Raw genomic sequence first — 57,671 nt, forward strand, 5'->3', positions numbered from 1 at the left:
TCTTCGGCCATCGTTGCCCCCCCGGGTGAATAGAAAGCGGCCGGGCGAGCACCACGCCCACCGGCCGCGTCGGTTACTTCATCCGCGCGCGGATCGTCCGCAGGCGGTCGTTCTGCACAACGACGCGCTCGAGTAGCTCGAGAGCTCGCTCCTTCGTCACGCGGGCCCCATGCACGACGCGTGACAGGTCCGCGTACAGCTCGCCCGTCTCACGCTTCACGTCGTCACTCAGGAAGCGCTTCACCCGCAGGGCGTGCAGAGCGGGCCCGCAGCCGATGTACGGCCTCACGTCGGCCCACAGGCCCGCCTTATCGACGATCCGCCAGACGGACCGCTCCAGGCCGACGCGCGCCGTGCAGTCGGCCGCCACGGTGTACCCGCTGGCCAGCAGCCGCCGCGCATCCTCGATGCGGTTCCCGCAGGCCGCGCGGGCTTCCGGTAGGGTGGCGTTCATCGCTGGCCCCCTTTCGGCGCGAGGGTCCAGCGCTCGTCGTGGTCGACCAGGCCGATTGCGCTGAGCACCGCGCCCAGCTCGGCCGCGCTGACCGGTTCCAGCTCGACGGCCGCAATCGCCGCCTCGGTGGCCCGCATTCGGACGGCCAGCCGCTCGCGCGACTCGGCCCGCTCCAGGTCTAGTTGCTGTTGCCGGGTGAGCTTCGGCCGCTTCGGTCGCCGGGCTGCTAGTTCGCGTTGAACTCGCTCGCGTTCCCGCTCGATGCGGGCCTCGTGTTGGCAGAGTGCCATCGTGTGGAAGCCTTTCCAGGCCCCAGAGAGGGGCGCATAGAAAGCGCGTCCGCGCGCGGGCGTTGTCAGGCGGGAAAGAGCCGCCCGGAGGCCTTACGGCTACTCCGCACCAGCGCACGGCGGAACTCTGTTTTCTTACTGAGTTTGACATGCTCTCAGTGGCTAGCAGGCTGACAGGCCCCGACAATTTGACCGGCGGTTGATGCCGGATCGGGCCGTCAGTTGTCTACCGGAGGCCCGATTATTCCCGCACCTGCTAAACAACTCCAGCTGTGCGGCCGGCAGTTCGGTGTTTTTTCCGAGATGGCGGTTCCCCGGTGTTCGCCGCAAGTAGCTGAAGGTATCCGCTGCCGCACCGCTACCACCTGGGACGCCATCAGGTCCTCGACGATGCCCGTCGCCCACCTGCGCTCCGCCAAACGGCAGGGGACCGCGTTCCGCAGCCCCTAGGTAAGGGATCCCGCTCACCGGGTTCATTGCTCATGCTCGGAGACGCACCCCAAGCCAACTGCGGACGGTCCTGAAGACCTCGGCGAGTTCGCCGCGTGTGAAAGTCCGCGCAGACCGATGCAGCCGACCTCAGTTGCCACATCTTTGAAGCTGCCTAGGGGAGCTGCACCGCAGCGAGTTTAGGGGGACGCCATCTGCTAACGGTGGCACGACTCCCGCGCGTTTACTTACTCACGCACTCAGCTTGAGCCTCTGAAAAAGTCGCTCGATCGAGGGCAAAGCCCTCTGCGCGGGGGTCATCGGGAAGGACCCCGACGCCCCCGGGGGGCTCAGAGTCGCGGTGGCCTTGCAATTAAGGGGAGTTAGTTCTGCGCACCTCGGTAAGGAGGTAGTAACCTATCGAGGAGGGCGAAGGACCCGCCAAGTTCCTACTACTACTAGTCAAATGCGGAGCCGCCGATCGACCAACTTTCTTCGATCGCGGGCTACGCCCACCGCGTGGGGGGCTGGCGGAGGACCCGCTGTGATCAGCCAACCAGGCTCTTTTCTTGGTAGCCAGTAGTTGGCGCCCAGAGCGATCACTTCCGCAGCGCTTCGGGCACGCTGGCCAGTGCGTCGTCGCTGAGCACGTAGCTGTGGCCAACGATCTCGGGATCGTGGTTCACGAGGTCGGGGAAGCGTACGCCAGGCAAGACCTCGACGGCGAAGATCTCCTGCACTCCTTCCTCGAACTGACAAAAGCCGAGGGTCTCGCCCGTGTCGATGTTGAGCACCCAGACGCCGCACGTGCGTTCCTGGGCTTCCTTGAGTCGCTCAACCAACGGGATACCGCTAAAGACTGCGGACTCACGGACTTGAGAGAGCCCGACGAAGGCCAGCGGACCGAGGAAGCTCAGGCCGCGGCTGAAACCGGGGAACTGGGCGATCGGCTCGTATTTACCGCTTTCAAGATCGACCGCGCCGATCGTGCCTTCTCCGCTTTCAAGCACCCACAGCTGATCGTTGTGCCACCGGGGCGAGTGCGGCATCGACAGCCCACGGACGATGACCTCCTCAGAAGCGACATCGACCAGCAGGCCGCCGTCGCGCTTGTTCTCACGCTAGCCGCCAGGCGCGTTTGTTTCACCGAGGGCCGTGACATACTTCACTTGGCCGTCGCGTACCGCGAGGCCGTTGAGGTGGCAGTTGTCGCCTGGGGCGATCTGCTTGATCCACTTGGGCCGCCAGATAGGCTCGAAGCTGTTCTCATCGCTCCGCTCTGCAAGACAACTGAACGCCGTGTTGACGAAGACCAGTTCGCTTTGCCCGTCGCCGCTGGCGACGCACGCCATCTCGTGGATCTGGATATCGCCCGTGCAGTGTGCGCGCCGAGGCAGGAAGCAGGCGTCGTGTTTCGCTTCGGTGCTTGGGTAATCATCCGAGGCGTCGAGTTTCGCGCAGACGGCCGGGACGTTGTGAAACTCCCAGATATCGACGCTGCAGCCGATCGCCAATCGGCCGCCGTCGCGCGCCAGGCCCATCGGCTTGTTGAGTTTGCGAAAGTGCGTGTTAAGTACGCCCGCGTCCTCACGCAGGACGACCACCTTGCCGGCCTGATAAGTCGTCACCAAGACCGAGGCGCACAGCTGCTTCAGCAGCGCGGGGAAACTGGTCGTATGGACGCTGCGAAGGGGCTCGGGCTCGCCGGTCGGTTCCGTAGAGGCCATCAGAACTCGCTGAACACGGAGTCGAGAGTCTCGTCATCGACTCCGTCGTCTTCCCGGAAGTCCTCAGCGCCGAGCGAAGGGGCGGGGGAATCGGCAAAGCGCTCTTGGATGTCGCCGGCCGGGGTTGAGCCAACCAACAACAGCAGGGCCGCGCGATGAGTTTGCGATGACAACGTCTCACGCCGGCTCGTCGTGTCCTTACGCTGGTCAGAAAGTCGCGTGACCGCGCTGCGGAACGTGGCGCGCGAGCGATTCGACGCGGGTTCCTTGGCCGCTTCCGCCGAAGAGGAACTCTTAGGACCGTCGATCGTTAGCGAGGAGTCGCTCGCCAGCGTCGCGAAGGCCGCATCGCTGATCGCTTGCGACTCTGCAGCGGCAGCCTTTGTCACGGTGACAGGCTGCTCGGGGGTGGGGACGGCGGCGGCGCTTGCCACACCGGAGGTTGCGAAGCTCGTCGAAAGACCGAAGCCCCAGTTGGCTAGCAGCGCGTTCAACTCGCCGTTATCGACGAACGTGTCGAAGCCATTGACCCATGCGGGCGGCACGGTCGAAGCGCCCCAGTTGGCCAGCAGCAGATTGAGGTCGCTGTTGTCAACGAACCCGTCGCCGTTGAAGTCGCCCGGGTTGAGCAGCGCGACGGGCGCGGTCTGCGCCTCGTAGGCGCCAATGTCCAGGTACTGACCGGACCCGCCGAAGCCTAGGCGGCTGAACCCATCGCCCCGTTGGTCGAACTCCGGGACGTCTCCGACGAGACCAAAGGTCAGGTTGTCGTGCACTGCTCCGTGGGCTTCCACGTTGAACGCTACCGGCCCGAAATAAATCTCGCTCACCGACAGGGTCTCAGTTCGCACAACGTCTGCGATGCCGTCGCCGAAGAGTGTGTATTGCAGGTCGAGCGAGCCGGCCGACGCGGCGGTCACCTCCGCAACGATGGTCATCAGCCCCGTCGGCGTTCCGACGAGCGAACTGTCGCCATCGAACGTTGCGAACACGAAGGCGCCCGGACTTGCGATCGACGTATTCAAGCGGATCTCATCGATCAGCCCGCCGGTGGCGGTTGAAAAAAGCCCAAGACCGGCGGTGCTGGAGCCGAAGCTGCCGCTGCTCGTCGTGGGGTAGTTGAACCCGATGTCTATCGAAACAAACTGGCCGACCGCAGAGAGCGTCTCGCCGCCGTCCCAGATGTGGGCGCCGGTGCCGCTGCCGACGTCGAGCCGGGCCTGACCGGCGACGACTGACGGTGTGTTTTGCGCCGCCGAGAAGATGTCGACGAAGTTGTAGTCGACACCGAATCGGTTGAACGTGTAGTCGTCCAGCAGGCGGAACGAACCGGCGTCAAGCGCGGGGCTCAGCGGCAGGAAGTCGTGCGTCTGGGTCGGGCCGCCGTTGTTGCCCAGCGCGGCGAGGCCGGGGGAATCGCTTGCAACGTTGCCGACGCCCACGATGGCGTCTCCCGTGCCAACCAAGTTGTAGTCGCCGGTGAAGTCGACGCCGCGCAAATTGCTCGGGCCCATCGGGTCGTCGTTGCCGGAGACGATGGTGTCGCGCAGCGTGGCGGTGGCGCCCGGCTGGCCGTTGGCGATGCCCGCGGCGTTGCCGAATGTGGTGGCGCCGCCGTCGGTGACGGTCGAGTTGGCGAGCGACAGGGCGCCGTTGTTGTAGATGGCACCACCGTTGGAGGCGTTGTTGCCGCTTAGCGTGGAAGACTGTATCACAGCCGTCGCGGCGGCGTGGTTGTACAACGCCCCGCCGCGGTCGGCGAGTCCGCCGTTGATGGTGCTGCTCTCGAGGGTAAGCGAGCCAGAGCGGTTGAAGATGGCGCCGCCGCTGCGGCCGGCGAAGCCGCCGGTGATGGTGCTGCGGGCGATCGTCGTCTGTCCTTGGAGGAACAACGCGCCGCCCTCCCTAAGAAGGCCTGAGCCTTGCGACGCGGAGTTGCCAAGCAGCGTCGAGTCTTCCAGCGTCAGGTTGACCCCGGTGGTGAAGGCCGCGCCGCCGCGGTTCGCTTGCCCGCTGGCGACGACGCTGTTGCGGATCGTCACATCGGCGTCCCTCAGGTAGAGGGCCCCTCCCTTGTTGCCGGCGACGGCGCCGGTGATTTGAGAATCAAGGATGTCGAGCGTTCCGAACCGGCTCCACAGGCCGGCGCCGTCAGAGCCTGTGCTCGCGCTGATGACGACGTCCGTCAGGTCGAGGTCCTCGGTGTTGCGTAGGCCACCCCCGCGTCCCGGTTCTACCTGGCCGTCGATGAAGGTCGTTCGGCCGCGGGTGATCGTCAGGCCGGAGATCGACACCGACTTCCGCACGCCATCGTCGCCATCGTTGGTGTGCAGCACCCGCGTCGCGTCTTGGCCGTCGAGAACGAGCAGCAAGGCGCCGGGGCCGGTGATCGTGGTGTCGCCCGTGACGAGCAGCTCGCTTCCCAGCGCGATCGTTTGCGTCGTGGCGAACACGTTGGGGTCGAAGGTGATGGTGTCCGGTCCTGGAGCCAGGTTGGCGATCTCGACCGCCTCGCGGAGCGACAGCTCGCCGACCGCGAAGTCGCCGTCCGACGCATCGTCGATTGTGGACACCACCAGACCCTGCGACGGACGCGGATCTTGCACTTCGACGGCGCCGACGTCGATCCGCCCGAACTCGACCCGATCGAACGGCTCGCCCCGTTGATCGAACACGCCGGGCTCGGCGAGGACAGCCGGGTCGCCCGCGTCGATTGCCGGGCTGCCGGCAAGCGGGGCGTGCGTTGGTGTTGGTCCGCCGTTGGGTTGCAGAGGGCCGAGCAGCGGGTCCGCGACACCCAGCTGGTTGCCATCGACACCGTCGATCATGAGCATCGCTCCGCCGGGGCCGATCACGTTGAATCGCTGCACTCCTGTGAGTGTGCCGGTATTGGCGAGGTTCGTTGGTGTGCCGTCGGTCCGACGATTTCCAGCGATGATGTTGTTGGACAAGTTCACCACATCGTTGAATCGCGAGAAGATTCCGCCGACGTCGCCGATGTTGTCGGTGATCGTTGAGTTGGTGATCGTCAGCACGCTCTGGTTGAAAATGGCGCCGCCCGTGTAGCCGAACTCTTCGTTGCCGGAGAGCGTCGAACTCTCGATGACAACCGAACCGCCCCCGGTCGTGTAGTTGATCAAGGCGCCACCGCTATACGCGGTGTTGCCGGAGATCGTGCTGTCGCGCACCGTCAGCGTGCCGATGCCGCCAGCGAAGACTCCGCCGCCGAAGCCAAAGCCGCTGGTCTGGTTGCCCGTAATCACCGATCGCTCGATCGTGAGATTCTCAAGCGTATTGATGGCGCCGCCGCTCTGGTTGTTTGTCGCGCCGCCGGTGAGCGTCAGATCGGTGATCGCCACGTCGATCGTCGCAGCTCCGTCGCCGTCGTTGATCGAGAAGACCCGCGACTGCTGCTGGGCGTCGATCGTCACCGGCGCTTCGACCGTGTCGCCCGCGATCAGGAGCGAATCGGTGATGCTGATCTCCGAACCGGCAAGCGCGATTGTTTGGCCCGAAAGGTTCGGTGCGAAGGCGATCGCGTCGCGTCCCGGCAGGGTGTTCGCAAGGGTGATCGCTTCGCGGAGCGTCGTCTGTCCGTCGTCCGCGATCGATACGTCGGCCACACTGTCGACCACCAGCGCCTCGCGTAGCGCGAGCGAATCGTAGAATACGGCGCCCGGATCGCTGCCGACGTAGGTGACCACGACCCGCGCCTCGACCGCTTCGGCAGGCGCCGCCGCGAGCAGTTCGGCGTAGAACCAGGTGTCGGTCGGCGTTGAGGCGTCGAATGTCGGAGCGACGACCTCGCCTAAGAAGTTGGGTCCTTGAAAGAAGCCACCGGCCGCGTCATAGAACTCGACCTTGATCTCTCCGACAGCAGCGGGGTCGCGTGGCTGTGAGGAGGCGACAAGATACTGGGTAGAGAACAGCAACGTCTCGCCGCCGTTGATCGGCACGTTCTGTAACAGCACCGAGAAGCCCTGTCCGTTGTTCGCCAACCCGGCCGACGCTACGCCGCTGTCCGCTCGGGTGGTGGTCGCGGCGCCGGAGTTCACGAGCTGCCAAGGCGCCAGCGATCCGCCGCCGGCCTCGAAGCTCGGGTTCACCAAGCCGATCGCCTCAACGGCGCCGATGTCGATACGCTCCGCCAGGTCGCCGTCGCCATCGGTGACGCGGGGGAAGCGGTCGCCACGTTGGTCGCCGCCCGTGGCGAAGGTAGCCGGGTTTCCTGCGTCGACGAGCGGGCTGCCGATGAGTGGGCGGTGGGTAAGGAACGGTCCCCCGTTGTCTTCGAGCGGTCCGAGCCGTGGGTCGAGAGGCGTGGCAGTCGTGCCGCCCACGGACCCGACGCCAAGCGTAAGCCCCTCCGCGTTCCCGATCAGGCTGTAGAGCACACTGGTCGAGAAGCCCGTGGCGATCTCGACATCGGAAGAGGCGCCGCCCGCCGTGTTCTTCGCGACGACCGTGTTGCTAACCGCGAGCGATTCCGCGGAGTCGATGCTGCTGAAGCCGCTGCCCAGCATCACTACACCGCCGCCTACGGCGCCGCTGCCCTGCACGCTGTTCTCGGCGATGGTGCTGCCAACGATCTGCACACTGCCTGCGGTGGTATGGATCGCGCCGCCGCTCGCCCCCGCGCCGGTGGTGGTATTGCCAGAAACGGTGCTGCCGGTGATGACGATGTCGCCGAAGCTCGTGCGGATCGCCCCGCCGTAGGCGCCCCCGCCCGCGGTGCTGTTGCCGGAAACGGTACTGTCCCTGATCTCAACACGGCCGAGTTCGCTGAACACGCCGCCGCCCCACGAGCCGTCGCCGGTAGTGCGGTTGCCAGTGATGAGGCTTCCGATCGCCGTGATGTCGCCCGAGTAGCTGAAGGTGCCGCCGCCGAAGGAGTCATCGCCGGTCGTAGTGTTGTTGCGGAGCAGGGCAGAGCCCAGCGTCACCTTGCCGGTCAGCGAGAACACGCCGCCGCCGTCGGCGCTCACCCCGGCCGTCGAATTGTTCTCGACGAGGCCGCCCTCACCGCCAATGACAAAGTCGCCGCCCGAGTAAACGCCGCCGCCGTCGGCGCCGTCACCCAGTGTCGAGTTGCCGGTGATCGCTCCCCCGAGCAGCTCGACAGTGCCGGTCGCGGAGAAGACGCCGCCGCCATCGGCGTTGCGGCCGGTGGTGCCGCTTTGCGTGACGATGGTCTCTTGCAGCGACAGGGTGCCGGACGACATGAAGCGGATCGCCCCGCCGCTGTGCGTCGTCTCGAAGCCGACCCCTACGACGAGCTCGTTGTCGCCGGTCGTTTGCCCACCGGTGACGATCAGGTCATCCAGGACTACATCGAACGACTCGTTGGTGGTCGTCGGATCGTCGATATTGAAAACACGCCCCGAGCCAGCCGCGTCGATCGTGACCACGCCCGCGGCGGTCCGCCGGGAGTCGATCTCCACGCTGTCGGTGATCTGCAGCTCCGAGCCGAGAGTGATGGTCTCGCCGAGCAACGCGTCGTCGAAGCGGATGATGGCGAAGCCGCTCGTGGCGTTCGCCAGGTTGATCGCCTCGCGGAGGGTAGTGACGCCGTTGCCCGCGTCGCCGTCGTCGGCGTCGCCCAGGTCGTTGACAAGAAAGCCGGCCGATTCAACGGCGCCGATGTCGATCACGCCACCGCGCAGCCGGGGGAAGCCGGCGCCGCGTTGATCGAGCGGCGTGGGCGGCGCCACCAGCTCGAAGTCGCCCGCGTCGATCGCCGGGCTGCCCCGGAGCGGCGAGTGCGTTCGCGTCGGTCCACCGTTGTTCTTGAGCGGTCCAATCTGCGGGTCGTTGCTGGTGAGCGTGAAGGGGAAGTTGAACGACCCCGGCGGCGGCGTCGGCAGGTCGCCCGGGCCAATCAGGTTGAACTCGCCAAAGATGTCGCTGGCGAGCAGGTTCTTCTCGCCCGCGTCGATGTTGTTGCCGGCGATGATCGTGCCTTCGATCGTGCCCGCGGCCGAGAGCTGGGTAAATGCGGCCCCGGCGCCGTCGCCCCGTGGGCCGGCGTAGCCGTAGGTGCCGTAGAAAGCGCCTCCGTCGCCGACCGAGTTGCCGGTGATCGTGCTCTGTCGAATTATGCCCACGGAGGTGGCGAAGACGCCGCCGCCCCGGCCGCCGCCGCCGGCCGTGTTGGTGTAGCTGTACGCATAGCCGCTGCTGTAGTTGCGGAGCGTGGCGCCGTCGCCCGTGGCGTTGCCGCTGATGGTGCTCTGTGTGATGTCGAGGGCGCCGGCGACATGCAGCCCGCCGCCATCGCCTCCCGAGCCGCTGGTGTTCGCGCCGTCTGCTTCGCCGCCGTGGCCCGATCGGTTTCCGCTCACCGTGCTGTCGGTCATTGTCAGGCCGGCGCGGGCGACCAGTCCGCCGCCGTCGCCACCGTCGCCAATTGCGACGCCCGCCAGAACCTCGGGGCGCGAGCCGCCGTCGCCCGCGCGGTTGTCCGCGACTGTGGAGCGGGTGACGGTGAGCAGTCCGCTCGCGTTAATGGCCCCGCCCGAGCCACCGTCGCCGGCGTAGGGGCCGTTGCCGCCGTCGCCCGCCGCGTTGCCGGAAATGGTGCTATCGGTCACAACGACCGTGCCGCCGGCAAAGACCCCGCCGCCGTCGCCGCCGCTGGTCGGCCCGTACTCGTCGGGGTCGGCGCCACCGTTGCCGGCCGTGTTGCCGGTGATCGAACTCGATGTAATCGTGACGTCGCCGGTCGCAAAAACGCCGCCACCGTCCCCGCCAACTCCGCCCGCGCCGTAGTAGAAGCTGTCGGCCTCACCCCCATCGCCGGCGCGGTTGCCGCTGATGGTGCTGCCGGTGATGACCACGTTGCCGACGGAGAACACGGCGCCGCCCGATCCGCCGTCGCTGCCGTCGCCGTAGGTGTAGGGGACATAAGGGACGTTGTAGCCGTCGCCGGCGCGGCTGCCGTTAATCGACACGCCGTCGAGCAACAACGTGCCGGTCGAGAGCGAACGCACGGCGCCGCCCGATCCGCCCGCCTCGGCAGAAGAGGTGGCATCGGCCGCGCGGCCGTTGACCAGCGCTACGTTGCGCAGTGTGACGTCGCCCGCGCCGGCGCCGATGTCGAGCACACGCGAGATGCTCTGGGCGTCGATCGTTGGTCGCTCGGCGAGCGCCGAGCCATCGATCACCAGCGCCTCGGTCACAGGGAGCGACGAGCCGCTCAGCAGCAGCGTCTGCCCCGACAATCCGGCGGCGAACTCGATGGTGTCCGGTCCCGGCGTCGTGTTCGCCAGCACGATCGCTTCGCGCAGCGAAACATCGCCCGCCGCGGTGTTGCCGTTGTCTTGATCGGTCGCCAGATCGACCACGAAGGTCGCGAGCACGCGGCGGTCCTCGAGCGGCTCCAGGCGCAGCCGTCGGCGCTGCGGTCGGCGTCCGCTCGCCGTGGCCCGGCGCTCACGCCGGTTAGCGCCCACGGAAAGCCACTGGCGTCTTGTTGTCCTTGACATAGGTCAACGCTTGCTGGGTACGGGTCGTCTCGATCGTTGGTCGGGTCGCGTGGCTGTCGCTGGTCAAGTCCGCCGGCTTCGCTGCAGCAGCGATCGCAACAGGCGTCGCGGCGACCGTTCGGGGCGGCTCTCGGCGATCGCCTCGTCGGTGGCGTCGGTGGCGACACCCTCGTCGTCGGTCGGTTCGGCGGGCTCGGCGTCCGGCGTCGCGGTATCGAGGAGCAGCAGCGCCTCGTCGGCAGCGGCGCCGGCTAACGCTGCGCTCGATGCTGTCGTGTTCGATGACGTCGCGCTCGATGACGTTGTGCCTGTGGTCGCGCCGCTCGTCGGCCACACCTCAGCGGCCGGGACGGCTTCAGCCAAACCGGCGAACGCCTCTTGTTCCGCTTCGCCCACGGCGGCGGCGTCGTTCGGCCTCGGCGCCAGCGATTGATCGACCACCGTCACCACGGTGAGCGGCGCCGCCGCGTCGCCGATCGCTTCATCGGTTTGCGGCCCCGTCGACAGGGCGATCGCAGCGTCTCGGTTGTCGCGCCACACGTTGTAGTCGCCGATCTCCACCCGGCCGTTGCCGTTGCCATCGGCTTGCAGGCCAACGCCCTCGGTCGCGCCGAAGTTGTTGGACCAGAAGGTGTAGTCGTCGTCATCGACATCGCGGTCGCGGTCGTAGTCGCCGGCGATCGGATCGACATCGGCTGCGAGCGCGAACGTCGTCACGTCACCGTCGTCATCGCTAACCGTGATCGTCACGGGGTAAACGCCCGGCGCCGCGTAGGTGTGATTGATGGCGAACTGATACGTCGCGAGTGCTGGGGAGGCATCCGCGATGGGCGTCAGGAGCAGCGGCAGCGTCGTGCCGTCGCCCAGGTCGATCGTCGCCGCAAGCGGTTCGCGGTCGGCTCCGCCGCCGAGCGTGCCGTCGAAGTCGGTCACCTGTCCGTTAAAGTTCCAGACGAGGGATTCGCCCGCGCTCGGCACCGCGGCGGCCTGCGTGACGGTCGGCGCGTTATTCGCTACCGAGACGTCGACCGTCGCGACACCCTGCAGCCCGTCTTTGTCGGTCACCGTGAGAGTGGCGACATAAGATCCACTGTCCGCGTAGAGGTGCGCTGGTGGGGTGACCGTGCCCGTGACGGGCGTCGACCCGTCGCCGTAGTCCCACACAATGGAGTACGGCCCGTCGCCCAAGCCGGCGGTGTCGGCGAACACGCCCGCGAAGACGGCGGCGTCGCCCTCGGCAAGCGCCGGCAGCGGGCCGATGGCCACCGTGGGGGCGTCGCCGGCGACGGTCACGAGCCAACTGACGGTGGTCACCTGCGCCGCTGCGGCGTCCCGGGCTACGACGAGCATCTCGTACCCGCCGTCGTCGGGGAACGCGTAGTCGAGCGTGGGCGTTGCGGTGGTCGTGCTCAGCACCTGCGTGGCGCTAGAGTCGGTGACGGTCCAGTCGTACGTCAAACCGGGGTCCCCGCCGCCGGGCTCAATCAGCCCGACCGCCAGCGTGGTGGCGACACCCTCGGTGGCGAAGCGGCTGATCGGGGCGACAAGCGTCGCCGGCGCGTTGGCGACCTCGATCGTGCGTGTGGCGACGCTGCTGGTGAAGGTCCGCTCGCCCTCGGTCCCCACGTCGAATGTGTCCGCCACGACGAGCGACAGGACGTACGTCCCCTCGTCGGTTGGCACGAAGCGGAAGCCCGCGTCGGTTCCTGTCACCAGCGGCGTCAATTCGCCTTGGCGGACGACGCTCCAGGCGTAGGTTCGCACCGCGCCGCTGTCGCCGTTGGCCGACGATCCTTGATCGACGGGGCTCGACGCCGCGCTGCTCAAGAGCAACTCCCCGCCTTCGACGAAGCCGGTCGCGGCGTCCTCGCCCGCAGCGAAGGTGATCGTGGCGAGGGGATCGACGTCGAAGGTAACCAGCCGTGTCGACGCTGCGCCTTGGTTGTCGGTCGCGGTGAGCAGCACCTCGTGGACACCCGCCGTCGCGGGTCGGTACGAGAACTCCGGACCCTCGGCGGTGACCGCGTCGGGGTCGAATTGCAGGGCCCCGCGCCATGCCAGGGAGAACGTGTCGGCCGGGCTCGGGTCGGTCGTTACGGAGGCGTCGAAGGTGAGCACATCGTCCGCCACGGCGCCGGTCGGCGCCGCCAAGCTCGGCGTCACCGGCGCCGCATTGCCAACGATGACGGTCTGCGTCCGTGAAGCGATGGGGCCGATGGCGTCGCTCACCGTCGCCCGGATCGCGAAGCCGCCGTCTTGGGGCAGCGTGTACGACGGGCTGGCCAGCGGCGTCGCGACCGTGGATGTCCAATGCGGCAGCGAGCCCTGGCCGGCGCCTTCGAGAATGCCGTTGGCGGCGGAAGCCGAGTAGTCGGCGACGAGCAGGCCGGCGCCCTCGTTCATCGGCCAGTAGCCGACGAGGTTCGGCGTGTTCGCATCAACGGGGCTGAAGGCCGCCTCGGCAGCGATCTCCTCGGCGGTGAGGGCCCGGCTGTAAACGCGGACCTCGTCCATTCCGCCCTCGTAGCCCCTGCCGATGGCGAACTCGGTGGCGCCCGTGATGATGTTCGAGGCGCCGAACGTGTTGACCGACTCCTCGACGCCGTCGACATAGAACCGGACCGAGTTATCGTTGGCGAGCGTCACGGCGACGTGCTGCCAGCCGCCGATGGTGACATTAGCGTTAGAGACCAACGCGTTGACGCCGAACGCCCCGAAGCCCAGCGAACCATCGGAGACGAAGACATCCCATCCGGTGCCGCCGGCCGATGATGCCCCGAACAGCGACTCCAGGCCGGCGCCTCCGGCGGGGTTGATCCATGCCGAGAACGTCAGCTGGTCGGACAACTGGCCGAGGTCGCCCGCGCCGGACAACCGAGCGAGGTCGTCGGCGCCGTCGAAGTTGATGGCGCCGGTCGTCAGGTCGCGGACGCCGCCGGCCGGATCGATGATCGACACCCGTTGGCTTAGGTTCGCCAAATCGGCGGGGCTCGGATCGGTCAGCGTGATGTCGGCCAGCGCGGCGCTGTTCCGCTGGAGCGTGACCACACCGCCGCCGCCGCCGCTGGCGGTAAGGGTGTCGCCCTCGAATACGCCCGCGATCGGCTGGATCGGGTCGATCACCGTGGGCGTGTCGAACACGGGGATGGCGAACGACGCGGAGTCAGTCTCGCCCGTGTCGAAGTTGAACCCCGAGATGACCAGCGTGTGCGAACCGCTGTCCTGGGCGGTGAACGCCACTTCGCCCGTGCCGAAGCCCGAATCGACGACCGCGCCGGCAGGGTCGAGCACCTCGAACTCATCGAAAGGCACGCCGAACGGCACGCCGAAATTGAAGCTAACGAGGTCGCCCTCGCGGAACAGCAGGTTGGGGCCGGAATTCAAGACATCGGTGATCTCATAAGTCAGGAACTCCAGCGCGGGCATGCCGTCGCCCGAGGGGAAGTAAGCGTCGATCCCCGACAGGTCAAGCGACCGCAAGCGGCGGAAGCGGGTGAAGACGTCCGAATCGCCGTCGAAGAACTCAAAGGCGCCCCCCGAACGCGAGAGATCGAGCGTCTCTAGCTGCGAAAGCCCGAGCCCTGTGGCCGGGTCGAAGGCGAGGCTGGCGATCGTGTCGCTGTCCCACTCGTTGTCGCTGAAGTCGAGCGTCTGCAGGTTCACCAGCCGGTCGAGCCCCGCCAGTTGCGTTGCCGAGGGAATCGACGAGAACAACCCGCTCAGGTCGATCGACGTGATCGACGCGAGCTGGCTCTCGGTGAAGTCGGTAGCGGCGGGCGTGCCGAGCGCCGCGGCGATGCGGCCCACCAAGCCGCTGGCCACCGAAACCAACGGGTCTTCGATCGGCGGTCGAACCTGGGTGGTCAGCTCGCCGGTGGGCGGGTTCTCGCGGCCGCTGACCGCGTCGCGGACCTCGATCGCCTCGGCGGTAAACAGGTCGTCGCCGCTGCCGCCGTAGATGGCGTCTAGGTCTTGGTTGCCGTTCAGGCTGTCGTCGCCGTCTTCGCCGTAGATGGCGTCGCGGTCGGGCAGGTCGCTCGTCTCGTCGCGTTGCCCGGCGAAGGGCGCCTCGATCTCAATGGCGAAGGGCGCTCCGCCCTCCGCGCCGGTAACGCGAAGGTAGTAGTCGCCTGCGTCGAGCGTGCGCAGGTCGAGGGCGAGGCCGCTGCCAAGCAGCCGGCCACCCTCGTCGCGTAGCTCAGCGGTGAACGTGGGGTCGTTGGCCGAAAGCGTGCCGTCGCCGGCGGAGACGAAGCGCACGGCGTTGCCCGTTTCGCCATCGCCCAGAGTACGGAAGCGGAACCACCGCTCGCCCGACGGGCCGAGCAGGTAAGGGTCGTCGGCTTCCGTAAAGACGAGCGGCCGGCCGGTCGCCGGGTTGGACACAAACGTGCCGGCGCCGCGGATCGCCCGGTTGCCAAGCTCGTCGAAGGCGTCCGGCAAGGGGATCGCCTCCGGCGTGCCGTAGACGACGAGCACGTGGTCTTCGCCGAAGCTGTTGCCGCCGACCGCGAGCGGATCGCCGACGACCGCGCCGACCGACGCGGGTGCGTCGATGAGGCGGTAGTGCGGGTCGGGCCGGTTCACGCCGGCGGCACGCCCCGTGACGAACAGCCCGGGGATCGACGCCTGGCCGCCGGTGGTGCGTGTGCCTGTGCCGGTGAGCGAGTTGACGAGCAAGCCGGTCGGACCGGCGCCGCCGTTGCCTACACGGAACTGCAGTCTGTTGACGCCGGCCGTGAATCCACTCGTGAGTTCGAACGTGTCCAACGACCCGAAACTCGTTGCGGTGTTGGTCACGCCGCTCGGACCGTTGTTGACCCGGATCTCTCCCCCGTTGTCGCTCGCCCACGAACCATTGATCGACACAGTCGACGGATCGAAACCCGTAAGATCGACCGTCAGCTCGTAAACATAAGTGCCGCTCGGACCGTTCGTGTTGTCGGAGACACCGATCCATTGGGCCGGCAGGTCGCCCGACACCCAAGCGCCGTTCGGAGTGATTGACTGGGCTCGCGGCGCGCTGACGACACGCGCCAGCAGGTCGTCGCGGCCGTCGCGGTTGAAGTCGATCTGCGGCGAGCCGGGCAGGCGAACCACGCCACGCCCGCCGGATAGGGGACCGCCCGAGTCGATCCGCCGAGCCGCCACGGTAACGAGAGACTGCGTGCCGCTTTCGGACGCGACCGCGTCGATAATCCAGACCGTGCCGGCTCCGTCGCCGATGGCCAGATCGACCTGGCCGTTGTTGTCAAAGTCGCCTGCGGTGACCGATGGTTGGGTGACACCGCTGATACCGGTTACCGCCAAGATGGGCGCCGACGGCAGCGACGCCGACCCTAGATAGACGTCGACCTGCCCGTTCAGCGACACCGCATAGTCATCGAAGCCGTCGGCGTTGATGTCGCCCAACGCGGCGGTCACGGTGGGCCCGAAACTGAACGAAGCGGGCTCTAGGTGAATCGTGTTTCCGGCGAAGCGCGTCGCGGCGGGCTCCGAGGCGCCCGGCATGGTGCCGCCCGGGATGACCCCCCGCTGCGAGGGGATCAAGAACGACTGGAAGTTGGTCGAGCCCAGGTCGAAACGGGCGTCGCTCAGCTGGCCATTACCGTCCGATCGGATCGCGTTCTCGGCCGAAAAGTCGTCGTTATCTGAAACGAATATGAACGGACGCTGGTACCTTGAGAGGTTGGTTTCGAAGCGTAGCGAATCGAAGTCGTCGTTGTCCGCTTCGCCTGCGTCGACCGTATTGCCCAGCGGCGAGGCGTCGATCAGGTCATTTAGAAAATTGATTCGGTCGAACGCGTCGTCGAGCCCGGGGCCGTCCGGGTCAAAGGTGAAGCTTTCGGTAATCGAGCCGACGGTGATCGACACCTGGTAATCGCCCGACCCGGGTTCGAGGCTCACCTCGATCTCGCTAATCACCCGCTGGTCTTCGTATACCCGCTGTCCGGCGCGCACGGTGGGGCCGAACGACACCTCGTCGAGCCCATCGCCGCTGAGGTCTCCCGGAACCGATACCCGGAGCCGGCTATTGGCGGAGGAAGAGGTGTCGGTCGAAGTGAACCGGGCGAGCGACTGGGTAACGTCAACCGTGCCGCCCGTGGTCGAGCTGAGTGACGCGATGTCGGCGCCCGACAGGATGTAGCCCAGTTGTGAATCGAGCTCTAAGGTCCACAGGCCGTGCCTGCCGAGGCCGTCGTCGGCGCTGAAGTACAGCGTGCCGTCCAGCTCGAACTGCGGGATCACATCGAGCGACGCGCCGCTGGTGAGCCCGATGCGGTTCACTTGGCCGTCCTGCCAGCGCCACAGGTCGGCGTCGAGGCTTGCATTGCCGCTGTCGAGCGCGAAGAAGAGGCCCTCGCTGGTGGAGAGCATCCTCGTTGGGTTAGAGCTCGATTGCCCCGGGTTGATGTCGGCCGCCAGCACCGGGGCGCTTCCCGGGCTATCGAGCCGCCAGAGTTCGACGCCCCGCTTGCCCGCCTCGTCTTCGGATCGGGCAGAGAAGAACAGCCGGCCGTCGTGCAGCGTGAAGTTGCCCGGGTCCGATCCGGTGGCGAACTGGTCCGCGACCAGATCGATCGCCGTGAGCTGCCCACTGCTGGGGTTGTAACGCCACAGCTCGCGACCCACCTGCGACGTCTCTCCTGCAAAGAAGAGAAAGCCGTTGTACTGGATCAGGTCCGATAGGTTGGTGAGCGTGCCCAGAGCGGAAGTCGGTAGCGGCACGATATTGAACGTTCCGTCGCCACCACCGGCCCGTGTGTAACGTGCGAGCCGATCGTCGTTGGTCAGGTAAAAGACCGTGTCGTTCGCGCCGGTCTCGACGACCGTTAGGTCTCGCGCGCCGCCGGGGAAACCAAACGGCCTGTTGAGTTCAAACGGAGTGAAGCCCTGACCGATGCTTCCCAGCTGACCTGCGATCGTGCCGTACAGCAGGCCGTCGAGCACGATCAGCTCGTCGGTTAGCCGGAACCCGTTGTTGACGTCGGCGGCGTACCACTCGACACGGTTCGATGAATCGATGCGGAAGACCCGCGCGTTGTTCGTTGCGCCCGGCAGGCCGCCGATGAAGAACGTGTCGCTGCCGATCGCCACGCTGTCGCCGAACTCCGTGTGGAAGAGGTCGGTATCCTGGTCCACCCCCGTGTCTTCTTGAACTACCTGCAACGCGTTGAAGTTGGTTCCGTCGATACGCAACAGAGCGGCGTTGGTCGGTTGGTTGAAGCCGTCGCCGCCGTCGAAGGGGCCGATGCTGTGTCCCAAGAAGCCAGCGCCGTTGTGAACGATCGCCCGGCCGAGCAGCTTGCCCGTGCCGCCCGACGTGTCGGTACGGACCGGCGACCTTGTGAGCAACGGCCCCGGGATGAGGTCCGCCGCCGCGGTGCCTTCCGCGTACTGACCGGTGATCAGCAGGTCGTCGGGAGTGTTCACCGCGTCGTACTGCAGCGTGTGCACCGTGACGCCGTCCGTCTGCAACTGGGCGCCATCGAAACGCAGCTCGCGCACCAGGCCCGGTGTAACCTGGCTCGCCAAGTCGGCCGTCCAGTTGCGAGGCCACAGCTCGGTATCGCTGCCGTAGACGACCGTGACGACCGTGTCGTCGTCCTCCGACCGGACGAAGACCAGGTCGTCGATGCCGTCGTTGTTGAGGTCGCCGAACCGCTCACCCGGCACGCCTAGCGGCTGCTCGCCATTGGGGCCTTCGCCGTACGCCTGCACGACGATCTCGGACCAGTCGTTGACCGTGGCGACGTCGTTTAGCTGGCCCGGGCGGAGCAGCACCATGCTCGTGCCGACGCCGTCGGCGTTCTCGCCGTTGTCGATGACGAAGTCGGTGAAGCCGTCGCCGTCGAAGTCGCCGATCTCGAGGATCCGTCGCGATCCGGCGGGGCCGCTACGCAGGTTGTCGGCCGAGTAGACCTCGCCCGCGAGCAGCTCGAACGACTCGGAGAAGTCGCCCGGAGAGGCGACCGAAACGTCGTTCAGGTCGATCCCCGGCCGGGTGTCGGGCGGGACGAATTCAAACGGCGGGGCCAGCTCGTACTCGTATGCTTCCTGCGAAGGCACGGCACCGATCACGTTGACCGTCTCGCCGCTCCAAGGGAAGTTGAGCGCCGGCGAGTCGGGCGTGTTGCCGAAGATGGTGTCGTTGCCCGCGGCGCCGCGCAGCTCGTCGTCGCCCGGTCCGCCGACGATGTAGTCGTCGTCCACATCGTCGGGGCCCCCGGTGATGGTGTCCGCGTACGGTCCGCCGAAGAGGAAGTCGACGCCCGCGCCACCCTGGATCGTCAGCTCCGCCAGTCGCGCGCCCTGTTCCTGATCGCCCAGCGAGAGGCCCCAGGTGGGGAAGTTCTGCTTCTCTTGCTCCGTGAGCGAGACGTTGATCGGCAAGAACTGGAAGCCCTCGTCGGCGTGCACCACATCGTCGCCCCGGCGGGTGCTAATGACCTGCCGCTCGACGTCGATCGTGGTGTAGAGCAGGTACTGCTGCTGATAGACCTCCCACTCCGCGTTGCCGGCGGGGTTGGCGGGGTTGTCGATCGTTTCCGTGCGGAACCGCTGTTCGGCGATGTCCCAGACGAGGCTCGTGAACTCGTAGCGGAACAGGTTGGCGTCGTACCGCAGCGCGACGTAGTCGGGCACCTCAAAGCCGCGACGGTCTTGGTTGCCGCCAAGGAACAGCACCTGGTCGTCGCCCTCGCCGCCGATGAACTGATCGCTGCGGGTGGGCAGCACCGTCTCGCCGGGGCCCTCGGCGAGCGTGCCCGGACGGTTGTCGAGCGGCGCCGCGAAGTCGGGGATGATCTGGAACGTGTCGTCGCCGGAGCCGCCCAGCAACAGGTCGTCGGCTTGCCGATCGAGACCGCCACTCAGCACATCGGGTCCGCTGCCGCCGAAGATCCACTCGCGGCCGGCGCCGCCCATCAGCCGGTCGGCGCCCGGACCGCCAACGATCACATCGCGCCGCTGTTGATCGATGCGGGTCGCGTAGTCATCGACCGCCTGTCCAGCGCCGGCGGTAGTGACCGTCAACTCGTAGTTGGTCGGCGTGCGGTCGGTCTGTATCTCGACGAAGAGCCGCACCAGCGCGTCGGCGAAGTCGGCCGAGCCGCGGGCGAATCGGTTCTCGATCGCGGCGGCAGAGAGCACCTTGTCGTAGAAGGCGAACTCGTCCAGCTTGCCCGCGAGCAACTGCCCGCCGGCGCTGGCGCCGAGCTGCCCGGGCCCCACCGGCGCCTCGGGGGAGAACGACCGTGTCTCGCTCGCAACGACCTGCCCGTTGACGTACAGCTCGGCGAGGCCGGTGGCGGCGTCGTAGGTCGCGGCCAGATGGTTCCAAACATCGATCCCCGCCGCGACGGCGCCCGCCGCGCTCTGAATCACTGGCAGCTCGCCGCCGACAACGTCTTGCACCAAGCGGCCGTCTGGTGTGATCCGTAGATCGAGATCGCCAAAGGCGACGAAGCGGTGAGAGTAAACGGTGGCGTCGGCGGTGGGGAGCTGATCGAGCTGCACCCACGCCTCGACGGTGTACGCGCTGTACCGATTAAACGGCGTGCCGAGCGATGGAAGATTGACTCCGACACCCGTCCCGTCGAGCTGCAGCGAGCCCCCGAGCTGCTGCTGCACGCTATCGGCGAGCCGCGTCGCGCCGGCGCCGAGCGTGCCGTCGTTGCCGTTGCCCGACGCATCGACCGCCCTGGCACCGTTCCCCGCGTTGAAGCGCAGGTACTGCACCGGGTTGTCGGCCAGCACGAGCCCTTGGTAGTCGGCCTCGGCAATGGTCGCTTCGAAGGTGACCGTCGCCTGCTGCTTGGCGGCGACGTCTTCGGCTAGCGGCGCTGCGTTGGGGTCGGTGAGAAGATCGGCCGAGTACACACGCAGCGTCACATCGTCGGCGATCGAGCCGGTGAGCGCTGAGATGGTCGTCGGGCCGAAGGGAACGGTCAGCTCGTAGTAATCGACATCCTCGGGGCTATCGATCGAAAGCCCGGTGGCGGTCGTGGCGCCGGTGGCGGACGGGGGCAGAGGGAAGGCGGCCAGAGGCGTGTCGTTGCGGCCGACGAACACACGCTCCTCGGCTCCCGTCACGCCGCTGATGCGCCTGGTGGTCCGCGACTCGGTTCGATCCGCCAAGATCGCCGTGCCCGCCTGGATCATCACCGTGTCGTCGCCTCCGCCCGCGTCGATAAACACGGTCTTCTGAACGGTCGGGCCGACGGTAATCTCGTCGTTGCCGTCGAGTGCGTCGATGATGATCGCCACGAAGTCGCCCTCGGGCGGCAGCAGCCCGTCGACCAGGTCGGTGACGATCGTCGGGTCGTTCTCTAGCAGGTCGGCCCGCTCGGCGGGGGTCGCGGCGTCGCGCAGCCCGACGAAGTCGAACACCGTGTCCTGCGGGTCCCACACGAGGTTGCCCTGGGCGTCGGTCGCCGCGAAGTCGAGCTGCAAGCTCGCCGCGAAGCTGAACTGGCCGTTGTTCTCCGTCTGCCGCGTGACGAGGTGCCGATTCGCCAGGGGGCCGGGCTCCGTCACGTAGTTCACATCGATCTTGTCGTTGGCGTTGCTGCCGCCGACGTACCACACCCGGTCGGTGTCGCGGGCGTACTCGAGCCACTCCCGGCTGTCCTCGCCGGTGAGGGCGTCACCGTACGAGCTGAAGGGGCTGCCGTCGCGGCGGTAGAGCTGGTCGCCGCCGCCGTTGCCGTACATGAAGTCGAGCACCGTGCCGCCGTACAGCTCGTCCGCACGGGGGCCGCCGAGCATTCGGTTCAGACCGGTGTTCTCCGCCGCGGCGCCTCCGGCGCTGTTGGCCCGCAGCACGCCGTTTTGCTCGAACACGCCGAACTCGCTGCCCAGCGTAGGATCGAACGACCAGGCGAACAGATGGTTCGTTCCTTGCCCGCCGATGAGGTCGTCGTCGCCGGCGCCGGCGTACAGCGTGTCGGCGTCGGCGATCGAGCCGTCGAACGTGTCGCCCCACAGCCGGTCGTCGCCCTCCAGGCCGAACAGTACATCGGAACCGCGCCCGCCGTCCAGCCGGTCGTCGGCGATGGAGCCGAACAGCTTGTCGTCGCCCGCGCCGGCGTTGACGACCAGCACATAGTCCTCGCGGCCTGCTAGCGGCGAGATGTCGAGCGGATCGGCGCCGGTGGGCAACGCTGCGTCGCCAAACTGGGCGGCGGGCAGCAGCGTGGTGTCTTGGGCGAAGCCCAGCGTGTCGGCGCCCGCCAAGCCGGCGATCTCGAATTGCTCGATCGTGGGGAACTCGACACCGTCGATCTCTTGCAGCCAATCGACGAAGAAGATGCGGTTCGGGTCGGCGCCGCTCTGGTAGTCGATCCGTAGCCGCTTGTCGGCCGCCTGCGATTGGCTCAGCAGGATCTTGTCGTCCGCGGCCGTGCCGGTGACGACCAGAACGTCCGTCTGGAAGTCGTCCGGCGTGTCGCCCGGGGCGCTGTTGCCGAAGTGGCCGTTGATCGTTTCGGTCTCGGGCTCGGCGGTGTAGAGATTGAAGAAGTCGGTGCCGCCGCCGCCGTACTGGGTGTCGATGCCCGCCTGGCCAGAGAGGGTGTCGTTGTCGGCGCCGCCCCACATCTCGTCGGCCCCACCGCCGCCGAACAACTGGTCTTGGCCACCCTGACCAAACATGGTGTCGTTGCCGCCGACGGTGTCGGCTTGCGTGTTGGTGGCGTACAGCGGCCCGGCGAGGATATCGCCCAGCAGCACGTCTTTGCCCCCGCCGCCGAAGAAGAGCTCATCGCGGACGTTGCCGCGGAGGAAGTCGCCGCCGGCGCCGCCGTGCAGCTCATCGCCAAGCCGCCCGCGGCCCAGGAAGTTCGACTCGGGGGCGTAGGCGAACAGTTGGTCTTCGCCGTCGCCGCCGAACAGCGTTTGCCGATTGGTCAGCGTGCCGTTGTCTGCGTCGCCGTAAAGCTGGTCAGCGCCCGAGTCGCCGTAAACCAGGTCGACGCCGGTTCCGCCATGAACGACGTCGGCCCCCGAGCCGCCGCGGACGACGTCGTCACCCGCGTCGCCGGAGACGGCGATGTCGGCTCCCGCGCCGGCGTCGATGTAGTCCGCGTCCGGGCCGCCCGAGATATCGTCGGCGCCCAGGCCGCCGAAGATGACGTCTTGGCCGGGGCCGCCGAGGAGGGTGTCCGCCTCGTCGCCCAGGGTACCGTCGAGCGTCGCGGCGAGGACGAAGTCGGGCACGATGTCGTGCGTGCCGTTGTAGTTCGTTGGCAAGAGCCACGGCGCGGCGGTAACGACCGGATACACCGCGAGCGGCGACTCGTCGCCGCCCCAAACCACATCGGCGCCCTCGCCTGCCTCGATACGGTCGGCCCCGCCGCCGCCAATGAGGATGTCGTCGCCCTGGAAACCAAAGAGCGTGTCGTCTCCGTCGCCGCCAATGATACGGTCGGCCAGCGTGTCTCCGTAGAGAAGGTCGTCGCCGGCGCCGCCGTCGAGCGTGTGGGCAGCGTTGTCGCGCTGCGAGGCGTCGATGTTCGAGAAGAGCGTGTCGTCTCCGTCGCCGCCGAAGAGGCTATCGCTGGCGCCGCCGCCACGGAGAATGTCGTCGCCCGCGTCGCCGAAGAGCGTATCGTTGTTCTCTTCGCCCCAGAGGAGGTCGGGACCGTCGCCGCCGCGGAGCGTGTCGTTGCCCGTGCCGCCGAACAGTTGGTCGGCTGCGCCGGTGAGGCCGTCGATCGCCGCCTGCTCAGCGGTGACACCGGTGGGCCCGAAGTCTCCGTACAGCTCGTCGCTGCCGCTCTCGCCGCGGAGCGTGTCGGCGTCGGCGCCGCCGATCAGGATGTCGGCCCCGAATCCGCCGATGAGCGTGTCGCTGCCGATGCCGCCTAGCAGCACGTCGTCGCCGACTTCGCCTTCCAGGGTGTCGTCGCCCTGACCACCTTCCAGCCGGTCATTCCCGCGGCCGCCTCGGAGAACATCGCGGTCGTCGCCGCCGCGGAGGGTGTCGCGCCCAAGGCCGCCTAGAAGCAGGTCCTCGCCGACGCCGCCTTCAAGCGTGTCTTCGCCCCCTTCGCCCAGCAGCGTGTCCTTGCCGGCCCCGCCATACAGCTGGTCGTCGCTGGGGCCGCCCACGAGGCGATCGTCGCCATCGCCGCCGCGGAGCGTCGCCGGGCCGGCGCCGGCGATCAGCTCGTCGTCGCCCGCGCCGCCCGAAAGATCGACCGACAGCGACAGGTTCGGCGAGATCAAGATGCGGTCCTTGCCCGCGCCGCCGTCGGCCACAATGCTGCTTACACCGGTGTATTCCTGGCTGAAGCCAAAGGATTCGACCACCACGGCGCCCGTGCCACTGCGGCGGACGATGAACGTTTCATCGCCGTCGGAGGTGTCGCCCACCTCGCGGTCGGCGGCGTTAGGGCCCATGTTGAGCCGCAGCACGCCGGCGTTGTTGGTTGCCAGCCGCGGCGTGACCTGCGAATCGACGTCGTAGATGACGGTTTCAAACGTTCGATAGTCGACGATCGGGATCTTCGCTGGACCGATCGTAGCGCGGATTACCACATCGATCGCCGAACTTATGTTGAACGCGCTTCCGGCGACCTGCTGCGCTAACTCCGACTCCGAGAAGCGGACGCGCCCGTCGCCGTTCGGGTCTGCAAGGTCAAAGCTAAAGGGGAACTCAATCGCGGCCTCGACACCCACATCGAGCCCCTTGCTCAACCCGACGCCGCCGCCGACGACAATCGCCGGCGTAAGCACAAGCTCTGGTTTATCGGTTCCGCGATTGCCGTTGAGCTCGGTGATGAACTGGTTCAGGAGACCCGAGCCGGTTTGCTGAACGTTGGGCCGATCGTCGAAGAAGTAGCCCTCGTCGATGAAGCCGTCGATGCCCGTCTCTTGCGCTAGGGCTAAGCCGAACGTGTCGTACCCGAGCACAAGGTTGACATCAAACTTGAGCGTCCCCGCCAGCGTCACGAACACAGGCGGGACGCGGAAAGTTCCGCCGAGCCCGAGCTTGAGACTCAGGCTTGGGATCTGCAGTTTCCAGACATCGGTGTTCTGGCCGAGCAGCAGATCGAAGGCGCCGACCGGCGTCGAATCGGTGTCGTCGTTGAATGGATTGCCATCGTCGCCCAGCAGCGGGAAGCTGATGCTCGGGTTGCCCAGGTTTCCGGTGCCGCTGATGGCGGCCGACGCCTTCAACTTGCTCGTCTGGCTTTCCTTCTGAGCGATGGGCAGCTTGCCGAAGAGAGCGACGTTGAGCTTACTCGAGCTCTCGACCAGCCGATCGTCGTCAGGAATAAGCTGCCCCGGCACGGCGACCGACTTGTCGACCGTGAAGCTGCCCAACGGTTGCCACACCGGGTCGGTGCTGGTGGGGAACGCCGCGATGATCTGGAAGAAGCGAGCCAGGTAGTTGATCGTTACTCCGAAGGCGCCACCGCCGCCGAGCGAGATGATGTCGACCAGCGAGGTGTTACCCATCACGGCCGAGAGCCCCGGGATGGGCTCGACCATCACGTTCAAGAAGTCGCGGAACGGCTCTAGGTCGCGGTTGATCTTCGCCAGGTCCTCGCCCAGCAGATCGGCGAAGAAGTCGTTCGTGTTGATCTCGACATTGGTGTACTCGATCGTCGTCGGCGCCTGGACTTCGGCGCTCGGCGCGCCGCCGGCGAAGTTCCACGACGCCTCGAAGTCGGCCCGCATGCCGGGGAACCGCGACTCGCCCGGGAACGCCTGCACATAGAACTCGATGCCCGCGTCGCCGGAGAGCGTTATGTCAACCAGTTGGCCCGGCGTGAGCGGACCGCTGGAGCGGGCGACGAGGCGATCGTCCGTCCGTCCGGCGGTCGGTGTGAAGTCGACATCGAAAAACGCCGTGAGCTGCGTGGCGTCGAGCGTTCGAGGCGTTGTGCCGCCGCTTGTCGTAACGTGGTACGGCGTGATGCCCAGCTGGCCGGTCGCTGCGGTGAAGTCGGGCGCGGCGACGATCTCGATCGTCATCTCCGGCAGCACGCCGCGCGTGGCGTCGTTGCGTGTGGCGCCGGCGTCTAGGTAGACGCCGTCCGTCTTGTCGATGCCGAAGCCGAGGATCAGCTCGAAGCCCACCGCGTACCGCGAAAGGGCGTTCTCTAGCTCCAGTTCCAGCCCAGGCAGGCCGAGGTCAAAGTCGGTGCTCAAGTCGAGCAGGCCGCCGGCGGGTAGGTCTCTGCCCAGCAGTACGTCGAACCGCGCTTCGTTGGCGGTGACGTTCAGTCCGACGTCGTCGATCGTGACAAGTGTGTCGCCCGTCGAGTCCTTGAGCCAGCCGATGCCGCCCGGGCCGAGGGCGTCGAACACATCTTGCCGAACCTGCGTCGCGCTGCGGTCGGTCGAGGCGTCAAAGTTGTCCGCCAAGCGGTCGGTGATCTCGCCGAGGAAGACCGCCTCGTCAAACGCGGCTGTCCCGACGATCGGCAGATTGATCAGCAGCGTCTGGTCGTCGACGCCCTGGCCGATACGCCCCAGCAGCCCGGGCAGCGTCATGGTGAGCGCCGACAGGTCGTCGGTGAAATCGATCTGAGCGATCGCCCCGTTGATCGCCGCGGCGCTGACCGCCGACGCGGTGAAGTCGCCCGTGGCGAGCGCCGACGCGAGGTTGGTTTGGTTCAGCAGCACGTCGCCGTCAGCGGTTTCGGGGAAGTCGAGCGCGATGGTGGCGGAAGCCGCCCCCGTCGCCGAGACTCCGACGGTGAAGGTCGGCGCCGAGGCGGTCAGGTCGTGTCGGGCGCCGGGGCCGGCGAGCGACACGGAGTAGACGGCCGGCGCGGCCGAGGGGCCGGCGCCGTCCGCGTCGATCCGATAGGTCGCGCTGGGAGAAAGGGTGGCGGTCACCGGTCCAAGCGGTACGGCGCCCTCGATGCCGGATCCTCCGCCCGCCAAGCCAAGCTGCACAGTCGACGAATCGTCGATGTAGAGCGTCGGCGTGGCGGTCGCGCCGTCGATGCCAATGACGAGGTGAACGCTGGCCGTGCTGGTCAGGCTCAGCGGATCGGCCGGCGCACTGGCGCCCGCCGGTTGCAGACGGGGCGCCGAGGGAACGCCCAGCGGCGAGATGTCGAGATCGAGCTGCTGCGTGCTGGCTTCGCTGAGCCATTGGCCCAGGTCGAGGTCGATCTCGACGCGGTCTCCCGCGAGGCTCGCCGAGATCGGCGGCGTGGGCGACGCCGTGGTGGCGAACGCCGCCTGCAGCGCGCCCTGGAGAGACTGCAAAGAGACCGGCGCCGCGGCCGACGCGGTTTGGAACGCTTCGACGGCCTCGGCGAAGCGGCCGGCGAGGTCGGTTAGCTGCAGCGGGCTGACGCCTAGGCCGGCGACCTCACGCGACAGCGCGTCCTCTGCCGACAGACCGGCGACGAACTCGCTGACTTCGCTCAGCAGCGCGTCCACGTCCGCCGAAGCCAGGGCCATCAGCGGGCGGAGCGCCGCCGCGTCGGCGTTGAGCGACGGCTGCAGGTCACCGAGGTCCGCTGTCGCCATCAGGTCTGGCACGGTCAGCTGCACCCGCGCCGCGGAGCCGAGCGACACCCCGGCGATCGGCGTCGTTAGATCGACCGGCAGATCGAGCGTCAGCGATCCGGTTTCCGATAAGGCCGGGTCGAGTGTCGTCAGGTCGGACAGCCCGAGGTTGAGCTCGTTGATCGTGGTGCCATCGGGCAGGCTGATCGTCGTGCGGGTCAAGAAACCCAACGAGCCGCCGGTGACCGTGACGTCGGCCAGTCCGGCCAAGGCGGTGGCGTCGACGCCGCTGGCCGTGAGCTGCGCGCCGACGGTCACCGTCGCAGCGGAGACGGTGATGAGGTCGCCCAGGGTTTCGCCGAAGAGCGGGCGGCCGACGATCTGTGTCACCGGCGGGGCCGACTCGGGGTCGTCTTCTGTCGCGGTCTGCTCGGGGATCAGGCCCAGGTCGAACAGCGCGGTGCTGCCGTTGAGCCGCCGGATAGTCAGGTCGCCCGGGCCGCCGGTGAGGTCGGTGACCGTGACGCCCCCGCCCGAGTTGATCGTGGCGGAGACACTCGCCGCGCGGCCGGCGGCGATCGCTCCGAGCAGGTCGTTGACCGTGTCGAGCGGGTCCAAATCGATCGCGAACCGCTGGCCATCGCCCAGCGTGAACTCTAGCTCCGGCAGGTTGCCGGTCTGTGCCTGGGCGAAGCCGAGCGACTCGCCGCCAGTGACCGTGATCGAACGGACCGCCGGGTCGTCGGCGCGTAGTTCCAGCAGATCGCCACGCGAGTCGGCGGTGATCGCCAGACCGGCTTCGAACAGGGCGACATTCAGCAGACCACGGAGCTGCTCGGGCCCGGTCTCGGCGTCGGTGTCTGCGGCGAGCAGCGTCACCTGCGCGGCTTGCGGCCCGCCGGCTCCGTTGAGCGCGACGTTCAGCGTGAGGTCGGCGGGCAGCGCGCCCAGCGGGGCGTCGGTGGTCGCCAACACGCCGACCACGCGGTTGATGCCGGCCGTGCCGAGCGAGTCGAGCGTGTCGCCGCCGCTGAGCGAGAAGCCGGCGCCCGGCGTCTTGAGCGGCAGGTTCAGCTCGAGGCTCGCCGAGGCGGTTGGTGTGACGGTGGCGTGGGTGGCGCCCGCGAGTTGCAACCGCTGAATCGGGCCAACATCCAGCCCGTCGGCACCCAGGTTCAGCTCCCGCGTGACGGGCGATTGCGAGACGCCGAAGTTCACATCGAACGTCAGCGACTGGTCCGCCGGGTTGAAGCGGGGCGAAGCGGCCATCGGCAACGCGGCGGCGATCTGCTGCACCGTGGGCGCCACGTCGCCGGCGTTGACCAGATCGGCGACGGGGTCCACCAGCCCGGGAGCCACGGCGGCACGCAGATCGAGCAGCTCGCCGACGGTGGTGTCTTGCACGAAGAGCACGTCGGCGTCGGTTTCGTTGGCGTCGCCATACGCGCCGATCCAGTTCGCCAGGGCGTCGAAGCCCGTCAGCAGGTCGGCCGCGCCCACGCGCGTGAAGGGGGCGATGCTGGTAAAGCTGCTGTACTGCAGCACCGCGCCGCCGCCCCCGAGCGCGGACGTCTCTTGGTACGCCACCGATCCGGCGCTGACTTGCGAAACGCTCGAGGCGGGCGTCGCGCCCGCCGAGGGGCTGATTCCCCACAGGCCGGCGACGCTCTGCGAAGCGATCTGCGCCGAGACGGCCGCTACCTCCAGCTCCCCGCCGGTAAAGCCGGCCACGCCGGGCGTGGGGTCGATGATCGGCAGCGAGACATCGAGATCGATCACTGCCTGGCCATCGACATCGACGCCCAATACACCAATCTGCGTCACGGCGTCCGAAGCGCCGGTGTCGCCCGCTTCCACACGCGGCGCGCTGGTGAGGCGGAAGAAGAACGCCTCTTCGGGCGTGACCGCGTCTCCGTCCAGACCGAGCGTGAAGTCCAAGCTCAGCGTCACCGGCAGGGTGTCAGCGATCGGGGCAAAGTCGTCGCCCAAGCCGCCGCCGGCCACACGCTTCAAATCGATCTCGATCGGCACGTCGCGCGTCGCGGTGATCGACACGCCCAACTCAATGTCGGCACCCACGGCCGTGGCGGACGCCGCTGCGCCGCCGGTGGCGGTGATGTTCCAGTCGGTGCTGGCCGCGAAGGCCGTGTTGAGAGCGGCGACGAGCTCGTCGGCCGTAGTTTGCGGAGCGGTGTCCAGGCGTGTGACGAGCGGCGCGGCGATCTGCTGACCGAGGAAGGCACCCAGGTCAGCCGCGTCGGCAAGCGAGACGCCCAGCACGCCGATGTCGGCGGCCAGCGGCGCCGACTGATCGAGCCGCTCGCCCAGCGGTTCGAGCTTCGCCAAGCCGAAGCGGAGCGCTTCGGCATCGGCCGCAGAGAGCGGCGTGCTGGTGAGGAGCAGCCGAGACTCCAGGTGCTCTGGCGCTCGCCCGCGGGGGCCGCCGCTCGAGCCCCCGGGTTGGGAACCGTCGCCGGGGCGGCGCCCACGAGACCTATGAGCCTTCTTCCCCGGCGGGAAGAGGCGGGATCGCCACTTAGTCATGAAGGATGCCAATCACGGTAGAACAAGCAGAACCGTGTCGCGCGTCCCGCGCATTGCCGCCCTAGCTGAGACGAGACAGAGACCGGTTATAGCCGCGGATCGCTACGACTTCCCGCAGAATCTTCGCAAGTTCCCGCAGAATCTTCGCAAGCGGGACATGTTCACCACGATTCTCACACCGGTGGTAGACCGCAGTTTTGATCGGTTTGCGCTCGGTTCTGTATAGATTCGCGCGGGGACCGATGAGGTTGCCCGGTCCAATCCCCGGCAAGGCGCCGGGCGACTTACTCTCTCTCTGCTGCGGAAGACCGGTTGACCTCGGCAGATCCAGCGTCGGCAGGCCTATCGACAAGTGGGTAAGCTGTCCGCATGACCAACGGCGACGACCCGGCCGATCCGCTGCGAAGCGTTCATACCACCAGCTTCCCCGCACTGCTTGGCGAGCTGGGCGCTTCGATTTTTGTGACGAGCTACCAGGCCGGTAAGTTTGTTGTTCTGCGGAACGACGGCGGTGTGCTCAACACACACTTCCGATAACCTGCAGAAGCCCATGGGCTTGGCCCATAACTGGGGGCGGTTAGCTGTCGGCTGCAGCGTCGATATCTGGGAGTTCCACAACGTACCCGCGGTTTGTGCGAATCTTGACGCTTCCGACGCGTTCCCGTCCGTAGCGGCTACTCACGACGCCTGCTTCCTGCCGCGTCGCGCACACTGCACGGGCGACGTGCAACTTCACGAGATGGCATGGATTGGCGGTGACCTAGTCTTCGTCAATACGTCCTTCAGTTGTCTCGCACAGCGAAGCGAGGAGAACAGCTTCGAGCCGATCTGGCGACCCGAGTGGATCACCCACTACGCGCCGGGCGACAACTGCCACCTCAACGGGTTCATTGCTCATGCTCGGAGACGCACCCCAAGCCAACTGCGGACGGTCCTGAAGACCTCGGCGAGTTCGCCGCTTGTGAAAGTCCGCGAAGACGATGCAACCTCAGTGAGTTTGAGCCGGTTGAGCGATAGGCGGAAACAGCCTATCACGCAGCGAGAAGATTGTTGTGGGCGCAACCAACGGCTAGACTGAGCCTTACGCCAATCTTCGGACTGCGAGTTAGGCTGACAACCTTGCGGCCTAGAGGTGTTACGTTGGTCATGCTAAAGACAAGTTCGTACACACGAGACGTGCCTTTGCACAACATCGGATTTGCTTTCACTCCTAGCTTGGCTTCCAACGACCACCAAGTCCGCATCCTTGTCGACGAAAAGGACTGGCTCGGTGACTCCTTACTTGGAATTGATCCGCCTGAGTTCTTCGCTCAGCTTGCCCTAACAATCGGCGGCGAACTACTTGTTGGCAGGTGTGAATGCGGTTGCGTTGGATGCGACGATATGACCGTGCAGGTGGTTCGGAACCAGGATGCGGTGAAGTGGATAGATTGCCGTGATTCGGAATTGACGTTCTCCACGGCGCAATATGACTTAGCTATGCATCGAGCAAAGAACGACTTTGCATGGGAATCGCCCAATCGCACGGCAGAACGACGTGCCGCGAAAATATTGAATGGGATTGTCTTGCCCGACGGATTTTCGTTTCAATGGGCATCTACAAGAATTCGAGACAGCGTTTTAACGCTGTCATTTCTCCGAGATGGCGTGCAAAAGATCGTCGATCTTGTGTGGGATGGCGTTCGTCCCGAGAGTGCGTGTGCGAGCGCGACGACGTTCGTGGCGCAACTAGGCGAACAATCGCATGCACTGGAGCCGGCGGCCGGGCCGGATACCGACGGAAAGTCGTTACCGCCGGCCCAGTGATGCGGGTCGTTCGCTGTAGCGGCCTCTCTTCGGTGGGCACACCTCGTGTAGTTCGGGCAACTCATTAGGCGCAGCGACTGGACCATCCGACCCCTGGAAGCCCGTCTGGCTATCTGCAGAGGTCTTGCCCGGGTTCGGACACCGCTGCGACTTCGCGAGACCGCCATCTGCGGGCGGGCGATGCACCCTTTCCTGTAAGAGTCTTGTCAAGCCGAACGGTTTGCATCGGGTTGGTTGCGTAGCGGTAGCTAAGAGCGTTTGACGCTCGTTTTGGGGTCTTCACGCCGGGGCAGGTGAGTTGGGTTGGCGCGCAGACGGGCTGCACATAGAACCGTATGAACGATACCCCTTCGGCCCGAAGGCGGTCCAGGTTTGGTGTCTCAAGCTGCTTGCTGCCATGGGAACTCAGGTCGCCCCAGCCAAGATCGTCGGTGATCACCACCAGCACGTTCGGCGGTGTTCCGGCGCCGCACGTAAGTTGAGCGAAGGCTCGGCGAGCACGCCCCACAGACGTTGAATCAGCGTGACCTCCCCGGTTCCCTTGCCGGCGTAGGGACAGAGGCCCAAGTCCAGCACGGCGCCCGAGCAGAGTGACGAGATCACGCCCAACCGAGCGATCGGGAAGCCAGCGCCCGGCTTCGACTGACTGGTCTGTTGGTACTCGGCTTGATTGGCGGGTGTGTCGGGGGCACGCTCACGCTCCCTACGCGAGCGGCTCTATCACGAGCTGCTCGACGCCGTCGCGACGCACCGGGTCGCCAACCGACCCGACCGCTTCGAGCCGCGACGCAAGAAGAAACGCAAGGCCCCCTATGACCTCCTCATGAAGTCCCGCGCCGCGACCAAACTCGACATCCTCAAAGGGGTTAGCAAGAACTAAGTGCCATTCGGTGGACCAGCTTCAGCGAGTTCAGTTTGCAGCTAAGTCGCTGAGGTGTCCTGCCGACGGCGACACCGCCGCAGGTTCGCGAGCGGTCGTCGGTGCCTCGTCGGTACGGCTAGCTTTGCGTCAATGACTCTTTTTTTGGACGAGCTTTTGGAGCCTCACTAATAACGGCAAAAAAACTGCACACCTGGCAAGCGGCTTAGAAGGCGGTCGGGCGCAGCATCGACCCCACCCCCCCGTCAGGCTCGCCCGTGGGGGCCGTCGTGACTCCACCAGCGGGCGAGCTGCGGCTCCACTTCCGCGAGCGTGGCGCGGAGCTGTAAGTCTTCAGCGCTGTGAATCTCTATCGGCTCCGCCGCAGCCACCGGGCCTGAACCCGAACTCTCTTCAATGGTCGAAACGATCATCAGGCCCAGCTCGCTTTCCTGTGAGTACTGATTGAGCGCACCATCCCCAACGTGGGTTCAATCCTTTAAGCGCGCAGTTTCCCTAAGAGAAAAAAAAGAAGAAGCTTAGGAATGTGGGCCGAGCTGGGGTTTGCCCCGCCGGGGCTGGTGAGGCCACCGGCGAGCTTTTCACAGTTCTTACATACCGGGGTTCGCTGTTTCCGCTGCGTGCTTTCGGTCCACGTTGGACACCCGGAGGCTTGCCCGCGACTGCGGGTAGCGCTTATAATTTCCGGGTCACACGACAGCTAAGCCCCTTTGGGGATCCCGCATACGCTGCGTCGATGCTCGCCCAGCTCGGCGTTCTCTCTTGCCCCCGAAGCGTTTGGTCGCGCTTCGGGGGTTTTTTTGTTGACCGTGGTTCACAAAATCTCAGCCTGGCAAACTCTCGCGCATTCGGTTGAGAGTCTCGCGCTCGGCTTTCTCGTTCCGTTTGTGTTGCTCTAGCGCGTGGCTGTCGATGTGTTGCTCGATACAGTCTCGGCATAAGTCGCGAAGCCTGTCGGGCTCGATAGCCTCCAGCTCGACGCAAGGCCCCCGGAAGTTTTTGGCGCGGGAGTCGGTACGCTTCGGCGGCGCGCCGGGTAGGCTCCAATCGGACACCTGTTTCTCCGTGACCGCGACCCGCACGAAACGGAACTCTCCCGATCCGTACCGTCGAACACTTTCTAGCGCGCTGCGGTCGATGTCGTTGCCGCTCGGATCGCGGTCCCCGAAGTAGTAGCACGTCGCCGGCTTGTTTTGTTCCCGAAGCGTTCGCGCTACTTCGTAGAGAAACGTCCGCGATCCGTAGCCCTTGAAAGGCCGCAATGGAACTCCCCATTCGTAAGTGATCGCACAGAGCACGCCCGCAGCCGATTCGCTCTCGCACCAGATTTCCACGTACTCCGGCTGATCCTGCCAGAGATTGCGGCGGTACAGCCGCTGGGTTTGCTCTAGGAATTCGCCCAGTCCACTGTAGCTGGCTCTCTGTCGAACCATGCGTGAAGAATCGACGATCCACGACCAAGGCAGGTCGCCACTCTCGCGCAACTGGCCCGTCAAGCGGCCGACGGCCTTGTAGCCCGCCTCGGTCTTCTGAATGTGCTTCCGCACCACCAATCGGTAGAACAGCTGGCGCAGCGTCAACGGCTGATAAGTTGCCGCTACGTTGACGATCCGCTGCCTGAGAAGGCTAACTTCCGCCTTCGTTCGGCGTTTTGTGAACCGTGGTCCACAAGATTCCGCGCGTTGTTTCAACCGGCCTTCGGTAGAATCCATGCCGTTCTCCAAGCTATAGCCGGGCCGCCCTGCCTCCACAGCGGGCGGCCCGGCTTGTTTTCCGGTTGCCCCCTCAGATAGCGGCCGCGCGCTCGATGAACTCGATTGCGTCCCGCCCACGGATGAACTTGCAACGCCCAGCGCGGAGCATTGGCAACTCGACACCAGCCGCCTTTGCTCGGCGAAAGAAACTGGGGCCTAGCCTCGTTACCCGCTTGAATTCGGGCAAAGAATAAAGGGCCTGGGGATCGACCATCGACGGCTCAGAACGCCGCTTGGTTTGCGCAGACATTGGGACCTCGCTGTGCTGGGGCGAGACGTAAGGGCATGGCCGATCCGCCTCACCGTATGAATACGGCTTGGGGTCGGCAGCCTCTTACCCAATGGCTGCGTCACGCGCGATGGGGGCCTATGGTGGGGCTTCGTCTCCCGATACGTCGGGTCGCTGTGACACTTCGACAACTAACGGCTAACGGCGCAACCTGGGTCCTCGTCGCGCTCGCTTCTGCTATCCGCTGTGGCAAAGTTATACACGCTTTGCCGCTGCTTGGTAGTCATGCAACTAAAAAAGTTCTGCGGGGTGTTACCTCAAGTGTTACCTAACGTGGTAACACTGCGCCAACGCAGCGCCAACACAATAGCGTTTCTCTCGGCGTTTCCGGTGTTGTGGTGTTGTTGGCATGCGTGCTGTGCGACTCATAATCCCTTGGTCGGGGGTTCGAGTCCCTCCCGGGCTACTTTCGATTGCGGATAGTGACCTGCCCCCAGTGATGGAACCAGTTAACAGGTTATAGCAGCCACTTCACTTCGTTCCGGCTACGCCTACACGAAGTGAAGTGGCTGGATCGCCTCGGGTGCCGGGGGTCGGTAGCCCAGTGAGCTGTGCGGTCGGAGCGTGTTGTAGTGCCGTCGCCATCGCTCGATGAGGACCTTGGCCTCCAGCAGGGTGTCGAACCGCTCGCGGGCCAGCAGCTCGTCACGTAGCTTGCCGTTGAAGCTCTCGATGTAGCCGTTCTCCCACGGAGAACCCGGCTGGATGAACAGCGTCTTCACGCCAACCTTCCCGAGCCATTCTCGGACAGCTATCGCCGTAAACTCCGAGCCATTGTCACTCCGGAGGTACTTCGGCACGCCACGCCGGACGAACAGGTCGCTCAGGCGTTCCAGCACGTCGCCGTGCTTGAGGCTGCGTGCTACGTCGATCGCCAGACACTCGCGAGTGTGCTCATCGATCAAGGTGAGCATCCGGACTGAACGGCCGTCGGCCGTCCGATCCATCACGAAGTCGTAGCTCCAGACGTGGTCCCTGTGCTGCGGCCGGAGCCGAACGCACGAACCGTCCGCCAACCACAGACGCTTTCGCTTCGGCTGCTTCCAGGGGACCTATAGCCCCTCGCGACGCCACAGCCGTTCGACCCGCTTGTGGTTCACTCGCCAGCCGTCGGCTCGCAGCAACGCCGTGATCCGGCGGTAGCCGTATCGGCCATAGTCGCTGGCCAACTGCGTCATCTCACGAACGAGTCGCGGCTCGTCGCTCGGCACGTGCTTCACGCGATGCAGCGTGCTTCTGGATTGGCCGATCACTCGACAGGCCCGACGTTCCGACACCTGGCAGCGGCCCAACGCATCGCGTGCGTGTTCGACTGCTCGACGCCGTTTCGTCGGGCTCAGAAGTTTCCCGACGCGGCTTCCTTCAAGATCGCCTTGTCCAGCTCGGCGTCCGCCGGCAGCCGCTTCAGCCGGGAGTTCTCCTTCTCAAGCTCTTTCAGACGTTTCGCCTGATCGACTTTCATCCCCCCGTACTCTTTCCGCCAACGGCAGTACATCTGGTAGGTCACACCAATCTGCTTCGCGGCCTGCTCCTGAGTGCTCCCCTGCGAAAGATGAACCTCCGCTTCGCGGAGCTTACCGATGATCTCTTCAGCCGTGTGCTTCTTGCCTCTAGGCATCTCAAGCCTCCTTCAAGTGGCGTCCAATCGCCTGATCTTCGATCAGAACCTGGACTCGTTTGAAGGGGGCAGGCCAGGTGCAAATCGACGTAAGTCGTTGCCCGGCAAAGCGGTCGGGGTGGGATTCGAACCCACGGATGGTTTCCCATCGCCGGTTTTCAAGACCGGTGCATTCGACCACTCTGCCACCCGACCGGCAAACTAACTACCTGAGGGGCACGCCGGACCCCTGCGCGAGCGCTGCTGCGTGTGCGTTACGCAACGACACCGCTTAAAGCTCAGCGCTCTTCGAGCTGCCAGCGTGTGATCAGTTCTTCGGCACCGGGGGTCATCAGCCGCAGCTTGCGGGCCATCTCGGTCTTCTCGCTCGGCGTGGCCTTGGACAGCTTGGCTTTCATCGCGGTGAGATTTTCCTTGCGCTTGCGACGACGACGGATCTCGCGTTGACGTTCGGTGCCGGCCATAACTACGGGTCTGCGGGGCTGGTGAGAGTGGGGGGAAGTCCTTTGAGAGCCTCACTTTGTAACCGCCAGGCCAGGATCCCAGCAAGACCCCGCCTGTGGCAACCAGCCGACCGCTACGGCGTGCCCAGCGGACGGGGAGGGCCTGGGGTGGCAGCGGGCCGGGCTAAGGGCCAGCACGCCGGTTAGTGTTTGGGGCCCTGTTCGCCCAGCCGAAAGGTAAACGCCTCGTCGGCGTAATCGATCGACACGGTGCTTCCTTCGGCGTGCTGGCCCCGCAGCAGCTCGGTGGCCAGCGGGTTTTCGAGCCGTTGCTGGATCACCCGCTTGAGCGGACGGGCACCGTAGGCGGGCTCGTATCCCTCGTTAGCGATCGCTTGGCGTGCGGCTTCGCTCACCACCAGGTTCAGGCCGGCCCGTGCGAGGCGTGTGCCGAGCGATTTGACCTGCAAATCGACAATGCGGCGGACCTCGTCGCGCCGTAGCGGCTCGAAGACGATTGTCTCGTCGATGCGGTTCAGGAATTCGGGCAAGAAGCTGGCCGCGAGTGCCTCGGTGACCCCGTGGCGCATCTCTTCGACAGATCCCCCTTCGGCGGCGATCTGTTGGATCAGCTGCGACCCGACGTTCGAGGTCATGACAATGATCGTGTTCGAGAAATCGACCGTGTGCCCGTGGTTGTCGGTCAAGCGGCCATCGTCGAGCACTTGGAGCAGCAGATTGAAGACGTCGCGGTGGGCTTTCTCGATCTCGTCGAGCAGCACCACCGCGTAGGGGCGGCGGCGGACCGCTTCGGTGAGCTTGCCCCCTTCTTCGTAGCCAACGTATCCGGGGGGGGCACCGATGAGGCGGCTCACGGTGTGCTTTTCCATGAACTCGCTCATGTCGAGGCGGACCATGGCCTGGTCGCTATCGAAGAGCGTCTCGGCGAGCGCTTTGCACAGCTCGGTCTTGCCGACGCCGGTGGGGCCGCAGAACAGGAAGCTGCCGATCGGGCGCTGGGGGTCTTGCAGGCCGCTGCGGCTGCGGCGGACGGCGTTGGCTACCGCCTCGACCGCGGGCTCTTGGCCGATGACGCGCTGATGGAGCCGCTCCTCGAGCACGAGCAGCTTGGCGCGCTCAGTTTCCAGCATCCGCGTGACCGGCACGCCAGTCCAGGCGCTGACGACCTCGGCGATCTCGTCGGGGCCGACTTCTTGGCGGAGCAACCGTCGGCGGGCTTCGTCGGGCTTGGCGGCGGCTTGGCGGGCGTCCGCTTCGGCGACCTCGGCCTCGAGCCGCTTACGGCGTGTGTCTAGTTCGTACAATTTCTGATAAGCCGCTTCTTCGACCACCTGACCCGAGGCCTGCGCTTCTTTGAGCGCGTTGGTGTGTCGCCCCAGCTCGTGCTTGACGGTTTCTAGCTGAGCACGCACGTCTGCCGAGGAACCGACCCCCAACTTCTCAGCTTCCCACTGTTCGTTGAGTGAGGCGAGCGTGCGCCGGACCGTCTCCATCTCGGCGTTGATGTCGGCGAGGCGCTGCTTGGCGTGCTCCTCGGTTTCGTCGGCCAGCTGCCGAGCGGCAAGCTCCAGCTGCACCAACCGGCGCTGCGCCTGATCGATCTCGGCCGGAACGCTTTCGAGCTCCATCGCGAGACGGCTCATCGCTTCATCGACCAGGTCGATCGCCTTGTCGGGCAGCTGGCGATCCGCGATGTAACGGCTCGAAAGCTCGGCCGCGGCAACGAGCGCCGAGTCTTTCACTTTGACCCCTTTGTGGTGCGCCTCGTAGCGGGGCTTGAGCCCGCGGAGGATCGCGAGGGTATCTTCGACCGAAGGCTCGCCGACGAACACGGGCTGGAAGCGGCGCTCGAGGGCGGCGTCTTTTTCGATGTGCTTGCGATACTCGTCGAGCGTTGTGGCTCCGATGCAGCGGAGATCGCCGCGCGCCAGGGCGGGTTTGAGCAGGTTCGCGGCGTCGGCGCCTCCCTCGGCCGCCCCGGCACCGATCACGGTGTGCAGCTCGTCGATAAACAAGATGACGCTGCCCGCCGCGTCTTCGATCTCTTTGAGAAGTGCCTTAAGACGCTCTTCGAACTCGCCCCGGAACTTGGTGCCGGCGATCAGCGCGCCCATGTCGAGCGCGACAACGCGTTTGTTCTTGAGGCTCTGTGGAACATCCCCCTCGACGATGCGCAGGGCGAGCCCCTCAGCGATCGCCGTTTTGCCGACGCCCGGCTCGCCGATGAGCACGGGGTTATTTTTCCTGCGGCGCGAAAGGACCTGCACCACCCGGCGGATCTCGCTGTCGCGGCCGATCACGGGATCGAGCTTGCCGGCCCGGGCGCGCTCGACGAGGTCGATGCCGTACTTTTCGAGTGCCTGGAACTTGCCCTCGGGAGTTTGGTCGGTCACGCGCGCGCTGCCCCGTACTTGGCGCAGCGCCTGGAGCACGTCGGCCGCTTCCACGGCGTTCAGCCGGAGCGTTTCTTGGGCTTTGGAAGGCGACTTCACCAGGGCCAGCAGCAGATGCTCGGTCGAGGTGTAGTCGTCCTTCATGGCGGCTGCTTCGGCCTGGGCCGCCTGGAGCGTCGCCATCAGCGAAGACGACGGTTGCGGGGCCACTCCCCCCCGAGCGCTGGGCAGATGCTTGAGCTCGGCACCGACGATCTGGATGAGCTGAGCCACGTTCACGCCCATCTTGTCGAGCACGGGGCGCACAACCCCCTCAGACTCTGCCAGCAGCGCGGCGAGCAGGTGCATCGGCTCCACCTGCGGATTGCCAGCCTCGGTGGCAAGCTCCTGGGCGTGCTCGACGGCCTCTTGGGCCTTGATCGTGAGTTGGTCGAAACGGAAGGCCATATCGTGTAAACTAAAAAAGGAAGGAGCCCGCAGGCGGCGGGGTCCGACATCAGCTTCTCCTGACTAGTAAGTTATACGGCTAGTTGGGTGGATAGGTGGGCGGTTCAGCTCGCCGCCTTCACGGCTGCTTCTGCGGCTCCTCTTTTGTAATGCTGGCTGGTCGATCGCGCGAAGTTTCTGCCGCGTGACTCCCCGAGGACCGACCGGCGCTGAGGTTCCGCCCCCTTCTACGCGGTGCGAAGGAGATGGTGCGATGACGACGCATTATTTCAAACTGATTCTTGATCGGGCACCCAACGACGAAGAGCAGGAGCATCTGTATGCGCTGTTCGAGGACGGCTCGATCACCCGCCTGGCGGGCGTGGCCGAGATCTCGTTCTGCCGAGAGGCACCGACCCTTCCGGCGGCGATCCGCTCGGCGGTGAACGAGGTCCGTTGCGCGGGGTTCATCGCCACACAGCTGCGGGTGCTCCGGCACAGCGCCGTCGGTCGTGAGCCCTGACGTCGCCGGCAGTGCCTCCGCGCCGCTTCGCGGCGTGTCTTGACCGCGCGGGCTCGACAGCGCTAGATGCAGGGGATTCAAGTCTTCCCCGGCGTTTACTCTGGAGCCCCTATGCCAATCCTCGGCGCCCACATGTCAATCGCCGGCGGCTACCACAAGGCGGTTCGCGCTGCGCACGCCGCGGGCTGCGATTGTGTGCAGCTGTTTACGAAAAACAACAACCAGTGGCGTGCCAAAGAACTCACCGACAAAGACCGCGCGGCGTTTACCGCAGCGCTAACCGAGCTGGGGATCACCCACCCGATCTCTCATAACTCGTACCTCATCAATCTGGGATCGCCTGACGACGAGCTGTGGCGTAAGTCGATCGACGCGATGGTCATCGAGCTCCAGCGCGCTGAAGCGCTGGGGATAGTGTCGGTTGTTGCTCATCCGGGGGCCTTCACCACCAGCAGCGAAGAGGCGGGCGTTGCCCGCATTGCCGCGGGCCTGGACGAGGTGCATCGGCAGACGCCGCAGGCCGTCTCGCGGGTGCTGCTGGAGACTACAGCGGGACAGGGGTCGAACCTCGGGTGGCGCTTCGAGCAGTTGGCCGCGATCCTCGACGCCGTCGCCGACCCCGATCGGCTGGGGGTTTGTTTCGATACGTGTCACGTCTTCGCGGCAGGCTACGCCATGGAGACCGACAAGGAGTACGCCGCCACAATCCGCGCGTTGGACAAAGCCTTCGGTTACAAAAAAATCGCGGCCTTCCACTTAAACGATTCGCTGAAACCGTTTGGTTCGCGCAAGGACCGCCACGCGGCAATCGGGAGCGGTGAGATGGGCCTGGAGCCGTTCCGCCACCTGCTCAATGATCGGCGTTTCAAGCAGGTTCCCATGTATCTGGAAACGCCCAAGGGCGAAGAGGACGGCGTAGACCTGGATGTCGTGAACCTGACCACTTTGCGGAGCCTAGTCGGTTGAGCCCCGCCGGTTACTCACGGACGCTGACTCCCGCCCGGCTCTCCTCACGGCTCTCCTCACGGCTCTCCTCACAAACACCCCCATTGGCGCGGCGATCGCAGCGATCGTAGGGGTAAAGCCCCCTTTTTTGACCCGGCGGCTACTACGCGGTAGATTCTAGCTGGTCTCTTTTGGGTCAAGGGGCGTTGATGTCGTTCTCGTATTTCAAACGCTATCGGATGGAGGTCGATCTCCGCCGGCCGTGGTTGCCGCCGCGGTTGCCGGAGGGGTATCGCTTTATCGCATGGTCGCCCGATCGGCTTGACGATCACGCTACCGCCAAACGCGATGCCTTTCGTGGCGAGATCGACGCCACCGTTTTTGACTGCCTGGGCGATCCGTCGGGCTGCCGACGCTTGATGCAAGAGATCGCCAGCAAGCCCGGCTTTCTGCCGGAAGCGACCTGGCTGATCGAGTACGCCACCGGCGGTACCAGCGAGCCGTGCGGCACGATCCAAGGGCTGCGGGTGACCCCCCGGTACGGTGGGGTGCAAAATGTTGGCGTCACGCCCTGGCACCGTGGCCGGGGTTTGGGCTCGGCACTGGTGCAGGCGGCGTGTTTTGGGTTTGCCGCAATGGGGATGCAGCGGGCTTTTCTCGAGGTGACCGCGAACAACGTCCCGGCGATCCGCCTCTATGAGTCGCTGGGCTTCCGCCGCACCAAGACGCACTACAAGGCGGTCGAATCGCCAGCGAGCCTGCCGCTTGCGGGCAGCCCGGGGCGGCGTTAGTGTCGGCAGGCTAGCAACGCCCTTTGCGAGCCGCCTGTGACGACCATCGCCCCGCCGAATAGCCCCCCGGCCTTGAGCCACCGCCTCGCCAACGGTCTGACCGTGATCGGTGAGCCTTCCGACGCGTTCGAATCAGCCGCGTTTACGCTGCTGACCCCCTCAGGATGTCGGTACGATCCCGACGATCGGTTGGGGCTCGCGTCGCTAACTTGTGAGATGATGCTCCGCGGAGCGGGCTCGCGAGACAGCCGCGCCCTGGTTAACGACCTCGATGCGATGGGTGTCGAGCACACGGAAACGGTGGGCATCTCGCACGCGACCTTTTCGGCCAGCTCGCTCGCGGACAGTCTTGAACCCGCTTTAGCGCTCTATGCGGATGTGGTCCGCCGACCGCATCTGCCGGCTGACCAATTGGAACAGGGTCGGCAGGTTTGTCTGCAAGAGGTTTACGGCGTTGAGGACGAACCGAGCCAGAAGCTGATGAACGAGCTGCGTCGGCAGCACTACCCGTCGCCCTGGGGCAGGGCGAGCTGCGGCGATGAGGCCGGCCTGAACGCCGTCACCCAGGACGAGATCCTGGCGTTCCAGGCGTCGCACTACGGCCCCGAGGGGTCCATCCTGGCCGTCGCCGGAAGATTTGACTGGCAGGAGCTGCTACGAGTCGCGGAACGGCTCTTCGGCGATTGGGCTCCGACGCCTCTGACAAGGACGCCGCCCAATCGGTCGACAACCGGTAGCCGGCACCTCCCCTTCGAGGGCTCGCAGTGCCATATCGGAATCGCCTATCCGTCGGTGGCGTACCGAGACCCCGAATACTTTCAAGCGTGGTCGGCAGTCGGCGTGCTCTCGAGCGGAATGAGTTCACGGCTCTTTACCGAGGTGCGTGAGAAGCGCGGCTTGTGTTACACGGTCTATGCTTCGCTCCAATCGCAGGTGGATCGCGCCGCGGTCTTATGTTACGCCGGCACAACCGCCGAACGAGCGCAAGAAACGCTCGACGTGACCTACGCCGAGTTGATTCGCTTGGCCGAGGGGGTCACGGTCGAAGAGCTTGGCCGACTGAAAGCTCGCATTAAGAGCGCCCTCATTTTGCAGCAGGAGTCGACGGCGTCGCGCGCCGGCACTCTTGCCCGCGATTGGCGTCATCTGGGGCGCGTGCGATCGATGGTTGAGGTGGGAGAGCTGATTGACGCGGTGACCGCCGACACCATCAATGCCTATCTTGCGAAGAATCCCCCGCGTGACTTCACAATGGTCACGCTAGGCCCCGAGCCACTTAGATTGAAGTGAATCAATGACCCGCTGAGCCGAAGCCGCTGCCGAGGCGGACGTCTCGACACACAGCGCGGGGAAGCGAGCAAACGAGGCACCCACCAGCCTGCCCGCGCTTTAGTTAACGATCAGGATACAACGTGCAGTTTCGTCGCCAAACGCTCGACAATGGTCTCGAGGTGATCGCCGAGGTAAACCCGACTGCCCTTTCGATGGCTGTAGGGTTCTTCGTCCAGACGGGGTCGCGCGACGAGTGCGATCAAGAGGCCGGCGTTAGCCACTTTCTCGAACACATGATGTTCAAAGGCACAGCGCGGCGATCTGCCGAGGACGTCAATCGCGAGTTCGATGAACTCGGGGCCCACTACAACGCCTTCACCAGCGAAGAGAACACGGTTTACTACGCCTCGCTGCTTCCCGAGCACCAGGCTGAAGTGATCGACCTGCTGGGAGATATCCTCCGCCCGAGTCTTCGCACGGAAGACTTCGAGATGGAAAAGAAGGTTATCCTGGAAGAGATCGAGATGTATCTCGATCAGCCGCCGTACGGGATGGATGACCACATCAAGACCCTGTGCTTCGGCGACCACCCGATCGCCCGCAGCGTGTTGGGGACAAGCGAATCGATTACCGCGCTCACGCCCGAAGCGATGCGCTCGTATTTCGAGAGACGCTACGCACCGGGTAACGTGGTCCTTGCCGCGTCGGGGCGGGTTGATTTCGAGGCGCTGGTGGCTCAGGCCGAGGCGGCTTGTGGTCATTGGCCAGCCTTGGCTGCCCGGCGAGAAACGCCCACGCCACGCTACGCCGCGGTGCGTGAAGCGGTTTGCCAGCAAGCCGCCACTCAGCAATACGCTCTGCTGCTGGGCGGGGCCCCGGCGGGCGAATCAACGGATCGCTACGCCGCCAAACTGCTCGCGACCATTCTCGGTGACGATACCGGCAGCCGACTCTATTGGCGGCTGGTTGACTCCGGCCGGGCCGAGTCGGCGAGCCTCGGTCATTACGACTACCAGGGCGTCGGTATGTTCTATACGTGGCTTAGTTGCGAGCCAGAGACCATCGAGCCGAACCTGGCAGAAACGCTCGCCGTTCTGGGGGGGATTGAGCAAGAGCCGCTGACCACTGAGGAACTCAACCAAGCCAAGAGTAAGGTCAAGTCGCGCGTTGTGCTCTCCAGCGAGCGGCCACGCAATCGGCTGTTCAACGTCGGGGGTAACTGGCTGATGCGAGAAACGTATCGCACGGTTGCCGACGATCTGGCGGCCCTCGACGGCGTGCAGCTCGAAGACGTCCATCGGGTGAGTGACTCTTACCCGCTGGACAAGGTCTCTATCGTAACGGTTGGCCCCCGCAACGATTTTCGTTGGTAGCGGTAGTCGCCCTGGGGGGGCAAAGTTGGATTAACTTCATGTCGAGAAGGTTTCGGTTCGCTTGCTGAGAGAACGCCTGATCGCCGATTTGTCGCTCGAACCGTCCGCGGTGGGCGTGGTTGTGGTCGATCATGGTTCGCGCCGCGCGGAGAGCAACGCCCTGCTGCTGGAAGTCGTAGCGCTGTTCGAGCGGGTCTCGGGCATGCCGATCGTCGAGCCCGCTCACATGGAGTTGGCCGAACCCTCGATTGCCACAGCGTTCGCGCGCTGTGTCGAGCGGGGGGCTCAGATAGTGGTGGTGTTCCCCTACTTTTTGTCTCCCGGTCGGCACTGGAGCCAAGACATCCCCGCGCTCGCGGCGGCGGCGGCGGAGAACCATCCGGGAATCCGCTACCAAGTGACTTCGCCTTTGGGGCTGCACCCGCTCATGGCGCAGGTCATGGGGGAGCGGATTCAGCAGTGCTTGCAGCGCTCGCTGACAGAAGGCCCCCCCTGTGCGCTCTGTGCCCCCGCTGGCGGATGCCAGATGCACCGTCCGGCGCCAGCGTCGAACGCATAACGCCTGGCCGCCGCGCTTTTCCTAAGACCGTTTTGCCGGTTGTGACGATGCAGCCCTCTAGGCGTGGAAGGACCCGCGCCGTCGCGCCTTCGTTATCGCTGGAGAGCAAGGATGCTCACCTTACTTCGTGCAGGGTTGATTGGTTCGTTCGTGCTGGCACCGGTCCTGGTGATCGCGGCCCCTTTTGTACCGGGCACCGGCGAATTCCTGCCCCAATGCAGCGACAACTTCGAGGACGAAAGCTGGTCCTATCGGCTCAATCTGCCTAAAAGCAGCTACGAGCAAGACGATAATCAGCGGGCCCCCGGCGGTGTCTCGAGCAATCAGCTCTGGCACGAGGGAGCTAAACGCGGCACGCCGGACGTGGTTAAACGCGTTGCTACGCCACCAGGCGGCCTCGCGGGCAGCACCGGCGCGCTGCTGATGCAGACCAAGAACTCGGGCATCCCCGGTCGTCTCAGCGGACAGCAGCAGCAGGACGATCTGCTGATGAAGGTCGATCGTAAGCTCGGACGCGTCGTGCCGGTCACCTGGCAACCAAGTTGCACGGTGCGCGTTTATGTCCGCCCTTTTGAAGAGTGGGAGAACCGTACCGGGGCCTCGTTTGGCATGCGGGCCGATTGCCGTGGCAAGATGCCCGAAGGCAAGACGGCCGCCTATTGGCCCGGTATGTTCATCCTGTTCCGCAGCGAAAACTCGTCAAAAGTCGAGGCCGATTTCGCGCAGATCTCGATCCGCGCCAACGGCCGCGGGCAAGATATCTCGAGCGTCGAGATTCGCGAGCCGGGCTGGTGGACCCTGGGTATGTCGTTCACGCCCGACGGCCAGATCCACTACTACGCCAGCGAAGGGGTCGATGATCTGACCGAGGCAGACTATCTGGCCTCGAACTACGCCTACAACTACCAGTGCCAGTGCTTCAGCAACTTCTTTTTCAACGTTGCGAACTGGGACAACGGACAGACGTGGAGCACCCCGTGGGTGATCGATGACCCCAAAGTGTTTGTCATTCCGCCGGCAGGAGAGACGGTGGCCTCGTTGCCGCGGCGCAAGGGGCAACGCGTGCCGACCTTCCCGATTACCCACATTCACGACGCCGACAAGCCGAAGAGCAACAACCCGTTCAGCGCCCTGTTTGGCGGATCGCGGAGCGCGGGACGCGGTTCATCGCGTCGCTGATATCAAAACGATCTTGACGATGTCAATTTGACATCTTTTCGGCGCTGCGGTAGCGTCTCGCTGATCGCGGTAAGTCGTTATTTAGAAGTGGTTTAATGGTTTTCTGGTGCCCGTGGCGCCAGCTTTGCTTCTCGTTGTCGATGAACCGTGGCGCGTGTGGCGACCCGGTTCTTGCAACCAGGGAGGCCAAACCATGCTCCGCCAGACCACCGCGATACTGATTTTTGCCGCCGCTGCCGCCCAGGCTTCGGCAGGCTCCACCAACAACCTGTTCTGGCTCGCCGGCGAGATCCGCGGCCAGATGGCCGTTGTCCGGGCCCAGGCCGACGCCACGTTCTGTGGCTGTCGCGAGGCCGACGACGTCTACGACGAGTTGGAAGACCTCTGTCGACGGATGGATCGGTTCGAGGAGCGGCTTGCCTGCCCGATCGAAACGCGGGCCGATCTGCGGCGTCTGGCGTTAGAAGCCCGGCGAGTCGAGCGTCAGTCTTGCGAACTGGGAGATGCCGTTGAACGAGCCCTCCTGCGGATGCGGGTGCGGTCGAACCAGTTTGCGATACCCGCTCGAGCCGTACCCATCGGGGCGGGGCCCGGCTACGCGCGGCCCGGCTATGGTATCCCGGCTTACCCGCAACAGGGTGGTGTCGCGTTCCAGATTCGGATCGGCGGCCTGAGCGTGGGAGTTTGCGACGAAGGAGAGCTCCATGTCGCGCCGGCAACGCCGGCTTGGGCACGCGGTCAGATCGCCCAGCGCGGCGGGTATGGCTATAGCCACAGCGTCGGGCGCTTGGCGGCCTACGGACCCCGGGTGGCCCCGGCACCGGTCGTGCTAGCAAGTCCGCTTGTCGGACACAGCGATCACGAGGCCCGCGCTCTGTGCCGCCAGATGGACCGGTTGCGGCAGCTCACCGCTGCCCTTTCTCAGGTGCTCTGCTAAGGGCAAGGCAGCGATCTATCTCGGATAAATCAAACTTCCCCGCCGGGCGCTGCGTCCGGCGGGGTTGTTGGTTGATGCCCCCCTGCGATAAACAAGCGCTAGCCGATCGCGAATGCCCGCTGCCGCGGGCTGCTGTCGGTTTGGGTTCTTACCGCCCGTTCGCGCTCCTTATCCTCCCTTCCGCACGCTTCCCATGCCCCGCAATCGTACGTACGACAACGCCGCGACCGCGATCGGCGACACGCCGATGATCCGCATCAATCGCCTGGTGCCCGAGGGTCACGCGACGGTATTCGCCAAGTGCGAGTTCTTTCAGCCCCTGAACAGCGTAAAGGATCGGATCGGGGCAGCGATGATCGAGGCCGGCGAGCGCGACGGACACATCAAGCCCGACACGCACATCGTCGAACCCACCAGCGGCAACACGGGTATCGCCCTGGCGTTCGTCTGCGCGGCGAAGGGGTACAAGCTGACGCTCACCATGCCCGAGAGCATGAGCGTCGAGCGGCGGACGTTGCTCAAGGCCCTGGGGGCCCACTTGGTGCTGACCCCGGCGGCCGAGGGGATGAAGGGAGCGATCTCGCGCGCTACGGAGATGTCTGCCGAGCCGGGCTGCTGGATGCCCCAGCAGTTTGAAAACCCCGCCAACCCCGCGATCCACGAGGCCACCACCGGCCCCGAGATCTGGGAAGACTCAGCGCACGACATCGACTGCATTGTGGCCGGCGTCGGCACCGGCGGGACGATCACCGGCAGCAGCCGATACCTCAAAAAGATGAACCCCGCGTTCAAGGCGATCGCCGTCGAACCGGTCGATTCGGCGGTGATCTCGGGCGGCAAACCGGGGCCGCACAAGATCCAGGGGATCGGTGCCGGCTTCGTACCCGGGAACCTCGACACGTCGCTCGTGGACGAAGTGATTCAGGTGAGCAATGAGGAGGCCTTCTTGTGGGGGCGCCGCCTGGCGAAGGAGGAGGGGATCATGGCGGGCATCTCGAGCGGTGCCAACATGTGCGCAGCGGCAAAGGTCGCGGCGCGCCCCGAGATGGCCGGCAAGCGGATCGTCACCATCATGTGCTCACTGGGCGAACGCTACCTCTCGACGCCTCTGTTCGAAGGGCTGGCCGAGTAGGGGCAGGATGCACGTCCCCAGCGGCATCGTTTTTCCTGCACAATTTTTGGTAGCGCGCTGACTGACAGGCTAGGGTAACGCTCACCAAGAGTGGCAGCGAATTCCCCGCGGGAGCGTCCGTATCTCTTCCTACGCCTTCTATCGCATCGCGAAACGGGCGGTCAACGCTTTGCCGGCGGGGCTGCTACGGGCTCGCCCGTTCACCGTTTATGCGATCGATCTGTACGGTGCTTCAATCGGTGCTTCTATCGGTACCGCTCTCGCCCCCAACATCCAGATTGAAGAACGCCTCACCTGGATCGAACGGCCCGAACAACTGGCTCCGCTGACATCGATCAGCTCCGCAGCAACCCGCGACGCTTGGAATCCCGTCAAGCATCGGGCGCTGGCGACGCTTCGCGGCGGTGAAGCGGTGGGCGTTGCGTGGATTGCGACCGGCGGCTTTACTGAGCAGCAACTCGGCTTGCGTTATCTGCTGGCCGACGACGAGGCGTGGCTCTTCGCGGCGGCGGTGCGTTCCGACTGCCGTCGACAAGGGGTGTATGGTCGGTTGCTCGGCGAGGCGATCCGGCGGCTCACGGCAGAAGGGTACCGTCGGCTGTTGATGGGAGTGGCGATCGGAAATCGCCCCTCCCTTCGCGCGCACGAACGTGTTGGTGCCCAAGCGGTGGGGCGCGTCTTTGCGGCCCGATCGCTGGGCGTCACCGTCTGCCGAGGGCAGGGGACGGTCTCAACCCCAGCGGGGCGGCGTCTTAGCGTGGGGCGTCAAGTAACGCTCTGCGTTGGCGATCGAGCCTAGCACGCCGCCCCTCAGCGGCGGATGGCTCGCACCAAGTGGTAGCGCTTTACTTCCTCGGTCTGCAGCGAACCCCACGTGGCATCGTCAAGCTGCTGGAAGTACCACCCGGGGGTTTTTGTCACGACCAGCAAACGGCCCGCGGGCTTTAAGCTGCGTGCGGCGGCGGCCATCATGCGCTGGGCGATCGCGTGGTCGGCGTAGTACGGCGGATTGGCGATCGCCAGATCGAACGTGCCGGCCGCGGGGTATTCGCCCGTGGCGTTGCACAGCACGCGCAGGTTGGGCAGTGCATTCAGCTCAGCCCCACGCTGCGTGCACTGCACGGCTCGGGTGTGGCTATCGACCGCCAGCACCTGGGCCTGCGGTAAATGCGCCGCCAGGGCTAAAGACACCACACCGGCTCCGCAACCGATCTCGAGCACATTCTCGCCCGCGGCCTCTTCGAGCGCTTCGAGCAACCGCCGCGCGCCCGGATCAACACGCCGGTGAGAGAAAACACCGGGCCGAGAGACCGCCTGCAACAGCCGCTGTCGATCGCGAAAGGCGAACTCACACGAGAAGTCACGCCGCCGCTTCAGCGGTTGCTGCTTGACGACCGAGTAGACAACCGCGTCAGAGAATCGGTGCAATCGCACACCGGGTAGCAGCGCGTCCATCTGTTGACGCAGCCAGCTGTCGCGCGGGTTGTCGCTCGCCGCGACGAGCACGCCATCGGGGCTCAACCGTTGGGCCAGCTCTTGCAGCGTCTCGCGTGCCAGCTCCGCTTCCCCGCGCATCGAGACGGGGACCACCGCCAGATCAAACGGTTCCTCAGGGGGATCTGCGGCGCAAACGATCGAGAGATTCGCAGGCAGCGCGCTTTGTCGGGCGAGATTCGCGTGATGCTCGTCGAGCATCCAGCAGACCGCACGCCCCGCGGGGCGTTCCTCCGCCAGCGCTGCGAGCGTCTGCACGCGGCCGAGCGTAACGCCCAGCACGCGGTCGCCCGGCAAAGCCCGGGCGACCTCCAGCGCACGGGCCTCAGCAGTGCGCGGTGGGAGCATCGGTAGGCGTGCAGGAATTGAGGGAAGGGCTCGTGCGGGGACTCACGCCATGTGCTTGATGATCGCCTCGCCGAACTCGCTGCACTTGACCAGCTTGGCACCGTCCATCAGGCGTTCGAAATCGTAGGTGACCGTCTTGGCACCGATCGCGCCGTTGAGGCCCTTGATGATCAGGTCGGCCGCCTCGGTCCAGCCGAGATGGCGGAGCATCATCTCGCCCGAGAGGATCACGCTGCCGGGGTTCACTTTGTCTTGGTCGGCGTACTTGGGCGCTGTGCCGTGGGTCGCCTCGAAGATGGCGTGGCCGGTGTCGTAGTTGATGTTGCCGCCCGGGGCGATGCCGATGCCGCCGACACAGGCTGCCAGGGCGTCGGACAGATAATCGCCGTTGAGATTCAGCGTCGCGACGACGTCGTAATCGGCCGGGCGGGTGAGGATCTGCTGCAGCATGGCGTCGGCGATGACATCTTTAATAACGATGTCGCGCTGGGCACCGTGCGTGCCCTTCTTGATGACGTGCCAGGGGCCGCCGTCCAACAGTTGGGCACCGAATTCCTCTGCCGCCAGTTGATAGCCCCAGTCGCGGAAGGCCCCCTCGGTGAACTTCATGATGTTCCCCTTGTGAACCAGCGTCACCGATTCGCGATCGTTATCGATCGCGTAGTGAACGGCTGCCTTCACCAAACGCTTGGTCCCTTCGGCTGAAACCGGCTTGAGGCCCAGTCCGACCGAGTTGGGGAAGCGGACCTTCTTCCAGCGCTCGGGGAAGGCCTCCGCAAACAGCTGCTTGAACTTGTCACAGTCGGCCGAGCCCGCTTCGAACTCGATACCGGCGTAGATGTCTTCCGTGTTCTCACGGAAGATGACCATGTCGGTCAGTTCGGGCTGCTTGACCGGCGTGGGGACCCCGGTGAAGTACTGAACCGGCCGCAGGCAGGTGTACAGGTCGAGCACCTGGCGGAGCGCCACGTTCAACGAGCGGATGCCCCCGCCGACCGGTGTGGTGAGCGGGCCCTTGATGCCCACCAGGTAGGTGCGGAATGCTTCGAGCGTTGCCTCGGGCAACCACTCGCCCGTTTGCTTGAAGGCCTTCTCCCCGGCGAGAACCTCTTTCCAGGCGATCTGACGTTCGCCGCCGTAGGCCTTCTTGACCACCGCGTCGAAGACGAGCTGGCTGGCACGCCAGATGTCGGGGCCGGTGCCGTCCCCCTCGATGAACGGCACGATCGGCGTGTTCGGCACGCTGAGCTTGCCGGCTTTCATCGTAATGGGCTGAGCGGTGGCGGCGACAGACATGCAAATCACTCCTTCAACGGGGACGTATCAGCGGGCGGAACCACGGGCGGTGCCGAAGCGGTCGTGTTGGCTTCCGCTCTTAGCGAGACCTCACGACGACGTTATCACGTGGCCTTAGTAAGCTTAGGAAGCCTCGGATTCTCATTGCCGCTATAGAAAGGGTCAATGCCCGCGGGCCCGGCGACCACAGCAAGTTGCTTCCTGAGGGCCCGGCAGCGAGAATGCAGGGCTTGTGATTCATCCGGTACATTGCTGTTCTCGCCCGTCACCAAGGAACCAACCCCATGATCCAGGGCCCTCGCGGCGTCTCGCCCGCCAAAACACCGGCAATCGCGGCCTTGCCGCGTCGTCGCTTCCTGCAAACCGTCGCGGCGAGCGCCGCAGCAGTGGCTCTGCCGCGACAGGCCTGGGCGACGTCCGCCGTCACGCCGTTCAAGATCTCCCTGGCCGAGTGGTCGCTGCACACGGCAATCCGGGCTGGCGACCTGGATAATCTTGACTTCCCCCGCGTTGCCCGCGAGGAATTCGACATCGAGGCAGTCGAGTACGTCAGCGTCTTCTTTAAGGATAAGGCCCGCGACGCGACCTATCTGACCGATCTCGACACCCGCTGCCGGGATCACGGGGTTCAAAGCCTGCTGATTATGGTCGATGGGGAAGGCGATCTGGGCGATCCGAGCGACGATGCCCGCGGAAAAGCGGTGGAGAACCACCTCCGCTGGCTCGAAGCCGCCAAGCGGTTGGGGTGCCACTCGATCCGCGTAAACGCGAAATCGCAGGGGAGTTACGCCGAGCAGCTGGCCCTGGCGGCCGATGGTCTGGGGCGTCTGGGCCAACTCGCTCAGACCTTTGGCCTGAACGTGCTCGTTGAGAACCACGGCGGCCTTTCTAGCAACGGCGCTTGGCTGGCCGGCGTGATGCGGCGGGTTGGCATGGCCAATGTCGGCACGCTGCCCGACTTCGGCAACTTCCGCCTCAACGGCTGGGATGAGCCCAAGGAGGTTTGGTACGACCGCTATCAGGGGGTCACCGAGCTGATGCCCTTTGCCAAGGCCGTCTCGGCCAAGAGCCACGAGTTCAACGACCAGGGGCTCGAGGTGCGGACCGACTACGAGCGGATGATGAAGATCGTCCTGAATGCGGGCTACCGCGGCTACGTGGGCATCGAGTGGGAGGGCGAGAAGCCGGGCGAGTACGAAGGCGTGCGGCTCACGAAGCGCCTGCTCGAACGGATCCGCGACGAGCTGGCCTGAGTGGGTGCCGCGGGCCGGACCCGCGTGCTAGCAGCCGCCTGCCGCGGGATTCCTCCTGAGCCGATCAAAAAGCCGAGCCCCGCGCGGGGCTCGGCTTTTTTTTGTCGATCGGGGCGTCTCTTCCCCGATTTCTTGGAGTTGCGAGACAAAGAAACCGGGTGGACACCCGTGTCGGCGGGAAAACCTGCCGTGCCTAAAGCTTGGGCACGATCGACGTGCCCATGCGCCGGGCAGGGGCTGCCCGGATTTAGGCAGCGGGTCGATTTCGCTGTAAGTGCATGCACTCAAACGGATCAGTGGGGTCGGTTTGCCCGGGGGGGAGAATGCCAGCAGAACCGCGTGGGGCTGGAGTTGGCCCCGGCATGTCCACACGACTGGAAGGAGACGGCCGCGTGCTTACCGAATCGTCACAAGCCACCCCCCAAACCACCACCACCCCGTCGGGTCAGCCCGGTGCCCAGTATCAGCAGCTGCTGCAGATCGCTCAGCGTCTGTACCAGCAAGACCCTGACTGGGTGACGTTCTTCCGCGAGGTGTTGGGTATCGAAGGGGTGGTCCGTCGGACTTATCCCAATTTCGACGACCTGACCGAGTTTGAGAAGAGCGAAGAGTTTGCTGAGATCCAGCGGATGGTAGTCAAGCTGCGTGAGAACAAGGCCTCGGCCGACACGGAGACCGAGCCCACCCGCGTCATTACTGTCCGCTTGCCCAAGAGCATGCACGAGTACCTGCGGACCGAGGCGCACGACCTGCGGACCAGCATGAACAAGCTCTGCATCTCGAAGCTGTTGCAGACGGTCGAGCAGGAGATGATCCCCGCCGAACGGACCGCACCGCCCAAGCGTCGCAACCTGCCGGCACCGTCGCCGACGCCGGCCGCCGCCAGCACCGCCGGCGCGCCTTCGCACTCGCACCAACCGACCCTGTCGGGCGGGATGCCTTCGAGCTCGTCGCCGTTCCGCGGCACGCTCTGAGCGGGTAACGCGGACGGAACAGAGGCTGATTTGCCTATCAAGCCGCCCCGGAAAACCGCCGGGGCGGCTTTTGTGCTTGCGTCGGGGCCTGGCCGCGGGGGCCCTGTGATGCCCAGGGCGGATAGAAAAGAAAGCCGGAGAGGACCTGTAAGCCGGGTTTTGTGCCGCGCTGTTGCCAGCGTGGCGGCGACCATTCCTCTAGGGCGGCGGTTGCCCGCCGCCTCGAGCAGCCTACCCGGGGGTCGATAGCGAGTCGGGCCGACTCATGCCCCCTGTTTGGCCTTGCGTCGGGTGGGGTTTACCTAGCCGAGCGAGTCGCCCCGCCCGCTGGTGCGCTCTTACCGCACCGTTTCACCCTTACCTGTGGAACGCCTTGGCGGCGGAGCCGCTACCGTCGTTCCCATCGGCGGTTTGCTTTCTGTTGCACTTGCCCTGGCCTCGCGGCCGGTGGGAGTTACCCACCACCCTGCCCTGTGCCGCCCGGACTTTCCTCCCGTCGACGCGATGAAGCGCCAACCAGCGGTCGCCCGGTCCTCTCCGGCTGGGGAGTAGCTTAGCGTAATTTGCTTCAAGGCGAGGGTGGCGGCGAAAACGATTTAGGGCGACGCTACCGGGTAGCGAAATCCCGCTCGGTGAGGGTCGTATTAGAGTAATTGGCTGGCAGACTGTCGGTGCATCAAATCGTTATGACGCCGTTCACTGCCAGAGACCCGGTTCACTGCTACCGACCCGTCGGATCAGTTGCCAACACGCCGAACCGTGTGATGCTGAGCGGTTTTCGTCTCGCTACGGAACGTTATCGGCAACCAAAGGACAACGCATCGCACGGTGAAGTTGGTTGGGTAGTTTGGTATCTCCGGCGGAGTGCAATGCGATTCCTTACCTCCTCTAGGAGTTAATCAAATGTCCGACCCCGAGTCTCTACTCCAGCAAGTTCGTAAGCAGTATTCCGCCGTGGCGGGTTTGGGGCTCTCGAGCGATCACGCCGGCGTGCGATCTGTCGCTGAGGCGTTCGGCTACTCTGCCGAAGAGCTGGCGTCGATCCCTGCCGAGGCGAACATGGGCCTCTCGTGCGGCAATCCCCTTGCCACCGCGCTGTTGCACGCGGGTGAGGTGGTTGTTGATTTGGGTTGCGGCGGAGGGCTCGATGTGCTGCTGGCCGCGCCGAAGGTCGGCCCGACCGGCAAGGCGATCGGTATCGACATGAGCCAAGAGATGGTCAATCTCGCGCGGCGTAACGCCGAGAAGAAAGGATTAGCGAACGTCGAGTTCCACCAGTCGACCATCGACAAGCTACCGCTGGCGGAGGAGTCGGTTGATTGTGTCATCAGCAACTGCGTGATCAATCTGGCCCCCGACAAGGGGGCCGTGTTGCGTGAAGTCTTTCGGGTGCTGAAACCCGGCGGCCGGGTTGCGGTGAGCGACATCGCGCTGAAGCAGCCGTTGCCCGCCGAACTCGCCACCGATCTGTCGGCTTATATCGGCTGCATCGCGGGAGCGATTCCGATCGAAGCGTACCGCCAGATGCTCATCGATACGGGGTTTGGCGCGGTCGAAGTTCTCGACACCGGGGCTGATCTCAACGCCTACGCCAAGGCAGAGAATGCGGCCTGCTGCGTTCCGGCACCGCCGGCCTACGGGCTCCCCGTTGTCGAGGTGGGCGGTTGCTGCGGTAGCCCCAACCCCAGTGCCACTTCTGAAATTCACAGCCAGCTTGTTGAGCTATTGACTCGTTACGACGTCAACGAGTTCGCCGCAAGCGTGAGGATCTACGCGATTAAGTCCACCGCGTGAGTCCGCTTAAAGCGCATCGAAGAGCCAGACGAGAAGTCATCGCCGAGTGTTAGATCCACGCTAGCTCTTAGCAGGATTAGTGAGGCAGTATTCTTGCGGCGATTTTCTCTCCCGAATTTTTAAGTTTGCCGCAAGGGATTCATCGGGCGGCGACATCGGTTGTTATTAGGCGGTGCCCCTCGCAATCGAGTTCGCTTTGAATATCGCCCCGCAAGTCCAATGGGCGAGGGTCGTTGCGCCGCCCTTTGGTTTCCTTTGCTTCTGAGAGATCTCATGATGATCACTGCGCTTCCTGTACGCGCTGGGCTCGACGCTCGCGTTGGCCTGCTGGCCGCCACGCTTTCTTGGCTTGTTGCTGGGGTCCCGGCTGAAGCCGCCCAGGTGCTTTTCAACCCGCCCCCTTTCGCGGGGACAACCGCCCTGGAAACGCCGGGCCGGCAGATCGTTGGCAACGAAGTTTTCGTTCCCGACTTTGACTTCGCGGCCGATGTCTTTGCCTTCAATGCCGCGGCGTTTGGCATTGAATCGCTCACGCATCAGAACTCAATGGCGGCCAGTCTGCCTTCGTCGGGTGTGAATGTCATTGTGCTGCAAGACACCGACAGCGACGCCAATCCGGCCACCCCCTTCTTGGCGGGAACGGCCGCCGCGCTGATCGCGGCACAGATCGACACGCCGACCCCCGGCTTCTTTATCTATCACAACAGCAACCTAGCGATGAGCCGTCTGGTGTACTCAACCGACCTGAGCGAAACAACGTCCGACCTGAAGATCCTGGCACGACTCACGAACCCGACCGGTGCTGAGGCGATCGCGCTATTGCCGACGATCTCGGCAGCGAACTTCCAGCTGGTGCCCGAGCCGGCCAGCATGGCGCTTGTCGCCACCGCGGCCGCAACGCTGGTGCTCCGTCGCCGGGGAGCCGGCTCGCGGAGAGCGTAGCCGCTGCGGCTCGAATATCAGTTGGCAACTTCTGGGTGGGAGAAAAGAGCCGGCCGCCGGGGAACCCAGGTTCCCCAGCGGCCGGCTTAGTTTGGGGGTTGTTAGCGAATAACTTAGAAGGTGGCGGTCGGTGCCGGGGGGGTGGGCTGCGGCACCGGAGTCGACCACAGGTTCTGCGGCGTCACCGAGACATAAGTCGCTTGCCCAGTCCGCGAGTCGAGCACCAGCATCAGAGCGGTCGGTGCCGCGGAGGGCACGTAGCCAACCACCGTGGTGGTCGCGGTGGGGGCAGGCGTGCCGTTGCCGATCGAGGCTTGAACCAGCGCCACGCCGTGCTCGTTCGTCTGGGCACCTTGCAGCGGTTGGCCGTTCGACGCCAGCAGGATGTCGCCGTTCTCAAGTCCGGCCAAGTGGGCGGGGGCTCCGTGGGTGAGGCTCGTTATCCGCAAGCCGATGCCGTACTGCGTGGTGACCCGTTCGAGGCTCATGCCGAAGTACCACTGCACGCCCGGAGTGACGACCGGATGCTGCACAACGGTGGGAGCGGGGAGCGGAGTCGGGTAAACGGGCGTGGGGCAGGCGATCGGCGGGTGGGCTGGGTGATGAACGGGGGGTCGTAGGCAGGGCTTGGGCGTGGGGTGAGGGATCGGCGTCACGATCCGGGGCGTGGGCAACGAAACCCGCGGACCACCGCCAACGATTTGGCCCAGGTTGATCTTCTGGTTGCCAACTTGGATCGAGCCGGGCAGCGAAATGCCGCCGAAGTTCTTCTTGTTGCCGGCTTCGGCCGAAGCGGCGGTCAGGGCGAGTGTCAGAGCGAGGGCGACGACTGAGGCGGGGCGGTACATGGCGACATTCCAGTGCAAGTGAGTTGGGAGGGGGCCGGGCGGGGTTCGCCTCGGCTTCGCCAACCTCTTATGCTCACCCCGTGCCAGTAGTGATGTCCTAACGCCGTAAGATATTACTGAGGAATTGTTTACGGCGATTTACGAGGCATCGAGAGTTGACGGCGGCAGCAATAAATGATGTCGTAAAAGCACCATTTCTTTCGAAGGTGAAGTCATAAAGATATCTTCATTGTGTCTCTAAAGCCCGTCGGACCGACTCCTTGCTCGGGCGCTGAGCGGAAAATCACTCCCACGCGCGGGGGGAAGAGATAAGCCACGAGAGCGGGCGTTAGTTGAGACGCACCGCGGCCGCATCGCCGGCGAACAGATGCAGGCCTGCCGGACGGATCGTCAGTGGTGCCGTCTCGGGGGGCGGCCCCCCCCCATCGGCCGGCAAACGCGCGATGCAGACGGTGTCTGTCGATCCCAGGCGATAGTGCGCGAGCGTTTCGTGCCCCAACCGTTCCACAACGGTGAGCTGACCGGTCGCGAAAACCGGCGCGCTGCCCCCTGCGGGCATGAGGTCTTCAGGACGCACGCCGAGCACCGCGGGGCCCTCTTCCCGGGCACCAACGTCCCATCCGGCACCGATCTGCGGGGCGTGGAACCGCCCACGTTCGATGCGGCCTTCAACCAGATTCATCGCGGGACTGCCGACAAAGGTCGCCACAAAGCGGTTGGCGGGGCGGGTGTAAACCTCCATCGGGGGGCCCACCTGTTGGACGATGCCGTGGTTCATCAGCACGAGCCTCTGGCCGAGCGTCATCGCCTCGACTTGGTCGTGGGTCACGTAGATCATGGTGGCGTCGAGCCGGTGGTGCAGCGCGGCGATCTCGGTGCGGGTTTCTCCGCGGAGCTTGGCGTCGAGGTTCGAGAGTGGTTCGTCGAACAGGAACGCCGCGGGATCGCGGACGATGGCTCGGCCGAGCGCCACC

At 65.4% G+C, this 57,671-nt stretch carries 31 protein-coding genes, 1 tRNA gene, 1 other RNA gene and 2 pseudogenes (1 of these 35 cut by a window edge); 18 read left to right on the top strand and 17 right to left on the bottom strand.

The features are described from left to right. Window positions 1–73: 73 nt before the first annotated feature. From Pla111_RS00745 to Pla111_RS00765, 5 genes and pseudogenes are all read right to left on the bottom strand, one after another. Complete coding sequence (locus Pla111_RS00745) at window positions 74–454, bottom strand: hypothetical protein (RefSeq protein ID WP_146570422.1); 381 nt, start codon at window positions 452–454, stop codon at window positions 74–76. Beyond that, on the bottom strand, window positions 451–744 hold the full coding sequence (locus Pla111_RS00750) for a hypothetical protein (RefSeq protein ID WP_146570424.1): 294 nt from the start codon (window positions 742–744) through the stop codon (window positions 451–453). Before Pla111_RS00750 ends, Pla111_RS00745 begins: the two co-directional genes overlap by 4 nt. A gap of 1,028 nt (window positions 745–1,772) precedes the next feature. After that, window positions 1,773–2,900, bottom strand: a pseudogene (locus Pla111_RS17350) (TIGR03032 family protein). Continuing rightward, window positions 2,900–10,384 (bottom strand): right-handed parallel beta-helix repeat-containing protein, encoded by a 7,485-nt coding sequence (locus Pla111_RS00760; RefSeq protein ID WP_146570426.1) that lies wholly within the window; start codon window positions 10,382–10,384, stop codon window positions 2,900–2,902. The pseudogene Pla111_RS17350 and the gene Pla111_RS00760 overlap by 1 nt, the downstream one beginning before the upstream one ends. 63 nt (window positions 10,385–10,447) lie before the next feature. Then, window positions 10,448–29,407, bottom strand: coding sequence for a LamG-like jellyroll fold domain-containing protein (locus Pla111_RS00765; protein ID WP_146570427.1), 18,960 nt, complete (start codon window positions 29,405–29,407; stop codon window positions 10,448–10,450). A gap of 369 nt (window positions 29,408–29,776) precedes the next feature. On the opposite strand from Pla111_RS00765, the gene Pla111_RS17065 reads away from it, so the two are divergent. From Pla111_RS17065 to Pla111_RS00775, 3 genes are all read left to right on the top strand, one after another. Further along, complete coding sequence (locus tag Pla111_RS17065) at window positions 29,777–29,944, top strand: hypothetical protein (protein WP_197524640.1); 168 nt, start codon at window positions 29,777–29,779, stop codon at window positions 29,942–29,944. A 13-nt stretch (window positions 29,945–29,957) separates the two neighbouring features. Next, window positions 29,958–30,485 carry a DUF4915 domain-containing protein gene (locus Pla111_RS17635; protein WP_391581000.1) on the top strand — a complete coding sequence of 176 codons (528 nt, stop codon included), beginning with the start codon at window positions 29,958–29,960 and terminating at the stop codon, window positions 30,483–30,485. Window positions 30,486–30,589: 104 nt separating this feature from the next. After that, complete coding sequence (locus Pla111_RS00775) at window positions 30,590–31,213, top strand: hypothetical protein (RefSeq protein WP_146570431.1); 624 nt, start codon at window positions 30,590–30,592, stop codon at window positions 31,211–31,213. A 109-nt stretch (window positions 31,214–31,322) separates the two neighbouring features. Here the strand turns inward: Pla111_RS00775 and Pla111_RS00780 are convergent, their stop codons facing one another. Further along, complete coding sequence (locus tag Pla111_RS00780) at window positions 31,323–31,721, bottom strand: sulfatase-like hydrolase/transferase (protein WP_146570433.1); 399 nt, start codon at window positions 31,719–31,721, stop codon at window positions 31,323–31,325. Between the two features lie 171 nt (window positions 31,722–31,892). On the opposite strand from Pla111_RS00780, the gene Pla111_RS00785 reads away from it, so the two are divergent. Next, window positions 31,893–32,093 (top strand): hypothetical protein, encoded by a 201-nt coding sequence (locus Pla111_RS00785; protein WP_146570435.1) that lies wholly within the window; start codon window positions 31,893–31,895, stop codon window positions 32,091–32,093. 245 nt (window positions 32,094–32,338) lie between these two features. On the opposite strand, the gene Pla111_RS17070 is transcribed toward Pla111_RS00785, so the two are convergent. The 6 genes and pseudogenes from Pla111_RS17070 to clpB form a co-directional block, all read right to left on the bottom strand. Next, window positions 32,339–32,506, bottom strand: a complete 168-nt coding sequence (locus tag Pla111_RS17070) for a hypothetical protein (RefSeq protein ID WP_197524642.1) — start codon at window positions 32,504–32,506, stop codon at window positions 32,339–32,341. A gap of 411 nt (window positions 32,507–32,917) precedes the next feature. Next, on the bottom strand, window positions 32,918–33,673 hold the full coding sequence (locus Pla111_RS00790) for a hypothetical protein (protein ID WP_146570437.1): 756 nt from the start codon (window positions 33,671–33,673) through the stop codon (window positions 32,918–32,920). 954 nt (window positions 33,674–34,627) lie between these two features. Next, a pseudogene (locus Pla111_RS00795) lies at window positions 34,628–35,754 on the bottom strand (IS3 family transposase). A 110-nt stretch (window positions 35,755–35,864) separates the two neighbouring features. Then, window positions 35,865–35,949: transfer RNA gene (locus Pla111_RS00800), tRNA-Ser, on the bottom strand. Between the two features lie 83 nt (window positions 35,950–36,032). Beyond that, a complete protein-coding gene (locus Pla111_RS00805) occupies window positions 36,033–36,218 on the bottom strand; it encodes a DUF6800 family protein (protein ID WP_146570439.1) in 186 nt (61 codons plus the stop codon). Between the two features lie 182 nt (window positions 36,219–36,400). After that, complete coding sequence (gene clpB, locus Pla111_RS00810; protein WP_146570441.1) at window positions 36,401–39,058, bottom strand: ATP-dependent chaperone ClpB; 2,658 nt, start codon at window positions 39,056–39,058, stop codon at window positions 36,401–36,403. A 253-nt stretch (window positions 39,059–39,311) separates the two neighbouring features. On the opposite strand from clpB, the gene Pla111_RS00815 reads away from it, so the two are divergent. From Pla111_RS00815 to Pla111_RS00860, 10 genes are all read left to right on the top strand, one after another. After that, the gene (locus tag Pla111_RS00815) at window positions 39,312–39,560 is read left to right on the top strand and encodes a hypothetical protein (RefSeq protein WP_146570443.1); all 249 of its coding nucleotides are present in this window, start codon (window positions 39,312–39,314) and stop codon (window positions 39,558–39,560) included. A 111-nt stretch (window positions 39,561–39,671) separates the two neighbouring features. Beyond that, on the top strand, window positions 39,672–40,526 hold the full coding sequence (locus Pla111_RS00820) for a deoxyribonuclease IV (RefSeq protein ID WP_146570445.1): 855 nt from the start codon (window positions 39,672–39,674) through the stop codon (window positions 40,524–40,526). Window positions 40,527–40,714: 188 nt separating this feature from the next. Next, complete coding sequence (locus Pla111_RS00825) at window positions 40,715–41,296, top strand: GNAT family N-acetyltransferase (RefSeq protein ID WP_146570447.1); 582 nt, start codon at window positions 40,715–40,717, stop codon at window positions 41,294–41,296. A gap of 72 nt (window positions 41,297–41,368) precedes the next feature. Then, window positions 41,369–42,586, top strand: a complete 1,218-nt coding sequence (locus Pla111_RS00830; protein WP_146570449.1) for a M16 family metallopeptidase — start codon at window positions 41,369–41,371, stop codon at window positions 42,584–42,586. 122 nt (window positions 42,587–42,708) lie between these two features. After that, window positions 42,709–43,941 carry a M16 family metallopeptidase gene (locus Pla111_RS00835; RefSeq protein WP_146570451.1) on the top strand — a complete coding sequence of 411 codons (1,233 nt, stop codon included), beginning with the start codon at window positions 42,709–42,711 and terminating at the stop codon, window positions 43,939–43,941. A gap of 61 nt (window positions 43,942–44,002) precedes the next feature. Continuing rightward, on the top strand, window positions 44,003–44,500 hold the full coding sequence (locus Pla111_RS00840) for a CbiX/SirB N-terminal domain-containing protein (RefSeq protein ID WP_146570453.1): 498 nt from the start codon (window positions 44,003–44,005) through the stop codon (window positions 44,498–44,500). A gap of 111 nt (window positions 44,501–44,611) precedes the next feature. Continuing rightward, window positions 44,612–45,679, top strand: a complete 1,068-nt coding sequence (locus Pla111_RS00845; protein WP_197524643.1) for a hypothetical protein — start codon at window positions 44,612–44,614, stop codon at window positions 45,677–45,679. A gap of 193 nt (window positions 45,680–45,872) precedes the next feature. Further along, window positions 45,873–46,616 (top strand): hypothetical protein, encoded by a 744-nt coding sequence (locus Pla111_RS00850; protein ID WP_146570455.1) that lies wholly within the window; start codon window positions 45,873–45,875, stop codon window positions 46,614–46,616. A 193-nt stretch (window positions 46,617–46,809) separates the two neighbouring features. Next, window positions 46,810–47,748 carry a cysteine synthase A gene (gene cysK / locus Pla111_RS00855; RefSeq protein WP_146570457.1) on the top strand — a complete coding sequence of 313 codons (939 nt, stop codon included), beginning with the start codon at window positions 46,810–46,812 and terminating at the stop codon, window positions 47,746–47,748. A gap of 169 nt (window positions 47,749–47,917) precedes the next feature. Further along, the gene (locus tag Pla111_RS00860; protein ID WP_197524644.1) at window positions 47,918–48,547 is read left to right on the top strand and encodes a GNAT family N-acetyltransferase; all 630 of its coding nucleotides are present in this window, start codon (window positions 47,918–47,920) and stop codon (window positions 48,545–48,547) included. Between the two features lie 11 nt (window positions 48,548–48,558). Here the strand turns inward: Pla111_RS00860 and Pla111_RS00865 are convergent, their stop codons facing one another. Both Pla111_RS00865 and icd read right to left on the bottom strand, forming a co-directional pair. Further along, window positions 48,559–49,590 carry a class I SAM-dependent methyltransferase gene (locus Pla111_RS00865; protein WP_146570461.1) on the bottom strand — a complete coding sequence of 344 codons (1,032 nt, stop codon included), beginning with the start codon at window positions 49,588–49,590 and terminating at the stop codon, window positions 48,559–48,561. Between the two features lie 42 nt (window positions 49,591–49,632). Then, on the bottom strand, window positions 49,633–50,886 hold the full coding sequence (gene icd / locus Pla111_RS00870) for an NADP-dependent isocitrate dehydrogenase (protein ID WP_146570463.1): 1,254 nt from the start codon (window positions 50,884–50,886) through the stop codon (window positions 49,633–49,635). Window positions 50,887–51,170: 284 nt separating this feature from the next. Between icd and Pla111_RS00875 the strand changes: the two genes are divergently transcribed. Both Pla111_RS00875 and Pla111_RS00880 read left to right on the top strand, forming a co-directional pair. Beyond that, the gene (locus Pla111_RS00875; RefSeq protein WP_146570465.1) at window positions 51,171–52,139 is read left to right on the top strand and encodes a sugar phosphate isomerase/epimerase family protein; all 969 of its coding nucleotides are present in this window, start codon (window positions 51,171–51,173) and stop codon (window positions 52,137–52,139) included. A gap of 362 nt (window positions 52,140–52,501) precedes the next feature. Continuing rightward, a complete protein-coding gene (locus tag Pla111_RS00880; protein ID WP_146570467.1) occupies window positions 52,502–53,113 on the top strand; it encodes a hypothetical protein in 612 nt (203 codons plus the stop codon). 132 nt (window positions 53,114–53,245) lie between these two features. Here Pla111_RS00880 and rnpB read toward each other — a convergent pair. After that, window positions 53,246–53,652, bottom strand: an RNA gene (rnpB, locus tag Pla111_RS00885) — RNase P RNA component class A. A 364-nt stretch (window positions 53,653–54,016) separates the two neighbouring features. Here rnpB and arsM point away from each other — a divergent pair. Further along, on the top strand, window positions 54,017–54,907 hold the full coding sequence (gene arsM, locus Pla111_RS00890) for an arsenite methyltransferase (protein ID WP_146570469.1): 891 nt from the start codon (window positions 54,017–54,019) through the stop codon (window positions 54,905–54,907). A 273-nt stretch (window positions 54,908–55,180) separates the two neighbouring features. Next, a complete protein-coding gene (locus tag Pla111_RS00895) occupies window positions 55,181–55,849 on the top strand; it encodes a PEP-CTERM sorting domain-containing protein (RefSeq protein ID WP_197524645.1) in 669 nt (222 codons plus the stop codon). A gap of 113 nt (window positions 55,850–55,962) precedes the next feature. Here the strand turns inward: Pla111_RS00895 and Pla111_RS00900 are convergent, their stop codons facing one another. Then, window positions 55,963–56,697, bottom strand: coding sequence for a PDZ domain-containing protein (locus Pla111_RS00900; protein ID WP_146570473.1), 735 nt, complete (start codon window positions 56,695–56,697; stop codon window positions 55,963–55,965). Window positions 56,698–57,025: 328 nt separating this feature from the next. Further along, a protein-coding gene (locus tag Pla111_RS00905) for an ABC transporter ATP-binding protein (RefSeq protein ID WP_146570475.1) crosses the window boundary here: on the bottom strand, window positions 57,026–57,671 show its 3' portion. The gene runs 425 nt beyond the window's last position; 646 of the gene's 1,071 nt are visible here — the last part of the coding sequence; its start codon lies beyond the right edge, outside the window; its stop codon occupies window positions 57,026–57,028.

This window comes from Botrimarina hoheduenensis (genome assembly GCF_007859815.1).
Lineage (GTDB): Bacteria > Planctomycetota > Planctomycetia > Pirellulales > Lacipirellulaceae > Botrimarina > Botrimarina hoheduenensis.

Excerpts from the sequence above, each read along its gene's own strand:
- Pla111_RS00745 (WP_146570422.1), bottom strand. The coding sequence starts at position 454 with ATGAACGCCACCCTACCGGAAGCCCGCGCGGCCTGCGGGAACCGCATC.
- Pla111_RS00750 (WP_146570424.1), bottom strand. The coding sequence starts at position 744 with ATGGCACTCTGCCAACACGAGGCCCGCATCGAGCGGGAACGCGAGCGA.
- Pla111_RS00760 (WP_146570426.1), bottom strand. The coding sequence starts at position 10,384 with ATGTCAAGGACAACAAGACGCCAGTGGCTTTCCGTGGGCGCTAACCGG.
- Pla111_RS00765 (WP_146570427.1), bottom strand. The coding sequence starts at position 29,407 with ATGACTAAGTGGCGATCCCGCCTCTTCCCGCCGGGGAAGAAGGCTCAT.
- Pla111_RS17065 (WP_197524640.1), top strand. The coding sequence starts at position 29,777 with ATGACCAACGGCGACGACCCGGCCGATCCGCTGCGAAGCGTTCATACC.
- Pla111_RS17635 (WP_391581000.1), top strand. The coding sequence starts at position 29,958 with ATGGGCTTGGCCCATAACTGGGGGCGGTTAGCTGTCGGCTGCAGCGTC.
- Pla111_RS17070 (WP_197524642.1), bottom strand. The coding sequence starts at position 32,506 with ATGATCGTTTCGACCATTGAAGAGAGTTCGGGTTCAGGCCCGGTGGCT.
- Pla111_RS00805 (WP_146570439.1), bottom strand. The coding sequence starts at position 36,218 with ATGGCCGGCACCGAACGTCAACGCGAGATCCGTCGTCGTCGCAAGCGC.
- clpB (WP_146570441.1), bottom strand. The coding sequence starts at position 39,058 with ATGGCCTTCCGTTTCGACCAACTCACGATCAAGGCCCAAGAGGCCGTC.
- Pla111_RS00815 (WP_146570443.1), top strand. The coding sequence starts at position 39,312 with ATGACGACGCATTATTTCAAACTGATTCTTGATCGGGCACCCAACGAC.
- Pla111_RS00820 (WP_146570445.1), top strand. The coding sequence starts at position 39,672 with ATGCCAATCCTCGGCGCCCACATGTCAATCGCCGGCGGCTACCACAAG.
- Pla111_RS00825 (WP_146570447.1), top strand. The coding sequence starts at position 40,715 with ATGTCGTTCTCGTATTTCAAACGCTATCGGATGGAGGTCGATCTCCGC.
- Pla111_RS00845 (WP_197524643.1), top strand. The coding sequence starts at position 44,612 with ATGCTCACCTTACTTCGTGCAGGGTTGATTGGTTCGTTCGTGCTGGCA.
- Pla111_RS00850 (WP_146570455.1), top strand. The coding sequence starts at position 45,873 with ATGCTCCGCCAGACCACCGCGATACTGATTTTTGCCGCCGCTGCCGCC.
- cysK (WP_146570457.1), top strand. The coding sequence starts at position 46,810 with ATGCCCCGCAATCGTACGTACGACAACGCCGCGACCGCGATCGGCGAC.
- Pla111_RS00865 (WP_146570461.1), bottom strand. The coding sequence starts at position 49,590 with ATGCTCCCACCGCGCACTGCTGAGGCCCGTGCGCTGGAGGTCGCCCGG.
- icd (WP_146570463.1), bottom strand. The coding sequence starts at position 50,886 with ATGTCTGTCGCCGCCACCGCTCAGCCCATTACGATGAAAGCCGGCAAG.
- Pla111_RS00875 (WP_146570465.1), top strand. The coding sequence starts at position 51,171 with ATGATCCAGGGCCCTCGCGGCGTCTCGCCCGCCAAAACACCGGCAATC.
- Pla111_RS00880 (WP_146570467.1), top strand. The coding sequence starts at position 52,502 with ATGTCCACACGACTGGAAGGAGACGGCCGCGTGCTTACCGAATCGTCA.
- arsM (WP_146570469.1), top strand. The coding sequence starts at position 54,017 with ATGTCCGACCCCGAGTCTCTACTCCAGCAAGTTCGTAAGCAGTATTCC.
- Pla111_RS00895 (WP_197524645.1), top strand. The coding sequence starts at position 55,181 with ATGATGATCACTGCGCTTCCTGTACGCGCTGGGCTCGACGCTCGCGTT.
- Pla111_RS00900 (WP_146570473.1), bottom strand. The coding sequence starts at position 56,697 with ATGTACCGCCCCGCCTCAGTCGTCGCCCTCGCTCTGACACTCGCCCTG.